Source organism: Chryseobacterium endophyticum, from assembly GCF_056333165.1.
Map to the genome: position 1 here is coordinate 57,672 of NZ_JBWGXE010000002.1, position 57,671 is coordinate 115,342.

Consider the following 57,671-nt stretch of genomic DNA (forward strand, 5'->3'; position numbering starts at 1 on the left):
CACGTCGCCGACTGCAGCTGTTTATATGTCAAATTGAAAAAAGAAAAGTGGGAGGTCTTTAATTTTCCTTTTAAAGCTGAGGTGGATGAATTTAGCTCAGAAACCGGTTTTGCTGACCTCTCAAATTTCACCATGATTAGAATAAGGAAGTTTTTGATTAAATTATTATTTTTAAATATTTGAATTTCAATTAATTGAAAAATAATTTCTTTTTAATTCATGAAAAAAATACAAATGCTATTTACTGCAAAGACAGGTTTCACCCCTCAAAATATTTGTCTTTTGAAGGGCAGGGATTGTATGTTTGCAGCATAATAACAAAGAGCAAAATTATGATTAAAGAAGTATTGACAATTTTAAAAGATAAGCTGAATGATTCGGTGAACGGCTTAAAAGATGGTCAGCATAGCGGTGATATTGCGGTCGTAGATGACATTGCAAAGCATGATGAGGATACCTCGGGCCTCGATGATAAAGTGGTGATCACCCTTCTGAATGTAGAAGAAGAATCTACGCTGAAAAACAAATCATGGTACACCAGAACGGTAATCAGCGAAAACCCTCTTTTGTATGATATGAAAAAACAAAACCCACCGGCTTTTTTAAATTTATACCTGATGATCGCCGCCAACCGGAATGCTTATGATAAATCTTTATCGGATATCGCGAAAGTTATTGAGATATTCCAGACCAACAATGTCCTCGAATATACCGATGCTGAAGCGAGCAAAAGCTTCAGGTTCAGAATAGAGCTCCATTCTATTCCGTTTGAGCAGCTGAGTTACGTCTGGGGATTATTGGGAGGCAAAGTGATGCCTTCCGCTTTATACAAAGTAAGCGTTGTAAAGATTGAAGCAATTGAAGAAACCAATATAAACTTAATAGATGAAGTAAGTGTGAAAAGTATCAAAGTCGATTAAATAATATCATTAAAACTAAAAACTAATAACCTTTAACTTAAATTTTAAACATGCTAGATTCAACAACACCCGGTGTTTCAGTTGAAGAAATCACCCGGCTCCCTAATTCAGTTTCGTTAATTGATACGGCCATTCCTGTATTTATAGGATATACTGAGCTGATTCCTGCCGATCATAACAAGCCTTTTCTTATCAGTTCTCTTTTGGAATTTGGAAAATACTTTGGAAAAGCAAAAAAGGAAAAGATTCAGCTGAAAGATACTGAGGATAATGGGGTGAAACTGATAGCACCGGAAGTGAAATTTTTGATGTATTATTCATTGCAGATGTATTTTGCCAACGGCGGCGGCCCGTGCCAGATCGTGTCAGCAGGGAATTATGATTCAGGGCAGGTACAGCTTGCCGGTCTTCAGAATGGTCTGGAGAAAATTACGAACACCGATGATCCGAAACTTATTGTTTTTCCTGATGCTGTCTCACTAAGCGAAGATGATTTCTACATCATTTACAATCAGGCAATCGGCAAAGCAGAATCGACGTCGAAAAGCTGGTTTGTACTGTTAGACACGTATTACGGGAATTCCGTTGCGCAGCCGAACAGTTTAAACACCATTGCGAATTTTAGAAATGAAGTCGAACTTACGACTTATGCCGCAGCCTATTTTCCTCATCTCAGAACCATCCTGAATTACAATTTCGATGAAACGGAAGCTATCGTACACGCCGGCTTACAGGCTGAAGGACAATCCGGCGCAAGCTTTTATGCGGGTGAAATCGCAGCTTTGGACGAATTAAAAAGCCTGGCCACCATTGAAATACTTGGATCTGCAGATGCCTTCGTGCTGGCTGATCTCTTAGGGCAGGCAGTTGCGATTGCTGAAGAAATCTACGAATCTGCTGATGGACCATCCGGCGGAACAGACCATGCAAAAGCAGACCTGGAAGAAGCTATTGAAGAAGCAAAAGCGGTTCTTGAAGCCATCTACGACGGTACGATCGACGATTTTGTGATCCCTGATGATCTGGCTGCCGATACGCCGGTCTTCAGTGGAGAATTCGAAGCCTTAAAAAATGCCATCCTTGCTGTAAAAGATGAAGTAGGCGTTGCCAATGGTTTGACCCTTAAAAGTTTGGAATCATCCCATTCTGCATTGTACAGCCAGATAAAAAAAGAAATCAGCTCGTTAAACGTTGTTCTGCCTCCGTCATCAGCCATGGCAGGCGTATACGGAAGAATAGACAGCACAAGGGGAGTCTGGAAAGCACCGGCAAACGTCAGCCTCAATTATGTTGTTGGCCCGACGGAAAAAATTTCAGATCAGGAGCAATCGGATCTTAATATCAATAATTCAGGATCGGTAAATGCCATCAGAACATTTGCCGGAAAAGGAACTTTGGTCTGGGGTGCACGCACTTTCAACGGAAAAGAAAAAACGGGCGACGGAAAAGACAATCAGTGGAAATATATAAGTGTACGCCGCTATCATGACATGATGGAGCTGTCGATCCGGAAAGCATTACTGGAAGCAGAATTTATCAATAAACCGAATATACGCCACACCTGGCTGATTGCGAAAACGATGATAGAAAACTTTCTTCATCAGCAGTGGATGGATGGCGCATTGGCCGGCCATACGCCAAAAGAAGCTTATAAAGTGGAAGTTTCCGGGGACGAAAATAAACCTAAAACAATGAATGTGACCGTGGAAGTCGCATTGGTACGCCCGGCTGAATTTATCACCCTGAATTTCTCACACAAATTACAAGAGTTCTGATATATAATCAATCACGAGAAAAACATTCGAAGTTTCTGCTTCGAGGTATATTAATCTTAATTTAAAAATTTTAACAAATGAATTACAAAACCCCTGGAGTCTATGTGGAGGAACAGGAAAAATTTCCGCCTTCCGTAGCGCAAGTTGAAACGGCCATTCCTGCTTTTGTGGGACATACAGCATACGGCCCGACGAATAAGCCGACAAGAATCTCTTCTATGTTGGAATACGAACAGCTTTTTGGTAAAGCAAATCCTGAAAAGTTTGCGGTAGCTTTCAAAGACGGTGTGGCCACCGCGACACAGCCCAAACTAAGCGATTTTAAAATGTACTACGCCATGCAGATGTATTTTGCCAATGGCGGAGGACCGTGCTATATCGTTTCTGTAGGAAGTTACTCAGATCCCGTTCTGGTAGAATCTAACACCTCGGATAAAACTTTACTCAAAGGTCTTGAGTCGCTGAAAAAAGAAGACGAGCCGACGCTTATCGTTTTCCCTGATATTCAGAATAGGGTGGCTACGGTTGGTGAGGTTGCGGCTGCCAATTCTGCCCATCAGGCTGCAGAAGATCATGAGGACCAGGCTACTGCCGCTAAAGCTTCTGCTAAAGCTGTTTCAGATGCCGTCAATGGTGCCGATGTGGCTGCTGCGGTGGCTGCGGCAAAGGCTGTTGCCGATGATTATGAAATTACGGATCCTAATGATCTTAGCGAAGTTGCTGCTGCTCAGGCTGCCCAGGCGGTGATAGAAGCTGCCGATACTGCGGCTGACCTTACCGGTGCTACGTTGGTTTCCGTTAAAGCTGCTGCCAAAGCGGTGGCTGATGCTTATGAGGCTGATCTTACGACGGCTGCAGCGTTGGTAGCTCTTGCTGCTCAGCATGCAGATGATGTTACTGAAGCCAGCTCACCTACATCTGTATCCGAGATTTATTCTGTGTATAACACTGCCCTTAACCAGGCAGAATTGATGAAAGACCGATTTGTGATCATGGATGTTCTTGGAGATGATGCTACGTTCAGAAATAGAGTTAATGCATCAGGCTTAAAGTATGGGGCTGCGTACCACCCGAAATTAAAGACGGTTTTAAATTATGCTTTCAATGATGCTGAAGTTTTGGTGACCGGCGCATCGGGGATCTCAAATTTGAAGGATTTAAAATCTGCGAATTCAGAATGGTACAATCAGGCTAAAAAAGCTATTGAATCTAAAAGAGTGGTAATGGCTCCGTCTTCCTCAATGGCAGGCGTTTATGCCAGAGTAGACAGTACGGCCGGCGTATGGAAGTCACCTGCTAATCTGGGTTTAAATCTGGTAGAGGCTCCCGTAGTGAAAATCTCCGATAAAGAACAGGAAAAGCTGAATATAGATGCCGAAAGCGGAAAATCCATCAATGCCATCAGAACGTTTACCGGAAAGGGGACTTTGGTTTGGGGCGCCAGAACATTAGACGGCAACAGCAACGAGTGGAGATACATCTCGGTACGCCGTTTCTTCAACATGGTGGAAGAATCTGTGAAAAAAGCGACGGAACGTTTCGTTTTCGAACCGAATACCGCCAATACATGGATCAGAGTACAGACCATGATCGAGAACTTCCTGAACCAGCAGTGGCAGGACGGCGCTTTGGCAGGAAGCAAGCCTGAAGAAGCCTATTATGTAAGCGTTGGTTTAAACAAAACCATGTCTGCCCAGGATATCCTTGAAGGAAGAATGAATATCGAGATCGGTATGGCTGCGGTACGTCCGGCAGAATTTATCGTGCTTCGTTTTTCACACAAATTACAGGAATCATAACATTAAACAAATTAACAATTAAATATAAATCATTATGAATACATATCCATTAGTAAAGTTTGCCTTTGAAGTAGATTGGGGCGGAACGAAGGTAGGTTTTCAGGAAGTATCTGGACTGAATGTAGAAGCAGGTCTTATCGAGTACAGAGATGGAGCAAGCCCGGATTTCAGCAAGAAGAAAATGCCTGGCTTAAGGGTTTACAGCAACCTTACTTTAAAGAGAGGAACTTTCAAACAAGACAATGAGTTTTTCGAATGGTTCCAGTCGATTCAATTGAATACGGTAGAGCGCAGACCGATTACGATTTCTCTTTTGGATGAGAACGGAGAGCCTGCTGTTACGTGGAAAGTGAAAAATGCCTTCCCTCTGAAAATGCAGTCTACCGATCTTAAAGCAGAAGGCAATGAAGTGGCTATCGAAACCCTGGAACTGGCACACGAGGGATTAACTATTGAAAATAACTAATTATTAATTTAAAAATCTAAAAAAATGAATTACAAAACACCCGGAGTCTACGTAGAGGAATTGTCAAAATTTCCACCCTCTGTAGCACAAGTAGAAACGGCTATTCCTGCTTTTATCGGGCATACCGATAAAGGACCCAGAAATGAGCCGACAAGGATCTCTTCCATGCTGGAATACGAAACTCTTTTCGGTAAAGCAAAAAATGAAGCTTTCACCTTTGATATTGCTGCAGCAACCGATGACGCACCAAGAAGTGTTAGTGCGAATCTTTCACCAAGTCCTTTCAAAATGTACTACGCTATGCAGATGTATTTCGCCAACGGCGGGGGACCATGTTATATCGTTTCTGTAAGCGGATACGGATCAAATCCTTCGTTAGGAAACGAAACGACTGCCGGCAGTTTATTGTTCGGACTGAAAACATTAGAAAAAGAAGACGAGCCGACGCTTATTGTTTTCCCGGATGCTGAATACTTAGGAGCAAGTGCTTATGCGTTGTATAATCAGGCCTTAGATCAGGCGGAAGACTTAAAAGACAGATTTGTGATCATGGATGTTGTCGGAACGGTCGGTGATTTCAGAACCGGTGTTACCAAAGCTTTAAAATACGGTGCAGCTTATCACCCGAAATTAGAAACAGTCTTAAGCTATGCTTATGATCCGGCCATTTTGATTGATAATAAGTCTCTGGAATACTGGAAAACCCATGATTCGGAACTATACAACCTGGCAAAAAATGCAATGGAATCTAAAAAAGTAGTTATGGCTCCATCTTCTTCAATGGCAGGTATTTATGCTAAAATAGACAGCAACGCAGGCGTGTTCAAGGCACCGGCCAATGTGGGACTGAACTATGTGGTATCACCGACCGAAAAAATTTCTCACGAAGACCAGGAAAGCCTTAATGTGGATGCAACTTCAGGAAAATCCATCAACGCCATCAGAACGTTTACCGGAAAGGGAACTTTGGTTTGGGGCGCCAGAACATTAGACGGCAACAGCAACGAGTGGAGATACATCTCGGTACGCCGTTTCTTCAACATGGTGGAAGAATCTGTGAAAAAAGCAACGGAACGTTTCGTTTTCGAGCCGAATACCGCCAATACATGGATCAGGGTACAGACCATGATCGAGAACTTCCTGAACCAGCAGTGGCAGGATGGCGCTTTGGCAGGAAGCAAGCCTGAAGAAGCCTATTATGTAAGCGTTGGTTTAAACAAAACCATGTCTGCCCAGGATATCCTTGAAGGAAGAATGAATATCGAGATCGGTATGGCTGCGGTACGTCCGGCAGAATTCATCGTGCTTCGTTTTTCACACAAATTACAGGAATCATAACATTAAACCAAATAACAATTAAATATAAATCATTATGAATACATATCCATTAGTAAAGTTTGCCTTTGAAGTAGATTGGGGCGGAACGAAGGTAGGTTTTCAGGAAGTATCTGGACTGAATGTAGAAGCAGGTCTTATCGAGTACAGAGATGGAGCAAGCCCGGATTTCAGCAAAAAGAAAATGCCTGGCTTAAGGGTTTACAGCAACCTTACTTTAAAGAGAGGAACTTTCAAACAAGACAATGAGTTTTTCGAATGGTTCCAGTCGATTCAATTGAATACGGTAGAGCGCAGACCGATTACGATTTCTCTTTTGGATGAGAACGGAGAGCCTGCTGTTACGTGGAAAGTGAAAAATGCCTTCCCTTTGAAAATGCAGTCTACTGATCTTAAAGCAGAAGGCAATGAAGTGGCTATCGAAACCCTGGAACTGGCACACGAGGGATTAACTATTGAAAATAACTAATCATGGCTCTTTTATATCCTCCAACCAGTTTCTCTTTTATCGTTAACGGGATTTCAACAACAGAGGGTATTGACTCCAGATTTCAGTCTGTATCTGGTTTATCCACAGACATTCCAACCGAAGAATATGCCGAGGGCGGCGAGAACCGATTTGTTCATCAGCTTCCCCTAAGGCCGAAATATCCCAATTTAGTTTTAAAACGTGGGCTCCTGGTAAGTTCCGGACTGATAAGCTGGTGCAGAAATGCCATGGAAAACTTCGAATTTGAACCGCGGGATCTCATCGTTTCTCTTTACGGAGGGCTGCAGTCTACCGCACCCCTGATGGTCTGGAACGTCGTTGGAGCATACCCGGTAAGATGGGAAGTTTCAGAATTCAACGCGGAAGAAAGCAAATTAGCTATTGAAACGATAGAGCTGAAATACAGATATTTCACCATACCCACATCGTTAGCAAGTTTAGGCTTGTAATTTCTGAATCAAATCTAAGCGCACGAAAGCGTGTCGGCCTCAGGATAACTTTCAGCACAATATTTTGCAAAAATCAACAACGGATTGGTCTATCATAGGACTAACACCCTCTTTATGTGCTTAGATTTTTTTAAAAATAAATGTTAAATCATTGATTTTTAATATTTAAAATCAATTAAAAACAAACAAAATGCCAATAGAAATAAAAGAGCTTCACATTAAAATAAATGTGGACGAGAAAACAGCAGCAGCGACCACCGCTTCATCAGCAGATGAAGCAAAGATCATGCGGGCTGTGAGTGAAAGTGTAGAGCAGGCCGTAAATATTCAACAACGTAAAAAAGAAAGATAATGAAAGGAGCACTTCAAAAACTTACGATCGGAACCTATGAAAATTCTGATTATGATAAGAGAATTGAAAATCATGCTTTTACAGCATTTATCAATCCTACAGGGTATTCCGTAACCTATAAAACAGAGCTTGAAACCCCGCTGTTACCAGGAGCTGCCAAAACCGATGCAAAATATGTCGCTTCGCCCTCAACCGATTTGCAATTAGAATTTCTATTTGACGGAACCGGCGTCACAGAAGCCTATACGGGGAATAAACTGATCAACAAAATCAAAGGAAAGGCATTTAAGAAAACATCCGTAAAAGATCAGGTTGATGCCTTTTATAAAGCTACGGGCCAGGTTGCAGGCCCTATTCATAAGCCTTACAACATTATTATCAACTGGGGCGATTTTGAATTTAAAGGTGTACTGGCAGAATTTACGGTAGAATATAAGTTGTTTGACAACGAAGGAAAACCGCTCAGGGCTATCGGAAAAGCAAAATTTAGTGAATCCATCAGCCCTAAGTTAGAGGCTGCAGAGAAGAAGAATACCTCACCCGACCTTACCCACAAAAGAACCGTACAGGCAGGAGATACCTTACCCTTAATGACCGAGAAAATCTATGGCGATTCCAAATACTATCTGGAGGTTGCGAAAGTAAACGGTCTGATCAATTTCAGGCAATTAATTCCCGGGCAGGAACTGTTTTTTCCGCCACTAGAAAAAGTTTCATAACATGAATAACAGCGGATATATACAAACAGCAAAAAATCCGGATCTGATTACTTTTAAAGTGATGTCCGGAGGTACGGAACTGCCCGGAAAATACGGAGTAAAAAGCATTGTCGTAGAAAAAGAGGTCAACAGGATCCCGTATGCCCGCATCGTGGTTTTAGACGGAAGCGTACCGGAGCAGGATTTCAAATTAAGCAATGAAGATTTATTAATCCCCGGGAAAGAAATTGAGATCACGGCAGGTTATCACTCTGAAGAAGAAACCATCTTTAAAGGGGTTGTGGTAAAACATAATATCAGAGTGAGAAACGGTTCTTCCTACCTCATCATCGAGTGCAGGGATAAGGCCGTAAAAATGACGCTGGGGAGAAAAAGCAAATATTTCTACGACAGCAAAGACAGCGACATCATGGAAGAGCTGATCGGGAACAGCGGCGCGACTGCCGAGGTAGAAGCCACCCAGAATTTACACAAAGAGCTGGTTCAGTACCAGGCTTCGGACTGGGATTTTATGCTGACCCGAGCACAGGCCAACGGAAAACTCTGCTTTGTGGAAGACGGAACCATAAAAGTCGCCAAACCCAATTTCAGTGGCGAAGCAGTGGAAACGGTAGTATACGGATCATCCGTCCATGAATTTGACGGTGAAATCGACGCCCGGGACCAGTTCAGCAAAATTACCGCTAAAACGTGGAGCTATACCGATCAGGAACTTACGGAGGCAGAAGCCAAAGATCCGGCCATCAAACTCAATGGGAATCTTTCTTCCGGAGATCTGGCAAAAGTTTTCGGAATTGAAGACTTACAGCTGAAGCACGGGGGAAATCTCACTCAGGGCGAATTACAGGAGTGGGGCGATGCCAAAGCAACTTTTCAGCAACTCGCCAAAACAAGGGGAAGGGTAAAATTTCAAGGGATCCCATCGGTAAAGCCGGGTGTTTCACTGACTCTTCAGGGAGTCGGAAACCGGTTCAACGGTAAAATATACGTTACAGGAGTACGTCACGAAATCATAGACGGAAACTGGCTGGTAGACGCACAGTTCGGCCTTTCTCCCACCTGGTTTTCAGAAACCTATGATGTGAGTGAAATGCCGGGTTCGGGAATTATTCCTGCCATCAGCGGACTGCACGTCGGGATCGTTTCACAGCTCGAATCGGATCCGGATGGTGAAGACCGGATTCTGGTGCAGATACCGATCATCAACAGCGAAGAAGAGGGAATTTGGTCAAGAATAGCCACTCTGGATGCCGGGGAAAACAGAGGATCGTTTTTCAGACCGGAAATCGGTGATGAAGTAATTATCGGATTTATCAATGATGATCCCAATGACGCCGTAGTCCTGGGAATGCTGAACAGCAGTACAAAGCCTGCGCCTATTGTCGCTTCGGATGACAATCATGAAAAAGGATTTGTGACCCGCAGCGAAATGAAAATGATCTTCAACGACGATAAAATTTCCTACACCCTGGAAACTCCGAAAGGTAAAAAAGTAACCGTAGACGAAGACGCGGATATCATCAAAATAGAAGATGAACATGCGAACAGCCTGACGCTTAATAAAGACGGAATCAGCATCGAAAGTTCGAAAGACATTAAAATCAAAGCAAAAGGCGACATCAGTATGGAAGGCGTCAACATCAATGTGAAAGCCAGTGCCCAGTTAAAAGCCGAAGGAAGCTCAGGTTCCGAATTGAAATCGGGAGCGGTAACGGTTGTAAAAGGATCTCAGGTAAAAATCAATTAATCATGAAACCGGCAGCAAGAATTACAGATATGCACACCTGTCCGATGGTGACAGGAAACGTTCCGCATGTGGGCGGGCCCATCATCCCTGCAGGAGAACCTACCGTACTTATCGGAGGAAAACCCGCTGCAAGAGTGGGAGACAAAGCCGTGTGCACCGGTCCGACGGATACCATTGCTTCAGGATCTTCAAGTGTTCTGATCGGTGGGAAACCGGCGGCCAGAATGGGAGATTCAACAGCTCATGGGGGTGTCATTTCCGCAGGCGAACCTACCGTTCTGATCGGTGGATAATATTTTAAATCAGCATAAATCATATTTAAATATAAACTGCCCGCAAACAGAATGAAAGTACCATAACAACAATTAAATCAATGTTTAAGATGCTTGATGTTACTATTAAATATAACCAATAACGTATGAAAATAAATACAGATTTTTTAGGAACAGGCTGGAGTTTTCCGCCTGAGTTTAATGAAACTGAAGGAAAACTGGCCATGACTTCAGATGTAGAGGATATTAACAACAGCCTCATAATTCTGCTGTCAACACGCCCGGGGGAACGCGTCATGCTCCCGAACTATGGGTGCGACCTGCAGGAAATGCTCTTTAAGCCGCTGGATATCACGCTGATCACTCAGATGAAAGGGATCATTGAGCGCGCCATTTTATATCACGAGCCCAGAATCAATATTCTGAGTATCGAGATTGATGCCCAGGAAGAGCTTGAAGGTGAAGTTCTGATACAGATTAACTACGAAGTAAGAAATACGAATACAAGAAGCAATATGGTTTTTCCTTTCTACAAAGGAGAAGCTACCGAAATATAATGAATGACGGGATGTCTGTAGCCATTTTAAATACAACCGAAACCTACATCAAGTATTGCATCTTACCATAGATAGATAAATATAAAAAAATGAAAAAAACAGATACATTTTCACATTATCGTGAAGGAAAATCACAAATGCAGCGCTTTTTAGCAGAGCTGGATCCGGGAAATCTGGAATTACACGATTTCGATTTGTTTGATTGGCTGTTATTCGCAAACAACTTTGCACAGCGTGTAAACTATTTCGATAAGAATGATAATACAACACCAAAAGGAAACTGGGGAAATTTCTTCCTGGGTGATGATGCCAATGCCATCCCGAGAAGGGAAAGCGTTGAGTATAAAAGTATGAAAAAACAGGTTACAGACCTTATTTCCCAATTTGAGCAGGACAGCAGCCTGACTCCTCATCTTACTTTATTTGTCTGCTTCCTGAAATTATTGGATTTCTCTAAAAAAGCCTTTAATAATTTAACCAAAAGACATCTGGATTTCTATTATAACGAAATTCTGCAGATTGAAAAAAATGATGCCCGGCCGGATAAAGCGTATGTGATTTTCGAGCTGGCCAAAAAAGCAATTCAGGAGAGAATTCCCGGCGGAACCCTCCTTGATGGCGGCAAAGATGCCGGCGGTAAAAAGCGCGTTTATAAAACAAATGAAGAGCTTATTGCCAACCAGGCGAAAGTGAAGGAGATCAAAAGTTTTTTGAATGATGCTAAAAAGAGGGAACTCAGGATGGCTCAGGTTGCCAATTCAGCCGACGGACTGGGAGATAAACTTCCTGAAGAAAGCAATTACTGGTGGCCATTCGGATACAACGCCGATGAAACAAATTCTGATAAATCAATGTATAAAGTATTGCCGGAAGCAAAGCTTGGATTTTCAGTGGCCTCTTCATTATTTGATTTGAAAGAAGGAGAAAGAACCGTCAATATAAAAATCGACTTTATTAAAAATTCGACCGGGAAACTGCAAAACCTGTCGACAGCAGATATTGAGAATAACATCAGGGTGCTGTGCAGCGGCGAAAAAGACTGGCTGTCCGGCATTGTGCTGAGCTGCCTGAGAAATGACGAAAATCAGCTGGAGCTTTCTTTTACTTTATCGAAGGATTTTCCGGCGGTGGTGCCTTATAACAAAGATGTTTTAATGCAGACTTTTCAGACCGGTTTTCCAGTGGTAAGATTCATCATTGAAGGTGAAAAATATTATGATGTGTATGAAGCATTTTCCGAAAAAATGGTGAAAAATGTAGAAGTATCCGTTGATGTAAAAGGAGTGAAATCGATACAGCTCGAAAACGACAGCAGTACGCTGAATGCTGAAAAACCTTATTACCCGTTCACGGCACAGCCTGTAAAAGGATCAAATTTCTACATTAAATGCCCTGAGATGTTCTCCAAAAAATGGCAGAACGCAGAGATTACCATCAACTGGAAAAATACACCCGATTCGATAAAGGATCTTTACAGCGGATACATCATTCAGCCGAATCAAAATATCAGTTTAAATGTTTTCGAAGGCCTGAAAAACACTTCCATTGTTCGCTCCGATGCCTATTTCAGGGCAGATACAGCGCTCCTGGAAAGAGAAATCTGGCAAGAAAAAGGTAAGGATCTTGAATTATTCAAAAAATCGGAAAACGGCTATAAAACACAATTTTCGATCTTCAATACAAGCCATGAATCCGGGACTTCCGAGGCAATCAGATTAACGCTGAACCAATCGGCATTACAGGATGTTTATCCGAAATTGTACACCCTGGCATTATCCAGCAAACCGACAAGTGAAAAACTCATTCCGAACGAGCCGTACATTCCTTTCGCCGAAGATATCGAACTGAATTACAGCGCGAGTGAAACCGCCTATTCCTATTTAGGAAAAGATTCCGCGGGAGAAGCTTCCAAAAGCGAAGATCTGCAACTGTATCATGAAGATGCATTCGGACAGTATGAAAAAGATTTGGAAACCAGAAGTATAATGCCTGTCCACCAAAACGGAGGTGAATTATATATCGGGCTGGAAGCTACGCCTCAGACAACCGTTTCCCTGCTGATCCAGATGCTGGAAGGCAGTGAAAATGCTCTGGCAGATCCATTAGACGAGAAGGAGTTTATCGAATGGCACATCCTTTCGGGTAATTCCTGGATCGATTTATCGAAAAGCATTTTGAAAAACGAAACACGGAAATTCCTGGAATCGGGTATTATGGAGTTTAAAATTCCGAAAGATATTCAGATGAATCATACAAGATTTACCGACGGATTGGTCTGGATCAGGGCAAAATCCCGAAGGAGTTATGATGCTGTCTGCAAAATTCAGGGAATCTATACACAGGCGGTGCTGGCCACATTCGAGAATCAGGATAATGATCTGGCGCATCTGGAAAACGGTCTGGAGGCCAATACCATTTCCAAACTGATTACGAGGGTGCCTCAGATAAAAGAAGTGGAGCAGCCCTATAATTCCTTTGGCGGAAAATATAAGGAAGCCGATACGGAGTTTTACAGAAGGGTGAGCGAACGCCTGAGACACAAGCACAGAGCGATTACCCAGTGGGATTACGAGAGCCTGGTCCTGCAGGAATTTCCCGAAGTTTTTAAGGTAAAATGCTTAAATCACACCTCTGAAAATTCATATATGGCTCCGGGACACGTAACGCTCATGGTGGTTCCGAACATCAGGAATAAAAATGCTTTCGACGTCTATCAGCCGAGGGTGAGCCGCGCAAGCCTGGGCAGGATTCAGAATTATGTCAATGAATTGAATACCATGCATATAAAGGCACAGGTCATTAACCCGAATTACAAAGAAGCGAAAATACAGACCAAAGTGAAATTCTTTGAACCGTATGACGAAACATTTTACATGAAACAGCTGGATGAAGATATTAAAAAATACATATCGCCGTGGGCTTTTACAGAGGCTAAGGATATTGATTTTAATGTGGAACTGAATGTCAACCAGCTGATTGCCTACCTGGAACAGCTGTATTATGTAGATTACATCGACGAGATCAAAATACTGGTGGACGATATTTTACAGAAAAAATCTCTAATAGAAGTAGATCCGAAATCAATTCTCGTATCTGCCAAACAACATCAAATTACGATTGCAGAACAAGTATGTATTTAATTATAAATAAGAAGAAACATCACCATGTCAGAAAATAAGCACATCAGTATACCCAAAAATGTAGAAACCGGAGATCAGAACGACTTTCAGTTTCTGCGAAGGACCGGTATTGAATACATAGAAAAATTAGGAGGGAAACTCTGGACAGATTATAATTCTCATGATCCCGGTATTACGACCTTAGAAGTTCTGAGCTACGCCATCACAGATCTCGGTATGAGAATGAACCTCAACATGGAAGATATCCTGGCTTCTAAAGACGTAGATTCAGATATCCATACCCAGTTTTTAAAAGCTACGGAAATTCTGCCTGCAAGACCTTTAACCGAACTTGATTACCGAAAGCTGTTCATCGACATCAACTTTACTTCCGGGCACAAAAGACCGATCCGCAACTGCTGGCTGGTGCCAAACAATGAATCATTGTATGTGGATTGTAAAACAGGTCAGCTGGATTTTAAACCGATCGGCGATAAAACGAAGAGCTTTGATATCAAAGGCTTGTATGACCTCTATGTAGACTACGCCGAAGACCTAGACGAAGAGACGGAAGGATGCGGGAAATCCAGTGTCAATCTTCAGATCCTGGACCGTTATCATGCCAACAGAAGTCTTTGCGAAGATCTGGCGGAAATAAAAGAAGTTGAAATTCAGAAAGTAGCGGTGTGCGCCCGTATCGGATTGGTAAACAAGGCCGATGAAGAGCTGGTGCATGCCAAAGTATTAAAAGCAATCCGCAATTACCTTTCGCCGGAAGTTCACTTTTATTCCTTAAAGCAAATGCTAGACAAAGGTTTGACGACCGATCAGATTTTCGAAGGCCCTCTTTTAGACAACGGTTTTATTGATACTGAAGAACTTAAAAACAGCCAACTGAGAAGAGAAGTACGTCTTTCTGACATCATCAGTGAAGTCATGAAAATTGACGGCGTAAAAGAAATCCACGAGATTTCCATTGCAGGCTGTGATCATGTGATCAAACAGACCAACGACTGGCTCATCTGCATTGAAAAAGGGAGAAAGCCCGAACTCTGTGAACTAAGTTCATTCAGCTACAGTAAAGGTTCGCTTCCTTTAAATATAAATGATAAAAAGGTCGGGGAATACCTGCAGAACCTTAAAAACGAAGAAGAAGTCCTGAGAGAAGATGCAAGGCAGAACAGAGAATTATCCCTGCCGAAAGGAACTTCTTATGATATCGCAAATTATGCGACGATTCTTGATGAATTTCCGGATACCTACGGCGTGGGAACTTCAGGAATCATCGGCCATAAAACGCCTGAAAGAGAAGCCCTGGCCAAACAGTTTAAGGGATATCTCCTGTTTTTTGATCAAATCCTGGCGGGTTATTTTAAGCATCTTGAAAAAGTAAAAGAAGTCTTAAGTGTACATGGAAATCTGAAAAGAACATACTTCACACAGACCCTGAAAAACATCAAGGGACTCGACGAACTGATACCTCATTATTCAGAAAATGATGATGAACTGACCGACTCTTTGTACGAAGAGCTGGACAACAGTGTCGAACGCCGGAATGAAGTACTGGATCATCTCATTTCCCGTTTCGCAGAGACATTCAGCGACTATACCTTCCTGATGAAATCATTGTACGGAAATTCTGCCGATGAGATCGTTCTCAACAACAAACAGAACTTCCTGAACGAATATGCTTCTTTAAGCAAAGACCGCGGGATCGGATACAATTATACATTGTTTGGCAATTCAGATCTCTGGAATACCACCAATATTTCCGGGGCGCAGAAAAGAATATCGCGATTGCTGGGGATTAAAGACTACACGCAAAGAAATTTATCCCAGTCACCGGTTTTAATTACGAAAACATTAAGCGGCAATAAGCCAAGCTATACCTGGAAAGTAAAAGATGCCGACGGCAATATCATTTTATCATCCATCAAAAGCTATGAGATTGAGTATGCGGCCACTAAAAACCTCAATGAGGCGATTTACCAGATCATCCAGATTGATGAGGAGGATCTTAGCAATGTGCTTGAGAGCCTGGGAACATGCCAGGATAATACCTGTTTCGTCGGGAATATGAACATCCGGTTTTCGGGTGGCGGTAACTATTATTTTGATGTGGTGGATGATTCCCCGCAGAAAAATGTCATTGCCACACACAGGAGAACCAATCCGTACCCCAATCTGGGAGCTCTGAAAGAAGGAATGATTAAAGCCGTAAAATATTTTAAATATAACTTTACGGAAGAAGGTATGTTCCTGGTAGAACATTTATTGTTAAAGCCTGCGGTAAAAGATTACAGGCTGATGGGCGGCATCGGGTGCATGGAGATCGACCGTACTTTCAAAGTGATGTACGATATCGAAGACCTAGCCGCCACAGATCCCGTGGAATATTCCGAAACCTTTATGCATTCGTGCGAAGAAGACTGCGAGACCGATGTTTTTGATCCTTATTCTTACAGGGTGAGCGTTGTTCTTCCGGGATATGCGTACCGTTTCCAGGATCCTGATTTCAGGCGTTATGCAGAAACTGTTATCAGGCAGGAAATTCCGGCGCATGTCTTAGCTAAAATATGTTGGGTAGGAGACCGTCTTACTGAAACGCAGACTGCCAAAAGCGACCTTTCCGAATTTGAAACAGCCTTTAAACAATTCCTTTCGGACAAATCGAAAAATAATACGGCCAATCTCGGAAACAGCATTCACGATGTACTGACTGCGCTTACCAATCTGAACAATATTTACCGGCCGGGAAGGCTCCTGGATTGTGAAAGGGACGATAATGACAGTTTAGACGGAAAAATCATACTAGGACAATCAAACTTATAAAAATTGATAAACAATGAATACTAAATTAGATAATGTAACGACCCAATATAGAAAGTTCAACGAAAATCAGGCGTTAACCGACGGGCAATTAAATGAATTTATAGATTATTTTGAAGATCAGGACAGGCTGTCGAGAACAAGATTGAGCGGAGTAGGGCTGGTCTGTGGTTTCAAACCGGTATCTTCAGATTCCGAGGCTGCTGTTGTTATTTCGCAGGGAGCCGGTGTGACGACAGACGGAGACCTGATAACACTCCGTCAGAAACTGGAAGAAACATCGGACGTCAACATAAGCTTTGATGCCCAAAGCTATACCTATTACAAAGATTACACCGACGAAATGGAATACAAACATTTCCGTATCGGCGGTAAGCAAGTACCTCTCGCAGAAATCATTACCAGCGATGAATACGATAAATTGCCCAATAAAGAAGGATTTAACCCTGTAAAAAATCTCGGAAGCACGATTTATAATAAAGTGGTCATTTTGTACCTGGAAAGCTATTCGAATGATGAAACTCCCTGTCAGGATGCCGATTGCGACAATACGGGGGCTGAGCAGGTTTCCCTTCTCAAAGTTCTCTTAGCCGACTCAGAGGCGGTACTTAATCTCATCTCTGGCGGTGATGCAAAAGATACGATTTATAAATCGCATGACGCTTACCAGGTGCTGTTTGACCAGTTGCCAAAAATAGAGGCTAAAAGAGTGATCCTGGATGCAAGTGTCGTTCGCCCGTCAGATTTAAAGGCAAAATTTCAGAATGCCAATTCGGCTATTGCAGATCTGAGTAAAGGTTTTAATGCTATCGCCGGAACTTTCAAGATAGGCCTCAACTTCGGAGGGCAGGATCTTACCGGTAAACTGAATTCCTTATTGAATCCCGGCGGTGTGCTTAGGCTGGACGATTATCAGTACCGCTACGATCTCCTGAAAGATTTGATCGATACCTATAACGAAATCAAAGGACTTCTCCTGGATCTCAATGCCGAATGTTGCCCGGATATCAGTTCATTCCCGAAACACCTGCTTTTGGGCCGCGTGGGAGCGTCGCTCGAATTGGGAGAACGTACCCTTTACCGTCATGGTTTCTACCATTCACCGGTAGCGACTGCTGATGATGAAAATTTCGAAAGGCTCATCATGCTGGCCAACCGTTTTGTGCAGAAAATCAATGGATTTCAGTCGTATATCGGACCTGTAAAAATCACGCCTTCCCGTTTTTATGTAAATTTAGGCGAGAAAGCTATTCCGTACTATTACAATGTCGATAAATTGTTATTGAATAAATGGAATTATGAAAAAACAAAAACCGACAGGGAAACCTATAATTTAAGCTATCACACGGCGAATCTTGCCGGTGATGACTTTATTCAGAATCCGCTGAATTATAATATTGATGATCATGATTTTTACAGGATTGAAGGTCATCTGGATTTACCTTTTGAAACGGCGGTACAAAATATCAATGATCTTAAGGCACAGTACGGGCTGGCTTTTGACGTTGCCGTATTAATCCTGCGGAAAAGCGAAAAACCTGAAAGTATTCCGTCTGCCGAACCGAGAAAAGTGTCTATCGAAGACCTCAGAAAACAGCTGATATCCGTCTCTAAAGATATCAGCCGTGAAAAAGTCGACCCGAAAAGTGCTTTGCTGAACTTGTCAAAAATAGACAGTCAGCTCAGATTGCTGAATAAGGTAGATTTTAAAGCTGTTGCCGGATCGTCAGGAGAAGAAGTAACCGTGGTAAAAGAAGATGTCCGCAAGGAAGAAATTACCACAGAGCTTCTCAGTGAATTTTTAGAAAGAAAATCGGGACTTGAGCATTTGGCCGGTGTAAAACCTGGCGGAACCTTTATTCTGATCTGCGAATCGGATACGAACAACCAGGTGCTTGCGGATTTCTCGCTTCCATACCTGTGCTGTTCTAAGCAGAAACCAAATATTCCGCCTGTGGCTACTGATGAAAAAGCTTCGTGCATGATCGGTAAAACGGTCGTGATTCCTGTTTTGGATAATGATTACGATGCAGATAATGATATTTTAACGGTGATTAAAAAATCAAACCCGGCTCACGGAACGGTGGTTCTGAACAACGACAATACCTTCACGTACACCCACGACGGTTCTGAAAATCTTAAAGATTCATTCACTTACTGTGTGAACGACGGCAGAGACGACAGCAATATTGCGACTGTATTTATCGATATCAAATCGGCACCGGTAGCGGTAAATGATCATGCCTCAACAGTAGTCGGAGGTATTATAGATATTGCCGTTAAAGACAATGATTATGATTTAGGGAATACTCCGTTAAAAGTATTTATCAAAACCCAGCCATCAAACGGAACAGCATCGGTAAATCCTGACGGCACCATAAAATATACCCACACCAATCCGACAGGTCTTACGGATTCATTTACCTATTACATCAATGATGGTGAACTGGACAGTAATATCGCAACGGTGACGATTACCATAGCGCCGCCGCCATGTGATTCGGGAATGGATGTTGTGTTTATCTTCGATTACACCGGAAGTATGGGAACCCAGATTGAGGCTGCTAAAGCGGGTGCCTCCAATATCATCTCGACCATCCGAAGCCAGTCCGGTACAAATGCTTATCGATTAGGGATCGTATTGGCCGATGAATATGGCTCCGGAACAGTGTCAAACTACCATACTGCGGCAGCCTACACAAGCTTAAATCCTTCCCGAAAGTTCATCAATACAGGACTTAATTCAAAATACCAGTGGATAACGGCCATGGAAGTAATGGCGGATAATAATGAATCTACCTTTAAAGCTCAATTGGGCAAGATGAATAACTATAGCGGCGGAATGGCTCTGGGATCAGGATATGGAGCTCCGGAACCGACCGATATGGCCCTAAGCAGAGTGGTGGAATATGATTTTGCCGGTAAATTCAGAAATGGTGTCGCCAAGTACGTTATTATCATCACCGATATCACTCCTGGTGGTAATGATGATACGGCAGACGCTACGGATATCAATGAAATCATCAGGCTGAAGAACAAATGTGTAGAAAAGTCGGTGAAAGTGATCGTATTGGGAGCAGGTGTGAATAGCCTGATCAACGGAAGATATGTCTGGAGAGAATTGGCCGACGGAACAGGAGGTTCATGGAACTCAAGTTATAATGCAAGTGCTATTGAAACAGCCATTAAAAACGGATGTGGCGGTAGCGATAAATAATAAGGTAAAATTCTGGTAACCGGGAATACTTTATTCTCAATAGCCAGCATAACTTCTCGGGCAGAAAAAGCTCTGCCTGAGAAGCTTATGGGAATTACCTTAATCAATCATTAAAAATGAATCATAATGAATAATCAATTAAGCAATATATCAACCCAATACCGCAAATTCAGCAAAGGACAATATGTAGAACATACCCAGTTCAACGAGTTCCTTGATTTTTTTGAAGACCAGGACCGCTTGTCAAGGGTAATGCTTCAGGGCGTAGGGATCGTTTGCGGACTGAAACCGGAACTTGTTTATAAAGACCGGCTTCTTAACAGCATACGGATTTCTCAGGGCGTGGCCATCACAACGGATGGTGACCTGCTTACCTTAAATAAAATAAATAATGTAAGTAAAGAGCCATATGTAAGTGACTTGAAAACCATTGACTTAGATGGGATGAACTATACTCATTTTAAGGTTTATGATAATTTTAAAGTGAAATATCCTGCTTTTTACCAGGGTTCGGAACAGATCGATCTTTGGGAACTGGCAACGGCGGAGGAAGCGGGGTCTGATTTTCAGGCTATTAGTACACTTACTGATGCAGATGATAAATATCTCCTGCTTTATTTAGAAAGCTACGAAAAAGAAGTAAAACCCTGCCGGGGTGTAGATTGTGATAATCACGGAATGCAACAGGTGAGGAACCTCAAAGTTTTGATTACCACAGAAGAAGGAATCAAATACATTGCCGGTAAAGACAAGATCCAGCCTCATCCTTTATTTTTAAAAGGGATCATGCAGGATGTGAAACTTGAACGCGTGATTGCAGAACGCCTTATTCTGGAAAACGACTCCGATACGAAGTTTTCCTTTTCAGACTTAAAAAGCCTCTATTCGGATATTCTCGAAAAGAATAATTATGGGGAAGAAGTTTTCAAAAAGGTCAATGCCATTTCTCAGCTGCTGGGAATCCCTGCAGTGAATCATGAAAGCTTCACCAGCGTACTGAAGCAGTGCCTTTCGCAAACAAAAGGGTTTCAGTACGTTTATGATGTTGTGAAAGACTTAACGGATACCTACTCAGAAATCATCCTGTCTTTGCCACAATCGTTTGCCAGGTGTTTTCCGGATTTTCTGTCTTTTCCCAAACACATCATGCTCGGAAAACTGATCCCGGATATTCAGCTAGATCCAAACAGGCATCGGTTTTACCATTCTCCTGTACTGGATGATGATAAAGCTATGCAGAAAGTGAAAGTGTTAATGAATCGCTTTAAGCAACAGGTTCAAAACTTCAGTTATTCAGGTGGTTTTGAGGTTGGATCTCAGATTAAAGTTACGCCGTCTCTTCAATCGGGAGCACTCGGCAGCAGAGCGATTCCTTTTTATTACAAAGTTTCGGAGGAATTTTTAAAAGCCTGGAATTTTGATAAAACCCGTTATCGCTCGTCCCGATATAACCTCGGTTACGATACCGGTCTGTTGTCATCGGATGCTCATATACAAAATCCTTTGAATTTTAATAAAGATAAAAATTCATTTTATAATATAGAGGGCCATATCGGTAAATCTTACCAGCGGGCTTTTGATGAGATTACAAAAATCCGGAATAATCAGCAGCTTGATTTTGATGTCATGGTGTTGTCTTTGGAAGAATTGGCGAACGATAAAGATATGTTCAAGGCGTATTTCAATGAATATCTGGAAAAGCACCAGGGCCTTGAGCATAAGCGTGGCGTAAAAGAAGGAGGTACGTTTGTCATCGTTTGCGAATCATTAAAAACACCTGTCGTTATCGCAGATTTTTCACTTCCTTACATTTGCTGTACACCGAAAATTGAAGTTAAACTCTCGTTGCCGGATTCTGTTTTCTGTTCAAAAGAAGATCGTGTACCTTTCACGGTATTCCCAATGAATGGAGACGTGAAAGCTGTTGTGGCTGAAGGATTAAACGGAGGTGTTGAAGAAATAGACGGTAAATATTATTTCAATCCGTCGAAGGTGAGTCCCGGGCTCTATCATCAGGCCATCAGCTTTACGGTAAACGGAAAACCCACGGCATGCTCTGTTGAAGTGGTTCCGCAGTCTGATATTGATATCGCTGTGGATTCGGAAACTTTCCCGAAAGGAGAGGTCATGGAAACGAAGGTTACTTTTACGGTCTCCGGATCAGGTTTCTCAGACTATACTTATACCTGGGATTTCTTCGACAGCGGAGAATGGGTGGTGGTAAACCCTGATAAGGACGGACATGTGTTCTACTCTTATTACGGGCTGATGCCGGACAGAATTCCGACCGTTAAAGTACAGGTGGACGGCAAAGGATGTACGCAGACCATTACGCTGAGTGACTGGTACGATGCGCCTGAAGTTCCGAAATTGGTGGTAGACGGCATCAATTTTTCAGACGGAGGAACGAATTGTTGTGAAGGCATTATTCCTGAAGTAAAGGCCAGTGCATCAGGTCCCAAGACCGTCATTCTAAAACAGGGAAATTTCGAATTGCTGGGAAGTGGTGAAGGGCCGTCGTCGTTAATGTATTCATGGGCGAAGCTTGAAGGTCCTCAGGTTACTCTTTCCGGAGCCAACAAAGCGGATCTGAAAGTGATGGACCTGGTTGTGGGAGCGTATGTTTTCCAGCTTACCGTCGTGGATGTTGAAAGTGGCTTATTTGCCAGGTCAGAGCCGGTAAGCGTTAATGTGATTTACGAAGGTTAACCAAATTCTTTGTAAGAGGTCAAAAGGGATGATCATCAGTTCATCCCTTAGATTTTAAAAAATATAATAACAATAAAAAATAATATAATGGCAGCAGCATGCAAAATTTCATTTAAGACAAAATATACATCTTCCATGCCGATTACCAAAGCGACTGCATTCTATAAAATGAAAAGCGCGCCGACCTTTACGGAATACAATATCCCGTCTCCACTGCCGGTGAGCGATGCTACTTTGGTTCAGCTTCCTGAAATTGATGAACCGGGCGAATATGATCTGATGGTGGAACTCGCTGTAAATGGAGTTATTGCCAGAGGTGCGGCTTCTTTCCGGATTGGCAAGTGTAATCCGTTGGATTGTAAAGCTCCGCTGATCTCGAATGTATTTTTGGGGGAGAACGATCAGATCATTATGAATTATTCTGTGGATACGGAAAATCTTTATGCAATACAGTATCAGATATCAACAGACAGCAGCTTCAGCAATATTGTACAGCTGAAAGTGATCATGGGAAGCGATTACGATCCGGTACAGAATATTGAAATGAATGACGGAACGATTCCAAACAACACCTCGTTGTATATAAGGGCAAGAAAACACTGTTCCGAATCTGAAGTGTCGGAGTGGTCGAATGTCAAAGGGTTCAGGTCCGGAACATGGGTGGCGGAAAAAGTTCTTTATCCTTTTGTTGACGCATATTGCGTTTCGGGTGCATTTGAAGGGGTTGATCCTACGGATATTTCTGAATTTAAAGCCAGTATCTGCTTCATAAATGATAATCCTTTAATGAAGAAAGTCAGCCTTACGACTCCCGTTCCGCAGATAGGAAGCTATATTTATACGTTGGGATTAACGCCTGAAAAACCGGCAATACCGGCAAACCTTGCAGACTTTGATGTTCCCGGCGGAGTAAGTATGGGATTTGCCCGGAGCGGGATAAGATGGATCAGGTTCCATAGTGCGGATCCTTCCGTGATTTATGATGTCAATCCGGCCACCGGCCAGATTACCGGACGTTCCGCTTACAGATGTTTATACTAATTATGGTTTAAAACAAATAAAATCCTCACTGTGAGGATTTTATTTGTTATCGTCTGTTGTTTTTGCGTCTCGTACTTATGATATTGAAAAGTTTGGCGACATCCTGAAGATGGATTTCGAAATCATCATAATATTCATTTAAAGAATGTAGGGTAATGATGCCTTTTTCAACATCGTGGTTGATGATTCTTTTTACCAGGATGCCTTTTTCTTTGTGAACGATCACGAAGTCCCATTTGTCATAATGGAGCTTGCTCATCCAGTAATCCTGCCTGATGTTCCTGCATAGAAGGATATCGCCTTCCAGGTAGCTTTCGTAGGATCCGTCGTCCATACTGTCGCCTTTTACTTCAAAGCACATATATTCACCGCGGTGTTCCACATCATCGGTGAAAGGTATTGTCGGAAGGCTTTCGATGTATTCTTCATCAGCAAATCTGCTCAGATAGCCCGCCTGTGCGTATTGGTTGGCAAGCGGCACATTCATTATTTTCAAATCTGAAAAAGTGAGCGGAGAGGCGCTGTCTTCATTTTGTTTCTTTTCTTGCTTTAAAAGTAAATTGGTCACAAAATACGCAGTAGTTTCCGGGATCTTTCGTTCGCCTTTTTCCCAATATTGTACTGCCCGGGTGCCTACTCCAATCGATTTTGCTATATCGGCCTGCTTCATATTGAGCTTCTTTCTGATTTCTTTGAATTCTAAATAGTTCATTTTTAATTTTTTACAGTTGTTTCACTAAAAAAAGTGAAAAATATTCATGATAATACTTTGAAAAGCGAACAATGTTCGTATATTTGTTTCGAAGTTAAAATGAAACACAGCAAATATACGAAATTATATTGATGGTTGAATTTTTATTTAATATTTAAAAACATTTTTAATATTAGGTAAATGTTTGTAATCAGTAAGTTAAATGCTGGTTTTATACTTAATGATTAGAAGGCTTCCCTTTTTATTGTATCAGGCGCCGATCGTAATAAAAATATCTTCTAATATTTTTTAAATGTAAAAAGTTCGCTTTTTTGTACGGGTTGTTAAGATTTTTGTTCATATAAAATGATTAAAGTTCGTCTTGTTTCCTGCTTTATTTGAAAGGCAATATTTTGTTTTATTCGAATAATAAGTCTGGAAATGGAACTGACAAACACTGCTTGCAGATAAATCGTCACAGCTTCATTTAAGTGAGTGGACAAAATTCAAAAATAGTCCTTATCCGAGGACGATACAGCGTTCTTTTTAAAAAAATTACCCTCAGCAGCCGGATCCTGTAATCATTGTTGAAATGTCTTTTCATTAAATGGTCACCAACGGCTTCTGAATTGAAATTTAAGTAAGAGAAATATCAAAAATACGGTATTTACTTTTAGGAAAATCAAGACCGAATAATGTGATTAAACATCTTGCGAAGGCTTAAAGCCGGCCTTCATGGGTTTCTTATGGCCTTAACCGGCACTCAAAATAATAAGAAGCACAAAGATCTGTTTTAATTCAGAAATAAAAACTTTTAACATAAAAACTTTAACCAAAATGAAACGTAGCAAAGAATTAGTAGAAAAAAGAAAAGATTTTGTCATCGATTATGTAAAACGTAATCAGGACAAACAGATGAAAGTCATTGTCACCGAACTGACGGAAATGCTCTTTTTATCCGAAAGAACAATTTATAATATTCTTCTCCAGGCATAGAAGCAACGCAGTATGAAAATCAATTGTTGCCATCGTGCACCACATCCATCGATAAATAGATCTTTAAAAACCGATCAGTGCTCATGATCAGTTCTTTATCATTCGAGTAACGAAAAGCCCTGCGAGTATGCTTCAGGGATTCAGATTTATTTTACAGATCCATACAATAAGGTAAAAACGGTTTTAATTTTTAGTTCTATGCTTTAAAACAGTCCATAAATTTTGAGGAAAACCGTTCGCTCCTTCGCTAAAATAAAACTTAAAAAATAATCATCAAAAAACTCCGGAAACCATGAATAAAAAAAGAAGAAAGAAAATAAAAAGAAACAGAGAGAAAGTACAGAATCCCAGAAAAAACATCAGTGACCTTATTGATGAACTGGCTTATGCAGACGAAGCTGAAAACATGCTAAAAAGCAAAAAGTTTTTAGATGACCTATACATGCTCGATTTGGAGTAGCATACAACAGAAAGCTACGCCATCAGGCAATTTAATCCATAATATATAACTGAAAAGATGAATTTAGATAGTATAAAAGCTCTTTTAATCGGAACGGCCATCGCTTTTTCCGGCGGATTACTAAGAGTCTTAATTTCAATACAGAATAAAGAAAAAAAAAAGCCCTGGGAACACCTGATCACCCTGATGATCGTCGTTATCGTAGGTTTTACAATGAGCTACCTGATGAACAGGGCAGAACTGCATGACAAATGGTATTCGACAGGGATATTATTTGTGCTTGGCTATGGTTATGATAAATTTTTAAAGATGATCACCACCAATCTCCCAAACTGGATCGAGAAAGCCGTGAGCCTTTTCATTGAAACCCGATATGGCATCAGAACGGAAAGACCGTTTGAAAAGGAGGAAGCTCCCGTCATCAATCTTCCCGAAGACCAGATCGAAAAGTAATGGAAACGATGTTATAATACGAAACAAATGAAAAACAAAGCAGGATCAGCTGTTGAAGACTTGTTACTGCAACTACAGAATCCATTGCTGTGAAAATGAGGTTATCTCCTCAGAAAACATGATTTTTGAACCGGGTAACCTGGAAATCGAAATAAGAAAATAAAACACTGGAGTGGCTCCATCATTACCTGTTTCTTATCGCTAAATGCCACTTCCGATTACTTACATTCTCTAAAAAATCTCCCGCACCGGGTTTGATTTTTTCACATTCAACAGGTGTATAAAACGCAATTATTCCAATTGCGTTTTGTATGCCTTTTAAACCAAAATGAAATTAAAAAAACTAAGTCAATGAAAACAGCAAAACCTGTAGAAGTAGACCCTAAAGTCCACCAAAGGCAAAGTAATAAACAAAAGCCGAAAGATGCGGTGGTTATACCGCTGTCTGAGGCTGAAATAACCAACACACAGATCCGAAAATCAGGAAACCCGGGAGTGAGTGCCGGATTTGAAAATCCAGGCAGCAGCACGCTTGGACTTAATGGTAAAGTAGCGGCTGTTCACGGATCGCAAACCATTTATGATCAGGGTTCTGACATAGCGTACGGGAAATTTACAGCAAATTTACAGCAGACCGGAGATCTCAGTAATCCCGAAACCAAAGAGATGGAAAAAAGCTATATGGCTACCCTGAATGCTAATCAGATGCAGGATTACAATGATACCAAATCCGGGACTTCTATCCCGAAAACGGTAGAAGAGCAGGCAGAAGTGCATCAGCAAAATAAAAAAACTCAGGAAGGAAAGGTTGCCCAACCGGAAACAGCCGGAAAACGTGAAAATCCTGCCGAAGCAAAACCAGCCTCAGAAATTAAAGATAATGCTGAAGAGCAAATCGCTGAAGCAGCACCTTCTCCGAATGCCAAAAATAATCCTGAATTTACGGAATTAAGCGGGAAGATCGCAACAACGGCACAATCTCAGAAAAGCCACGAGCCCTCTCAAAAGGCAAGCAATGATGCTCAGGCTGCCGCTCCGTCACCTGCCAACGAACGGGAAAGTATGGCGCAGGCCGGCAAAGTAAACCATATGGATGCCCAAAAACCGGGAACATTCAGCAAAGAAGATTTTAAAGCTTTACTAAAACAAAAAATTGAAGGAATCAGGCTTCCTAAAGATGAAGCTGAAGCCGATGATTTCGAGAAAAATAACAACATACAACAAGTTAATACAAATGCGGTTGCTGACGTCAAAAATGAGAAAAATGCAGCTTCGGGGGATATTGCATCAGCGACCGCCGCAAAACCGAATGTCGAGGGTCAACCTGTCCGTTCCGTTGCCAAGATGCCGGCCCCTAATGCCGGTAAAGCCCCCATTATTCCGAATGCAGCCAAAGCAATGCCTAACAAAAGGGACTCTGCAAGCGTGGAGAAGCCGCTGCAGAAGGAAACCAATACCATTGACAGCGAGATGAAGACTCACGGAGTTACCGATAAAATGCTCGCAAACTCTAATGAACCTTCATTTACAGAAGCTTTAGGCGAAAAAAATAAAGCCAAAACAGAAAGTGCCGCCGCCACGGAGAAATTCAGGAATACGGAAAACAGCGAATTGTCTAAAACACGCGAACAGGCACAATCTCAGGCCATTCATCATATCGGCGGAATGCACAATGCCCGTAAAGGCGGATTGAATCATGCACACGGGGAGCAAAAGAACACCGCCACAAAAGATACCCAGAAACGAAAAGAAATAGCCGACCGTATCAACAGCATTTACAATACTTCTAAAACAGATGTAGACACGATTTTAAATACTCTTGATAAAGACGTCGCCGCGAAGTTTGATAAAGGAAGTAAAGATGCTAAAAGAGTTTTCGAAGATCATGTAGAAAGAAAAATGCAAGCATATAAGAAAGAACGGTATGGAGGATCCTGGCTAAGCTGGAAAAATATTAAAAGAGTGGGAGATGCCATTGTAGGCTTGCCTAAAGAAGTTAATGCTTTCTTTGTTACAGGGAAGCAGGAATATATTAAAACGATGGACCGCTATATTGACGACATTGCCATCCTTGTTACCAACCAGCTTAATGCCGCCAAAGCCCGAATTGCAAAAGGTAAAAAAGAAGTCCAGACGTATGTCAACAGTTTATCGCCAAGCTTACGTAAGATCGGTAAGGAAGCCATTGCTGAGATTCAGAATAAGTTCAATGCGCTGGAAGAAAGCGTCAACAGTAAGAAAGATGCGCTCATCGACGTACTGGCCAAAAAGTATGCTGAAAATATTGCCGGTATAGATGCAAGGATTGAAGAATTAAAATCTCAGAACAGCGGACTGGTGAGCAAGGCGCTGAATGCCCTTAGTGGTGTGTTTGCCTTTATCATTGAAATTAAAAACACGCTGACCAACTTATTATCAGGCATTGCAGATGTAGTCATGGCTATTATAGCCGATCCGATAGGTTTCTTTAAAAACCTTATTGCAGGGGTCGGGCAGGGATTTGCCAATTTCGGGGCTAATATCTGGACGCATCTTAAAACCGGATTATTTACCTGGCTGACCGGTGCTACGAAAGGTATCGATCTAAACATGCCGGAAGATATATTTTCCCTTAAAGGAATTTTCTCCATAACCACCCAGGTGCTTGGCCTGACCTGGAATGGCATCAGAGCTATCGGTTCACGGGTTATAGGAGAACCCGTGATGAAAGTTCTTGAAACCGGCTTCGAAATGGTACAGATCGTCCGTAAAGAAGGTGTTGCAGGACTTTGGGAACATCTGAAAGACCAGTTTGCCGACCTGAAAGCCACGATCATGGATACCATCATGGATATGATCCGGACCCAGGTGATCCAGGCAGGAATCAAATGGATTATGGGCTTACTGACTCCGGTAGGGGCATTCATTAAAGCGGCCATGGCCATTATTGATGTAGTGAAATTCTTTATCCAGCGTGCCGCACAGATCATGGAGCTGATAAAAGCCTTCATCGACAGTGTTGCAGCCATCGCCAGCGGAAATGTAGGTGCCGTTGCCAAATCCATAGAAAATGCTTTGGGTAAAGCAGTTCCTGTTTTAATTGGCTTTTTAGCTTCATTGCTTGGAATTGGCGGATTGGCAGATAAAGTTTTGGGCGTTATCCGTAATATCAGACAGCGTATTGAAAATGCCATTGTGAAGTTCTGGACTTTTGTAAAAGGGAAGGCGAAAGGTTTGCTTGGGAAAATTGGTGTTGGAAAAGATAAGGTAGATAAAAAAGATAAGGTATTTAGAAAACAAGAAGACCTACGTACTACAGCTGAAAAACAAAAAGATTTAGATGCGGGAATAAAAGAAGGAACTTCTTATTTAAAACAAAATAAACGTCTTAAAAAAGTAAATATTCTTAGTATATTTGACAAAATAATTGCTAAATATCATTTAGTAGACTTAAAACTTGTTGTCGACAGGCAGGAAAAAGATAATAAGTATTTAGTCCATATTCATGGAAAAGTAAATCCAGAAAAAGATGGTAATTTACTTGAAATTGAGTTGGAAGATGAACCAGTTGTAAAAGCAAGTAGTCTACCTGTTAAAGAAAATGATTTAATTAAAGCCAAATATGTCAAAGGTAAATTTTTAGCCGATATAAAAGAAATTCATGAACCGAACGAAAATAATAAAGAAGATTTTGTAAAGCATGAGTTTCGTTATAAAGGGTTAAGTAATGCTGTTGAGAAAAATACATTTAAACAGTTTTTAGCCAAATGGAAAAATGGAGATATTGAAAAGGTTAATGGAGAACGAAAATATCTGATGGAGAATAGGCCCAGTTATAAGGCTGGATTAGTAGAAAAAGTTTGGGCAATAGCTGAAAAGCAACGACCCGATAAAAGAGTTTTTGATCCAAACTTAAGACCACTAAAAGAATTGTTTTGGGATAGAAATAAAAGCAGATTTGATCAATGGCACATGGGACATAAACCAGAACATAAATATAGCGAATTAGTTGATGAATATATTTCAGGATATAAGTCTTATGAAGAGTTTTTATCAGAGTATAATAATGAGGAAAATTATTATCCTGAAGACCCTAAAGCAAATATGAGTCACAAATATGAATAATAACAAAATAAATAATTATGGAAATTGAATTACAAAGAAAATTAGGAGCGATGATTCGTGCTGATAAAGACATTAATAATGTTATTAAAACCCTTGATGAATACCCGACAGAAATTAATTTGGTTGATGGTACACCATTAAACCATGCTATAAATCGTGGTAGAAATGAAATTGTAAAATATTTAGTAGAAAGAGGGGCAAATGTTAATGCTCTATATGAGGGACATTATTCCCCTTTGATGTCTGCAGTTGGAAACAATAATTTGGAAATGGTAAAATTATTATTGGAAAATGGAGCTGATCTTAATTTAAAAGACAAACATGGTAACGACGCTCTATGGAAGGCTGTATTTAATTATAACTTAGAAATTGTTAGAATATTAGTAGAAGCGGGAGCAGACCCTTTCAAAGCAGACAATCCTGAAAATTATAGTAATTATAATCTTGCAATAGATCTACTGCCAGCAACAGAGGAAATCATAAATTATTTTAATAGTTTAAAATAATTGTTGCCAAACAAATATCTTTTATAGTTTATATATATCATAACAAGCGGAACTTTTGAAGTTTCGCTTTTTTTATAACAATCAAGGTCTGTTTTTTTAATAATAACTGCAATTAAGGTTATTGGTATAGTAGATTCTTATATTAAAAAAGTTATAACAAATGGGAAAGTATTTAATATAAGGACATACTCTACATTCAACGTCACATTGACCACACCATCAATAGTACATTGACCGCACTGTCAGGAAGGTGTTGACCGCCCGAGTGTGAGACCCTTGACAGTACCATGCAAAAGGTATTGAATATGAAATGGTAAAGTCAATCAAAGTTTTAGAACTTCAATTTAAAGAATTCTGATCGCGTTGGAAAATCTGTGCTTCTGTTCAGAAAATCATCTATTTTATTTAAAAAAATTCGTCATATATTAGTATTGCCAAAGAATTAAAATCTTAACCCCATGAAAAAAGCAATACTTATTTGTTTCCTGTTATTCAATCTTTCCATTCTAACCGCCCAAACTATAGAATCCGGAAGCCACCATACTGCGGTCTACATCAAAAGTGACGGAACCATCGAAGACAGAAGTCATGCGACGGTAGGGTATATCAAAAGCGACGGCACCATTGAAAATAAAAGCCACGGTACCATTGGGTATATTAAAAGTGACGGTACGATCGAAAACAGAAGCCATTCTACAGTGGGGTATGTTAAAAAAGAAGGAACCGTAGAAAACAGCAGTCATACAACGATTGGTTACATTAGAAATGACGGGACGGTGGAAGACAGCAGCCACAATACCATCGGCTATGCAAAAGATGTGAAGATAGAGTGGGTGGCGGTCGTTTTTTTCTTCTTTAAGGTGGATTAGCAGAAATTTTTCATTGCATTTTAGATAAAAATTAAGGCTCGGATTTATAATCTGAGCTTTTTTATATGGTAAGATCAGAGGTTTGCTCCGTTTATCCTGTTTGTTATTTCAACCTACTGCAACTACAGAATCCGTAGGGTAAAAAACTTTACCAGTAGGTAAAAAATTGTGACTTTTGAACAGTGAAAGTAATCTTCTTCAGCCGAATTATTAAGCTTAAAGATCACACATTTTTTTTACAAGGAAATCCAATCGTGAACTCATCAAACCTAAATTTAACCTAAATATAAACCAATGACAAATTCACAAAACAATTCTCAATCCGGTAAACAACCAACCGAAGCTGGACCTGACAACTCTCATCATGCAGATGAAAATATGCCTGTTGGCAACATTGAAACCAATATTTTGAACGACAATACAGTAGTAAACGATGAAAATATGGATAATGATATTCTATTAAAAGTTGAAACAATATCTGATTTACGGGAAAAAGAAGGATCTTATGAAAACCAGGAGATTATTCTGCTTGGTTATTATGTATCAGGCGACAAAAATCCGTTGATATATAAATTTACAACCCAGAACTTTTCCACATTAGTAGATGATGGAGGGGCGGTAATAAAGACAACACTAGGTTCCTGGATCGCACAATTTGTAGATACCCTTTCTGCAGAAGACTATGGTGCAAAAGGAGATGGTGTAGCAGACGATTCATTATACATTAATAAAGCTTTAGAGAATATACAAGTCAAATTTCTTTCATTTAGTAAAAAAACATATTTAATTGGGACTAGCATTAATTTATCGGATGGAAAATTGTTAATTGGTAATCTCGCTACTTTAAAAACAAATTCAAATATAAATTTAATATTATTAGAAGGAAACAATAGGATTGATAATTTAAATCTGGAAGGACCTGGCTATATAAATTTAAATAATTTATCTGTTGCAATTTCCGCTATCGGAACTAACAGTTCTAATTATATATCCAATATTACATTAAATAATGTAAGTATTAAATCATTCGCATATTACGGTATATTATTAGAATTTTGTAGAAATATCAATATAAAAGATCTTTATATTGAGGGTGTTGGATACGCAGGAATTATGGCATTCAGTGTAGAGAATGTAAATATTCAGAAAGGGTATGTGAAGAATATAACAGGTATGTCCACTTTAGGCTACGGTATTGCTTTTACAAGAAGAGCTACTGATTCATCTTTAATTATGTTCCCCAGATCAAAAAACTGTGCCGTAAAAGATTTTTTAGTTGAAAATAATCCTAAATGGGAAGGATTTGATACTCATGCAGGTGATAATATTAGTTTTATAAATTGTACAACTCTTAATTGTAAAGTAGGATTTGCTATCGTTCCCAGTCAATATCAAAACGTAGATGATCACGCACCCTTAAGCTGTAAAGTTACGGAATGTAGGATTGAAGGAATTGGTACAGGAGCAGGAATTGTAATTTCGGGCGCAATGGGTAGTAATGGAAATCCCCCTGTAGAATTTGCAACAGACTGTCTAATCACTAATAATTTAATTATTGGGGCAGGACAAGCAGGTAATAATATAGGAGGTAGTATTAAATTACAAGCTACTCAAAGTATTATTGTAGAAAGTAACAATTTAAGCTTATCTAGGGAGATCGGAATTAATTTATATGTTTATAATAGCTTTTTAAAAATTAGCAATAATATAATTTTAGATACGTATTCTGAAATTTACAGTTTGGCTCCATGCATAGCTATCAGAGGAAGTAATAATACAGGAGATATAACCAATAATAGTACGTTAAGAATGAATACCACTCTAGGTACTTATGTATCTGTACAAGGTATTGTATTACTAAGTAATATTACAAATTCTGTTAATGTAGGGGTAGGATATAATACTTGTATACTCGCATCTAATGAAGCTGTAGGTATAAATACCAAATATGTATCTTTAGGAGGAGATAGATATTTAATAACAAATAATGCAACTCCTGAAGGAGCTATTACAGCGCCCAGGGGTAGTTTATGTATTGTAGTTAATGGTACCAAAGGAAGTATATTATATCTTAAAGAAACAGCTACAGGAAACACGGGATGGAGTAATCTGACAAGTGTAGCGAATGCAACTGCAACTGTTTATGGACTAGTTAAACAATCTATCGCAATAGCAGATGTAGGATCACCTAATGGAGTAAAAGCTACAGCTTCTACAGCAACAGATGTAGCAGGAGTAGTAACAGATCTAAATGATTTAATATCGAAGTTCAATACAGTTGTTGAGCTTGTAAATGAAACTAAGAGCCAATTAAACGCCAGTTTTGCTGCAGATAGAATTTCAGGTCAGCAGAAAGACATTTAGATACAACTAACCGCAGATCGCGCAGCTGGAATTCAATCCACATAAACAAACACCCACTGCAACTACAGAATCCACCCACCAAAAAACTTTGTTAAAGATTTAAAAATCATGAATTTTGAGCCATAAATCATAAGCAGCAAAGATTAATAAAACAAATGGAAAATAACGGAATAACCACGAAAGAAAAATTAAAAACCTATTTTGAGACAGGCAAATACCCGACAGAAGACCAGTTTGCCGAACTGATCGATTTTTTAAGCCTTAAAGAAGACGCTCTCAGCAATAAAGAACTGGTGACGCTCGCCAATAACCTTGCGGCCCTTGATAACGGATATATTCTTTATAATACCATTACGATTGAAGATGAGAAATTCCCGATCGTGGTAAGCTCAAAGGAAGGAGAAGAGCAGACTTTTACAATCGGTAAAACCGAAAACAAAGAGCAAAAGCGCTATTTTCAGGGCAGCGCGCCTTATAAGATCAGCACAAAAGAATTTCTCGTAAACGAATTGGAAGGACACAAATATTACTATCTGAACACTCAGATCGACGACGGCCACAACACCAACAGGCTGTTTGGAAATAATCTGCCCCCCATTCCGGAGAATTTTAGGCTGGGAACAGTAGAAAGTAAAAAGATCTCCGTAAAAATAAGTAATGAGGATTTTGATCGTAAAATAAATAATGTACATACGAATCTTACTTTTGTTAATAAAACCGAAGCATTCATCGAATACGCATTATATGCGAACTACTGGTCGAATACCTATATCTCTGAAGATATAGTAACGGATCATTATGACATAGGAGATTTTTTAGTCTGCTTTTACAGAGCTGATCTCTCCGGGACCAATAAATCCATAGCATGCAGGATTTATGACACGGATAACGATACGCTGCTCATGACAGCCTCTTTGTTACAGGGCCAGAAAAATATCAATGTCCCGGCCGGAGGCGTACTGTCAGGAATAAGAAATGCCAGGATAGAATGTGATTATGAAAGCTAAGTGATTTCATCTTAAAATAAGACTCACTGCAACTACAGAACAGACAAGGCAAAAAACTTTTACAGAAAGAAAAAAAGTCTGAACTTTGAAATATCAAAAATAAAGGCAAAAATATTCAATCAAAATAAAAGCCGCTGCAACTACTGAACAGGCAAGGCAGAAAGCTTTTATAAGAACAAAAAAATACTGAACTTTGAGCATCAATTTAAAGGCCGGTAAAAGCCTTATCTAATGAAAAACCAAAAGGCTTTCAAGCCTTACAGGTAAACCATGACATCATAAAATAAATCCTCAGCCGGGTAAGATCCTCGATTACGGGACACCCTTTACTCCTGAAATACCGGGATTTTCTGAGCCGTATCAGTCAGAATCTCATCCGCGAAGTAAGATAACAGAAAGTCCTTCCGGGCAGACTTTTATTTTCTTTCAGAAGTTAGTTCACGCTTTAAAAAGTGGGAATTCCAGTCATAGGGAAGCTTTAAAAACAACAACGGTTACGACCGTTGGTAAGATTCCCGATCAGGAGCTGCTTTCCGGCTGAGGTTTATTTTTAATCATTAAATCATTTACACATTCAGACAACACTAAAACATCGCCGGCCGTGATCCCGTGATAATGGAAGACATCCGCTAAAACATCAGAATATTATGGAAGAAATAAACAAATTAACCCAGAGAGAGGAGCTGAAAACGTATTTTGAAACAGGTAAATATCCCACACAAAGTCAGTTTGGCAGATTCATCGATAATTATGTCCATCTGAATGAATTTAATTTCGGACTGGATGTAAAATCTACAGGAGATCATAAAACCAAAAACTATCATTTCTATGTTGCTGAAAAGCCTGCAGAAAATAATAGAGGCCATATCAATCTTGAAAATACGGACGGACGCGCGGCAGAGAAAATAGACGGCTACACGCATGTGTTGTCCAGGGATGTAAGGTATAAATGCCTCAATATAAAATTATCAAAAGAGCTGGATATCGATAAATACCGGCCGAAGATCATCATCGAACGCTATAAGCAGACAAAAAAACTCCAGAGCGGATCTGTAAAAAAAGCAGGTTTTTACCAGGAGCTTCCCGGCGATGCCGAATTGTGGGGCAGGCAGTCTGAATATCCTGTTCAGTCCAATGAAATGGTGCTTGATATTAATCCCATCAATTACTTCAGGCCCGGCAAAACTTACCGGGATTTTTACCCCGCCGGTACGCTCAACAGACCAGGCTCATTCAGGTATTCGGTGCATCACAGAAAACCGTTTTCACTGATCCGGATACTTCTGGAAATCGATGTGAACGGAACCCGATTCAGATCCAATCCCGTTACGGTAAAAATTATTCTGGGAGAAGAAAATGATATAATCAATTACATGATCGATTAATTGAATTAAAACAAAAATCGATTAAGGTAGAACTCTGAAATAATGGATTTAAAAACAATATAAAAACTGATAACCATGAAGACAGAATTTTACTTCCATTACTTATACTCAGCTGTGAGCAGCTTTCCGGTTTAGGTTTACAGAATAAACCAGAGAAATATACAATGCTAAACTTCTAAGAATGTAGGGCATTATATTAAAAAAACCGGGTAAGATACTCCGAAGCAGGATCCCTTTTACTTTTGAAATAGTGAAATTTTTTGATGCACAGCATCAGGATCTCATTCATGATGGATGATGATGGATCACAAGGTCCGTTATTTTCTTTCAAAAGGAGATCAATTCTTTAAAAAGTGGGAATTCCGGAAGGGGAAAGACTTTCAAAATGAGCGGTTTCAGCAGCTCCGGTAAGACTTTCTGTATGAGTTATAATGAATGAAGGTAATCATAATTAAATGTCTTCCAAAAATTATTTCAATAAAAATTTCTAATGACTGCAATGAAAAGTATTGCACAACCCAATAAAAAACAAGTTTTAATTTCAAACGGAAAAGACTAATGGAGGCAGAAAAACTACAAACATTATTTACTCATCTGGAAGAGGTGATTACCTGGAGGATCAACAATGCCTCGGCAGATTTCAGGACGGCAGCACCGGAATTTATAAACGATAACCATGAAAACTTTCCGTTAGGAGACTATATTTCACAAAAGGGACTTGTACACCAGGAAGTCATCATTCTTTTAATGGCTTTGCTGCCCAGGCTGGATCCCGCGTTACTGAAACGCATCTATCTCGAATTCCCTGGTAATGCCATGTTTGATTTTTGCGCGCTTAACGAAAACGGAAGGCTCTTCTTTCCGACCGTTCAGATGGTTCAGTACATTTTAGGAGGCGAAAGTATTTCCGAAAGATTGAATGTGCTGGATTATTTAAGCCCAGATTCTGTCTTGGTTAAAGATGAGATGATTGCTTTTGTCGGTACGGCCGGTGATCGTACACCGGTCAACAGCCCGATAAGTGTCCCTCAGGAAGCTTTTAATACCATGATTTTGGGAACGGAAGTATTGCCGCAAATGAGCAATGATTTCCCTGCAGAGCAGCTGCATACCAGCCGGTCGTGGACGGATCTTATCCTTCCTCAGAATACCATGGATGAGCTTCAGGGTATCGAAGCCTGGTACAACAGCAACCCGGTTCTTATGAAAGACTGGGGCATGCAGAAAAAACTGAAGCCGGGTTTCAGGGTCCTGTTCTACGGCGATCCGGGTACGGGAAAAACTTTGGCCGCCAGCCTTTTGGGGAAATACATCAAACGTCCTGTCTTCAGGGTAGATGTTTCGATGCTGGTGTCAAAATACATCGGGGAAACAGAAAAACAACTCTCCAAATTATTCGATAAAGCGGAAAACAAAAACTGGATCCTGTTTTTTGATGAGGCTGATGCTATTTTCGGAAAACGGACCAATGTAAAAGATGCTCATGATAAATACGCCAACCAGGAAGTTTCCTATCTCCTGCAGAGGATAGAAACGTTTTCCGGACTGATTATCCTGGCCTCCAACTTCAAAAATAATATGGATAAAGCCTTTACGCGACGCTTTCACAGCTGCATCAAATTCAATAATCCCAAGCATGAGGAGCGTCTGCGTATCTGGCAGCACAATTTACCCATACAGCTAAAACTCATCGATATTGATCTGGAACAGGTTGCCAGACGGTACGAACTTACAGGGTCAAACATTATGAACATCATCCAGGATGTCAGTTTAAAAGCCATTGCATTAAAGGATCCTGACTATAAAGTGAGTTCCGAGATGTTCCTGGAAAGCATCAGAAAAGAATACATGAAGGAAGATAAGATCTTCTCCTAGAAAAAAGATGCCATCCCACAGAATAATTCACTTTTTGATCTTTTGGAAAATGCTGTAAATCGCTGAGAAGTAATAAATTGTACTTGATTTTCTCTTCTAACTGGTTGATCGCTTCTTCTAACTGGTTGATTGCTTCTTCTAAACGGTTGATCGCTTCTTCTGAACGGTTGATTCTCTCTTCGGACTGCCTGATCGCCTCTTCGGATTGGTTGGTGGGCTCTTCGGACTGGTTGACGGGCTCTTCTGAACCCTTGACGGCTTCTTTGAAGAGGTTTACGGATCTAACGAACTGCCTGATGGGTTCAGCGGTATAAGCAAATGCTCTACTTCCAGTTATCCGGGCTTTTAGGGAAAATGCATCTCTGATTTTTAAGCCTAAACAATATAGATAAAGGAAAGTCTTCGGAAGATCAAAATCAGCATCTGAAGATTTTCATCCATTAATCATTAAAACTAAAACTAATGAAAGCAAAAATTCTGCTCCTGATCATATTCAGTGGTCTTATCCTGGGCTGCTGCCGGAGCAAACAGAAAATAACTTCCGTTTCCAGGGAAGTCAAAAAGGAAATGGAGCAGGTAAAGGCCGATTCGTCGAGCGTACAGCATACAGAAACCATTCATAATGCAAGCGCTCAGGCCGAAGTCACTGAAAAGAAAGATGAAATATCCGGAGACCTGCTGATCAGCGGAAAGTCGGATCTGTCGAATCCCTTTGTTTTTCACAATGTGATAGGAAAGGATACGGTCCAGAGTATTTCCATTATGGGAAATGCGGAATATTCAATCAGTAATCGTTATGCAAAAGCATCGAACGGGTATTCTGAAAGCAAAAAGGAAAAATCTGCGGATATTCTTCAGCACACCGCCCAGAAGGCGGTATCCAAAGAAATGATCAAAGAAAAGAATTCGGTGGTCTCTCAGGAAACAAAGAAAATAAAAGTGAGCGGATTTGAAATCACTGCCTGGATTTTCCTTACGGTGATGGGCATCACTTTAATCCTCATGTTTTTCACCTATAAATATTTTAAGAAATGAAAATCTCACAAAAAGGAATCAGCCTGATTTTATCATTTGAAGGATTCAGTGCCCAACCTTATTTAGATTCGGCGGGCATTCCGACTATCGGCTATGGAAACACGTATTATCCGAATGGTAAAAAAGTAACCCTTAAAGATCCTGCGATCACCCGGGAAAAAGGAGCGGAATTGTTTTCATCCGTTTTACCGGTTTATGAGAAAATCGTCAGCCGCAAAATTAAGGTGGATCTTACACAAAATCAGTTCGATGCGCTGGTTTCTCATACCTACAATACCGGAGGATCGGATACCCTGTTTTCTCTGATCAATAAAAAGGCGGATGCGGAAGCCATCAGAAGCTGGTTTACATCCAGATACATTACCGCCGGCGGAAAAATCCTGAACGGGCTTATAAGACGAAGAAAAGCAGAAGCCGATTTGTTTTTTGACAAATAAGATCCTGCCGCTTCGGACCTCGGAAAGAAAGTTTTAACTCAAATAAAAATTATATGGAATAACTTAAAAAATCAGAAGCAAATGAAAAAAATCAGACATTAATTAATTTAGAAAATTGTGATAACAAATGAAGAACTCAAACCTAATTTCAGATAATCATGGCAGTACCATTAACGACAATATTTAGCTGGTTTGAAAAGGGCGATACCCCCACGCAGTCTCAGTTTCAGGAAACTTTTTCGTCTTTCCGTCATGTAGCGGATAAAATCCGGATGGAAGAAGTGAATGGCCTGAATGAAGTTCTGCAAGCTATTCCGTCTGCAGATCACCTTACTGATGAAAACGCGCATCATGCCGTGCTGGCCAAACTCAACGCATCCAATCTGAGTCCGGACGATGTGGAAAAGTGGAAGGAAAAATTAAAAATCAATCTGGCAGCGACCGTCGACGGCGACGGAGTACCCGGAAATGTTTATACCAAGGCACAGATCACGGAAATGGTGAATATGCTGAAAGCAAGTGATAACGATTTGCTGGTACGTATTGGGAAGATCGATGAAATGCTGGCCTCGGATGATGTAAATCTCGATGAGCTCAGGGAGATCGTCGACTATATCAAAGCAAACAGGGAGCAGATCGAATGGCTGAGCGCAGCAATAGCAGAGGGAAGTTCGGATGACAAAATCAGGCTCCTGGGACTGTATTCCGGCTGGGGTTCGCTAATCTATCAGAATCAGTTTAATAATCAGGTCTACAGTAGAATTCAAAACCTGGAAGCTGCCGTAGACCCCGAAAAAAATACGCACCAGGAAAAGGTACGGGGCGACGCCGTGATCAAACATGATCTGGATACTTTAAACTTTGTGATCGATGCTTACGACACCGTTACCATGTTTACCGTACCGCTCAAGGTAAAAAGAATAGACCTTAAAAATATTCAGGTGCTGTTTGATTCAGTACCGCCAAATTTAATTCAGTTAACAATAAAAAAATTATAATTATGGATATCAAATACGCTTACTATCGTAGTTCCGTCGGATACAAAATCGAAGGAAAAACAGACAATGACATTTTAACAGCCGGTGGCAGTACACGGCCAATCAGTTCCTTCTGGTATGACGGAAACTTTAATCCTCTGGATTATGTGCCTAAAACCAGGACTTTAACCATCAACGGGACGTCTTATGATCTCTCGGCAAACCGTTCAATCAGCACGCCGGATACCATCACGCGTTTAAAAGGAGGAGCATCGGGCTCACTGGTTTCCGGTGATGTGACGCTTGCCGCAGGGGCCAATATGGCCGTCAGCCAAAGTGGCAATACGATCACTTTAGCCTCTTCGGATACTACGTACAGCGCAGGAAACGGTTTAACATTGTCCGGAACGACCTTTTCCTTACCGGTAGCGACTTCAGGAAGTGGAAATGTTGTAACAGGGATTGTACAGACCGCCAATGGGATCACCGTAAATTTGGCTTCTATGCCTACGTCGTCGGATCTGGCAAATTATGTTCCTCTATCCCAAAAAGGGGCAGCAAACGGAGTTGCCGCACTTGATGCGTCGGGGTTGGTACCGGCCTCTCAATTGCCATCGTACGTAGATGATGTACTCGAAGGTTATTATAGAACGGCAGACGGAAAGTTCTATAAGGAAGCTGCATATACCAACGTGATCAACGGGGAAACCGGTAAGATCTATGTATCCCTTGATACCAATAAAACATACCGTTGGACGGGAACAACTTTCGTCTATATCACTTCCGGAGCAGTCGATTCCGTGAACGGATTGACAGGGGTCGTTGTTTTAAATAAATCCCATGTAGGACTGGCAAATGCTGACAATACAGCGGATGCAGCAAAAAGTGTTCTGAGTGCAACAAAATTAACGACACCAAGGACGATCGGCGTTTCAGGTGTTACGGGAACGGCCCAGTCTTTTGACGGAAGTGCGAATATTGTCATCCCGATTACCGCGGTGCCTGCCACACTATTATCAGGTACGGCAGCGATCAACACCACAGGATCTGCCGCTAAGCTCACAACTCCAAGAACAATCTCGGCAACAGGTGACGGAACCTGGAGTGTTTCTTTTGACGGCTCCGTCAATGCAACTTCCGCACTTACCCTAGCTGCCACAGGAGTAGCGGCCGGTACTTATGACCAGGTGACGGTAGATGCCAAAGGTAGAGTGACTGCCGGAAGTAATATCGTAAGGTCTTATACAACTTCCATTGTAGGAACGGCAAGTATCGCACACAATTTGGGAACCAGAAATATCGAGGTCGCCATGTACGATACTGTTACGTTTTATAAAATAGACGGCAGAATAAAATTAACGGATCCGAACAAAATAGATGTTGAGTTTGATTCCGCTTTACCTAATACCGTATCCATTACCATAACCAGCAAAGACTTGTAACATGAGCGATATCAAATATGCACTTTATACCTCTTCAAAGGGCTTTAAAGTCGTAGGAGGTACAGCCGCTCAATTTTTAAAGGCTGATGGAACATTAGACAGTGTTCAATATATTCCTTTGTCACAGAAAAATGCGTCCAACGGTGTGCCGTCGCTGGATTCCACAGGTAAGATCTCCAATGGGCAAATTCCGGATAGATTGGTTAATAAAATTATTGCAATTGGCGGAGAAGCTGCCGACAAGGGTTTTACCGGATTATATGACCGAAACCAACTGGCATTGGCAGATAAGGAACATGATGTATCGGTTGTGATTAATGGAAGTGGTAGCTTTAGCGGAACGGAAGAAAGTTTTAAAAGCGGAATTTTCAATCAGAAACCAGGATTTGTATCTCTTATAAATTGTGATGCCACCACGGAGCTGATCATAACCATTAATTTTAGTTCTGTACTTTCAAATTATTCACGTGCACTTTGGCAGCCTTTTGTTCACACAAGATTTAATACGGAACGTTATTTTAGAGACATCACGGTGGAGGTGATGGATAATAATAATGTGTGGTATAGTCCTGCTAATTTTAGTGCTACTAATATTACGAATATTTTGAATTCCGGGCTGTATTTGTTTGCTGAATCTATAGTAGGCACTATTTCCGTTCGCGGGGTTAGATTTAAATTATCAAATCCGACGACAACAGATGGTTTGGTTTACCTTTCACAGATCGGATTCCGGCATTTGTCACATACTTTTGCTCCGCAATTTCCGCATCGTGGCGACGACAATATTTTTTTCGGTATTAATAATTTTACGAAATCTCCTACAGTTCCGGTGGCCACCCAAAGTAACCAAGCTGTAAACTTTGGTCAGCTTTCCAATTATTTCACGAAATCAGAATCATTAAGTCAGTTTGTTGGGAAAAGTGGGAATGAAACCATTTCAGGGACAAAAACTTTCACCAACAGCCCGGTTGTTCCTAATGCTTCATCGAATGGCCATGCCGTTAATTATGGTCAGATGGATTCGTTGTTGAATGCTACTTTAAGTGGTTTTGTACCTCTGGGATTGTTGGGTGTATTTAATGGAGTGGCTACACTTGATAGCGGAGGGAAAGTGCCGGCTTCCCAGTTACCACTTGCCAGCGATTCAACATTTGGTGCGGTAAAATTGGGGAGTAATGTATTCGTGAGTGGTGCTTCCAGTCCTTCTCCCGAGGTGGCGGGAAGAATTTATCCTGTCATGCAAAATTCGCAAAATCAATTGGTGGTTGTGGTACCCTGGACGTCGAGTACCTATACCCACCCTAATTCAGGAGTAACGGCGGGAACCTATCGATCGGTAACCGTGAATGCGCAGGGACACGTCACAGGCGGAACGAATCCAACGACATTAGCAGGTTATGGTATTACAGATGCCATGAGTACTTCACATCCGGCCAGTAACATTAACCAGATATGGATCAATACATGGAATGACATTGCTAATTACGGGATCAGGGTTAATCAGGAATTTACCTACAATTTAGGGACGGGACTGGTCATAGCAGATGATTATTTTGGAGGTGACTCCGGAATTGTAGACAGAAACCAGGAAAGATTTCTGACCGTGAAACGAAGTGAGTATTATATTTATGGATCCAGGCATGATGAATTTGACGGCTTAAATTATCATACTGAGCAAAGAGCCTTCGGGATGGGACGGGAAGCCAATGGTAAGGATAAACTCACGGTAGAGGGATCGGTAAAAGCCAGCAAGAATTTTAAATCTGAAGATGAAAAACCGGATACGATATTCATTCCTGATGGTAATATTGCTTCTTTGACCGATGAGATCATTAATGACCAATCCGGATATGCGGTCAGATTGGATCCTCATGAATATTATGTGCCGGGAGGAAGCGTTCTTAAAGTTGACGACAGAAACCGGTTGATCCATATTATCGGACAGGAGATTAAAATGGCTGTTGATTTTATGAAAATTCATCCGAAACAGCAGATTGTTATTTACAATTTTGACCAATCCGGAACGAATATGCCGGTAATGCTCATGGGTAAACAGATTGCCAATATTCCGGCATCTTGTTTCATCAGACTGTACGTGACAAAATCATTACGGGTAATCATAGAAAAGGAACAGTCCTGTAAATATTTATGATCAGATTAAAAATGGATGAATAAGTTTTTAACCATTCAATAAAAACAGAAGCCACAGCCGGAGGATGACATCTTCTGATTGTGGCTTCTTTTATTATTCAATTTAAAATTTTTTAGATGATTCTTTTCAGGAATACTTACTGATCAGTGCCTGTATGAAAGACCTACAAAGTAATTTTTCTCTGCATGATGCTGTAATCCGAAATTTAGTCCTGCATCGACTTTAAAATCTTTCGCTACTTCCATCTGAATGGCGGCATTTACATAATTTGAAAATTCATGTGCTTTAAAATCATAAGTATAGTACGTCTCCGCAATGCCATCGATGTTTTTGGCTAAAGGGTGGCTGAGGGTAAGCGTCTGTAAAAACTCAGTATGCATTTCCGGAAGATCCTGGTCTTTTAGTTTGTCGAGTTCTACCTGAAATCCAAGATTCCAGTCGCCTGCAAACTGGTAAAGCATGGGAACGATCAGTCCGTATTCTATGCGGCTTTCCTCATCGTATTGAGAAGATGGAATTTTTATATAAGGCAAAACGGCCATTACAAAATTCCCTTTGTCATTTCCTGTGATATTTTGTTTTATCCTGAAGTTGATATCACCAAAACCTTGCGTAGTAGATATTTGTCCCGAATTCTTTTCGGTTTCTTTCTGAATTCCATAGGTTTGAAAACCAATCTGTATGGCGGTTGAACCTGTAATTCCAATCTTCACATTTCCCTGGTTGATTAATAAGGTCCTGGTATTCGTAAGATCAGAATTCTCATTTTTCAGCCTGAGAAGATCGGTTTCGTATTGAATGTGTCCGGCATCCACGGTGAAAGGAGATTCGGTGACATCCGGGCGGTCGGTTTCCATTTCCCGCATGAGTGCTTTCGGAACAGGATTAAACAAAGTATATTTTCTTGGTGATTCCTTCTGGGCATAGAAAAGGTTTGAAATGAAAAATACCGGGACAATAAGTTTCAGCAAATGGTAGTGATAAGTCATCGTTTTTTTTTGGAGGACAGTACAAAATGTATACTAATATTTTAAAAAAAGATGAAATGTGGTATTAAAATGAATAAATATAAATCCTGATATGGTGTCCGGAAGGTTAAGGTGAAATGTTTACTTTTGCATCAGTTTTAAATCATCGACTGTTTATTATGAATTATACTTCGTCAGAAAACGGCTACGTTCTCGTTTCTTCTTTTTCGGAACTTGTTTCATTCAATTTTCAGGGAAGTACCAATGCTGTTTGCTGGCAAAGAGATTTGGATGGTGATTTTGAGGAAATTGTTTCTAAACTCACCTTAAAAGAAAATATCACGGAAGTATGTGTTGATGATCTTATGCAGCTGGATTTATCGGAAAAAGGAAATCTGGCCAGGGAAATTATTATCGGTGATCTGAAAATGCTTTCGGATTTTGGCGCGGCTCCATCGCTTAACCTCGTGAAAAACTATGACCGGGACGAGGAGTTTGATTTTATTTCTACAGATGTATATTCGTACCACGCAGACCGTTCACCGGTTGCGACCGATACTTTTCTGTGTACTTATTTTGGTGCGGCGAGCGATTTTTTACCCAACGACCAATGCATACAGAAGATCCTGGTTCCCGAGATCCGTGAAAAGCTCCGGACTTTATGCGATGGTGACGATGAAGAATTTGAAACATTCCTGAGAGAGAATTATTTTGATCTTCATTACATGCCAAAACCGGATGCGAGGCCTGTTAATCTGGGAAAGAATAACCTCTGGCGACTGGCTGTAGATCATCCTGGGCAGAAAGTTTTACCCTGCATCCATAGAGCACCGCTGGAAAACGAAGGAGAATACCGGCTACTGCTGATTTGTTAGGATTTAAATTTCATTATTCAGTAAATTATGATTATTCTGTGATCTCAATGATGTTGTTTTCCGGATCCAGAATGACACTTTCATAATATCCGTCTCCGGTGACTCTGGGTTCTCCAGCAACAGTGTAACCGTCTCTTCTTAAAGTTTCTGTCAGCTCATCCACTTTTTCCCTGCTTCCTGTGGAGAAGGCAAGATGGGTAAGACCATGTTTTTGAACCGTGTAAGAATGGTCACTTTCTTTAATATTAGGTCTTTTCATGATCTCAAGCCGACAGCTGTTGTCAAAATTTAAAAAATAAGATTCAAAGCTTTTCGTCGGGTTATTATATTTTTCATTCGAAACGGCTCCGAAATACTTCTCGTAGAATGCTCTGATCTTTTCCAGGTCTTTCACCCATATTGCTATATGATCTATTTTCATTTAATTATTTATTTAGCAATTAATTTTCTGTTTAGCCATTTTCTAACCGGAATATCATAAACTTTCATCAGCAGATAAGCCAGAATAACAGAGGCCGCAACGGTAAGTAATCCTGTCATCCAGGTTATGGGCTCACTCAAAGTATGTTTCCCATTTACGACCCAGGCCATATAGACATTGACCAGCGGAAAATGAGTAATATAAAGAGGATAGGAGATCTCCCCGAAAAATTTGCATAAACGATTGGCTTTATAACCCATTACTTTTCCGCCGGCTCCCAGTAGAATGATCGCCGGAAAAAGAATCATCAGGGTAAGGCACTCATACAAAGCATTCCATTCATGATTATCATAGCCTCCAAGACGCGGAAATGCCAGGATAGCTACCAGTAAAATACCGGTGGTCAGGAATGCGTTCTTAGTGTATTTTAAAGTCATGGCCTTTGCTAAAAACATTCCCATCAGAAAAGGAAATGTCAATCTTGTAAAACCTATTTTCAGCTGTGTGGCATCATCAATCGACCAACCTCCGATAATGTCACCATTAGGATTCGTAAATGCATAATACAAAGTGAATCCTAAAGAAATGAAGACCAAAATTCCCAGTACCGTTTTAGAAACCTTTCTCAGGATCAGCGCATAGGCGATGTTGGCAATGTATTCGTAAAACAATGACCAGGACGGACCGTTTAAAGGATGCATTTCACCCCAGCCGCGAATGTCAAGTGCTTTGGTGACAGGGAGAACGGTCATTCCAATGAGCATGACAAGGATAAGCTTCCAGACGGGGGTCGTGGAAATTCCGCCCCAGCCCAATCCTTCAGACTGCTGAAAATAAAAAAGACAGGCGCCGACCAGAGTTCCCATAATGATCATCGGCTGCAATCGTACCAGGCGTCGGACAAAGAAATCTTTTGTTGTCATCTGGTTCCAGCGGTTATCATAAGCATAGCTGATGACATAGCCCGAAAGCATAAAGAAAAAGTCTACCGCCAGATAACCGTGATTAATGATCTGCTTTACATGATCTCCGTTGGAAAAGGTTTCAAAAATGTGAAAAATGACAACCACAATCGCGGCCACACCGCGCAGTCCGTCGAGAATTTCATAATGAGGTTTAGATTGGGAAATAGGTAAGGTCTGATCCATGAGTTTTTGTAAAATGTTCTGCAAAAATAAAAGGTGATCAATCAAAACGATTGTTGTATATTTTTTATTTATTGTCTTATATTTACTTTTATAAGAATTGATTCTAAATGAAGCAGAAATTGAAATATTATCCCAAACCTAAGGGCCGCACTTTTCAGATTGATCATGTACATGTAAAATGGGATCAGCAGGTTCCGCTCCATCAGCAGGAAACTTGGGAACTTTCCTATATAGTCACGGGAGGAGGGATCAGGACGATCGGTGAAAAAACGGAAACCTTTTCAAAAGGAGAGATTATCCTCATTCCGCCTAATATTCCGCATTGCTGGTCTTTTGATCAAGCGGTGCATGACGATGAAGGAAAAATTGAGAATATCACGATGATCTTTGATCATGACTTTATTGTAAACAGCAAAGACTTCTTCCCTGAATTATTCACCAGAATCTCTGAATTCCTGAATATTCAGGATGCCGTTTCTTTTAAAGACGATACTGTCAAGCGATTACAGATGATGATGACTTCCATAGCAAATCAGGATGAGGCAGGAAGAATCACAAGTTTTATCGAAATACTGCAACTGATCTCGAACAGCAAAGAAATACAGGTCGTCGGAATGCCTGTTATAGAGAATACGAAAGAAAGAAAATTCCAGGAAATCTATCTTTTTATCTTAAGTAATTTCCAGAGGAATATCACACTGGAAGAAGTCTCAAAGCTGGCCGGAATGCAAAAATCTTCATTTTGTGTATTCTTTAAAAAAATGACAGGGAAATCGTTCTTCAGCTACCTGACAGAATTTCGAATTGAAAGTTCCTGCCAGATGTTACTGAAGACCAAATTATCGGTCGCTGAGATTTGTATTGCTTCGGGATTCAGTGATATACCTTATTATAACAGGGTTTTTAAGAAAATGAAAACAGTTTCCCCGACACGGTTTAGGAAGGATAATGCATCGGCAGAAAGCTCATCAGATGGATTCTAATTGAAATATAATGATAGGAATTTAAAACATCTTATTCATCCATTTTCTTGATTGTTCCATGCCTATTCCGAAGATAATATGCGAACCGAACTCCCAGACCCACCATGATTTAGGCATTTCGGAGACCTTCCCCTGAAGCTGAAGTGCGGGAACGACAGATCCGTGGGTAAGCATCCACACGCCGGCACCTGCGAGGATACCTTCACCTGAGGTCAGGTTTTTGTTTTTATGAGCGGCAAAAACGTACCCGACACCAATTAATGTCCCCAAAGTATAATGAATGATCTTCATCGACTGGAGGGTTTTTTCTGATGAAAGCGGTTTATGGGTAATATTGTAATACACTTTCTGTGCAAGAATGGCAGGTGGCATATTTTCCGGCTGCCGGCTTACGTCTGCACCCCGTAATTTGAGTTCATCAGATGTGGGAGGAAACTCTTTTTCGCCCAGTTTCTGCAATGGCGGTTCTGCCAATGACTTTATCCAGGAGGCCAGTAATCCCGCGGCAATTCCTTTTATAAGAGTTTTGGTTAATGTATTCATTGTAAGGTTTTTAAAATTCAGATAAGGTAAAACAGGCGTCCGTACAAAACAGACGCCCATATTTGATGATTTACATAATGGTTGATCAATGAAATTACTTCTTCAGTACGGAAATTAATTTTTCTGCGGCACTTTCGGAAGAGGCAGGATTTTGTCCTGTAATCAGCAATCCGTCCTGCACAACGTGTACGCCCCAGTCGTCGGTTTTGGTATACCGGCCACCCGATTTTTTCAGTTCGTCCTCAACGAGGAACGGAACCACATCCGTAAGCTGAACAGCTTCTTCTTCAGTATTTGAAAAACCTGTAACGTTTTTACCTTTTACGAATGGCTCACCGTTTTCAAGCGTTATATTTTTAAATACTCCCGGTGCATGGCAAACTGCTGCCACAGGCTTCTTACTGTTATAAAAATCAAGGATTAATTTTTGGGAATCTTTGTCTTCAGCTAAATCCCATAAAGGTCCGTGGCCGCCCGGATAGAAAACAGCATCAAAGTCATCTGCTTTCTGATCACTCAGTTTTTGGGTATTGGCAATAATGTCCTGTACTTCTTTATCCTGGTAATAGCGCTCGGTAGCAGGAGTCTGTGCATCAGGATCTTCGCTTTTCGGATCGATAGGTGCCCGTCCGCCTTTTGGTGTGGCAATGACAATGTCGAAACCTGTATCTTTCAGCGAATAATAAGGGGCTGCAAATTCTTCTACCCAAAATCCTGTTTTTTTGCCTGTATTTCCCAGTTGGTCATGTGATGTAACTACAAATAGTACTTTCATTTTAATTATTTTAGTGTTGGTTGATTCAGTGATTTTTTAAAATTATCTGACAGCATTCAATGATAAACATGCTGATTCTATAGGATGAATACATTAAGGCTGTATCCGGATATCAGTATACAACTTTATTGCCAACAAGACTTGTAAGAGTAATAAATGTGGTATGAAGCCGAACGTAAAATATGTAAGGCATACGATTCGGTATTGTAACCGCAGTACTAAGGGTTTTGCATCATCAGTTCAATCATCACCATGATAGAAATAAACTTCTTGGAAGACTGGTATTTGGGATTTAGCTGTTCCCTGATTTCACCGATAGCGTTGCTCAGTTTATTGCTGACGGTTTTATTGGTTAATCCTAATGCTTCAGCGGTTTCATCTACAGACTTGTTCTTACGGATCCTCAGGTCGTAAACTTTCTGTTCGGTAAGCGGAAGCCTGGAAACCACTTCATCGATCATTGCAAACAGATCAGAAATTTCATGCTGTTCAAGGATTTCAAAATATTCGGTGTCGGTTATATCGGCCGGCGTTTCGGTGTCGTCAATACTTATGGTAGACCGGTCTTTCTTCTGGCTGTTGAAGTAATCAATCACCCTGAAATGCAGATGCTTGAGGAAATATCCTTTTGCGCTTTCATTTCCGTCAGTCTGTATGCTTTCCGTGTTTTCAAGAATTTTGATCCAGAGATTCTGTAATAATTCTTCTGCCAGCTCCCTGTCTTTGGTTCTTACAAAAACAAACCGGTACAAATCATCCCAATACCTTTCATAAAGCGTCATAAAAGCAGGCCGGTCGCCTGTTTTTATTTTTTTCAATAGTATGTGATCCGTCTGATTCATTGATGCAAAATTACTTAAAGGAAAATTAACTTTTTGTGAACATTAAGGAATGTAATATTAATTATTTCTGAAAATCAAACTTAAAAAGGAGGTTGAATTCCTGCGATCGGTTAACAAATGCTGAAAATTGTTAACAAGTTGATCCTAATGTGAATACAATGTTAAATCTGCTCTGGGGAAGTTTCCCGTTTCCGCTGTTTTATAGATGTAACGGCGAACGTTTATCAGGTATTTATGAAAAACATACAGTATAAAGAAATTCAGGCATTCGTTTTCAGGCTTTGGGAAAGGGAGGTAACTGAAGAAAAAATGACAGGGAAAGAAACAGAACTTTTAAACCGGTGGGAAACCATTGCAGGGAAAGAAATCGACCCCAATCACAGCAAAAAGTCAAAAGAAAAGGTTTTGTTTTCTTTAGAGCCGTATTTTATTCAAACCACCGCAGCAATTCATCATCCGAATATGTTTAAGAAATACCTGTTTCCTGTAGCCGCTGCTATTTTACTGCTCTTTCCTGTAGGAGGTTTTTTTATGTATACTATTTTTGTGAAACCCGATATCTATTTTGCAGACTCTACAAATACGAAAGTACATCTTGCAGATGGTTCGGTAGTCCTGCTGCTTCCTGGATCACAGCTTACTGTCGAAAAATCTTTCCCTGCCGATACAAGAGTGGTGAAGTTGTCGGGAAATGCGGTTTTTTCAGTGGCAAAATCAAAAAAGCATCCTTTCATTGTACAGGCTGACGGTTTCAGTACGAGGGTGCTGGGAACTGTTTTTAAAATTACCCAGACCGGCAGCAGCAAAGCGGTAGATCTTTACGAAGGGAAAGTAGCCGTCTCATATGCCGGAACTCATGTGGCTTTTCTGAAGCCTAATCAGAAATGGACCAACTTCGGCATCGCCCGTACCGCCGCCGTGATTTCTTACAGGACAAAAAAAACATCGGAAAATACGTCAACATCTTTATTGTCATTAAGCTTTAATGATGTTATGCTGAAGGAAGTTGCTGAAGTTCTGCAGAAAAGCTATAAGGTCACTATTATTTATCCTAAAGAATTCGCCGACCGGAAAATAACGGCCGATTTTACAGGAGGAAATACGGATGAAAACGTTGAAGCGCTTGCCTTCATCCTCGGGCTGGAGGTGCAAAAGGAGAATCAGACCTACATCCTGAAAAATACTAAATAAAAAACGAATAATCAGATAAATAACAAAGAGAATACTGAACAATGAAAAGTTTGAAATGTAGTTTTACCATTGCTGCAATATTTTTTACAGCAGCGGCGGAGGCTCAGGAATTGTCACAGAAAGTGTCATTTTATGCTCCTGCAGGAAAGCCTCTGATCGAAGCACTTGAAGAATTTGCAGGTAAAACAGGAATGAGACTGGCTTATTCTAAGGCAGATATTAAAGAATTAAAAATTAAAACCATAAAATGTGAAAATATCCCTGTCGATCACTGTCTGAATGACATGATCCTCGGTCTTCCGGTGGTTTACCGTCTTCGGGGCGATCTTATTTCACTTAAATATAAATCACAAAATGCTTCTGCCTTCGGAAAGGGAAAAATCTCCGGAAAGATCGTTGATGAGGTGGGAAATCCGGTAATTGGCGCAGAAATCAATATTGCAGGAAGGAAAACCGTGACGGACAACAACGGTGATTTCATCATAGAACTTCCTTCAGGAGTCTATACATTAACGGTAAAGTCGCCCAAATACAACACTTTGCGGGTAGAAAAGCTCTCCGTAAATAATAATGAAACCAATACCGTATCCTTCGCCATGCGCCAGGTTTCAGATAAAATCTCTGATATAAAAGAAGTCGTGATCACAGGGACCCGGAAAGCCGATACACAAGCCGGACTGCTGACCCAACAGAAAAAAGCGGCACAGATGAGCGACGGAATTTCTGCCGAACAGATTTCGAAGACACCGGATAATGACCTGGGAGCAACCCTGAAAAGAGTAACCGGAGTAACAACCATTGATAATAAATACGTAGTTGTACGCTCCATGGGCGAGCGTTGGAATACCGCCGCAATGGATGGCATTAATCTTCCGAGTACGGAAGCTTACAACCAGAATTTCTCCTTCGACATCATTCCGAATGCTATGGTGGAAAGTGTCGTGATCAGCAAAACGGCTACCCCGGATATGAATGCCAGCTTTGCCGGAGGATTCGTGGAAGTGCGCACCAAAGATATTCCCAATGAAGATTTTACCACCATAACATTGGGCACATCTTATAATGATATAGCTACTTTTAAAGAATTTCTGACCCGAAAAAGAGGTAAATACGATTATTTCGGATATGATGACGGTAACAGGGATTTTCCCATGGATCTGGAATTTACCGACTGGAACAACCCTCTGTTTTTTGAACAGTCCAAACGTTTTACCAATGATAATTTTACGAATTACAGGACCAAAGCAGACATGAATTCGAATATGCAGCTGGCACTGGGAAGGAGCTTTAAGCTGAAAAACAATAATAAATGGGGACTCGCCGGAGCGCTCACCATCAGAAATGAGCAAAACAAACTGGATATCGACCACACGGGAAGAGGCGGGTGGCTTGATAATGCAGGATTGGTGAATAACTGGCAGGAATTAGGTGTTCCACCGGTAAAGTTTTTTGATTTTAAAAATAAAGGAGCCTCTTACAGCTACAATTCAACCATCGGGGCCATGCTGAATTTTGGATTGCAGCTGGGGAAAAGCAGATTGTCTTTCAGGAACTCATATACCCATATTTATGACCAGACCCTTACCAGAGTAACAGGATGGAATGAATATACCGGAGGCACCGGGCAGCCGGCCATGGCAGAAGCGTCCTATCATTATTTTTACAATGGCGTAATTCCCAATAATGATCCCTCGCAGCTGGCTTCTTTAGACAGACCGTACACGGATAATACGGATTATCCTGTATACCAGACGCTGCTGCAGAATAAGCTGGAAGGCAGCCACAAAATAAATGATGTTGAAATCAATTGGTTTGCGGCAAGAACAGGAGTCGTATCCGATACGAAGGATTATACCCAATATCAGACTTTCTATGATTTTGTGGGAAGTGAAATTTTAACTTATCATAAAATTTACAATTCAGGCAATAATTTTTCACGAGGATATATTGGAAACAATGAAACAGATTACAATTTCGGAACCTCGGTAAAATGGAAAATGGATGCCGGAGATTTTAAAACGGATGTAAAGGTCGGATATGCCGGAGCCCTGAAAAGCAATACCAACGAGCAGCAGAAGTTCTTCCTGAAAGTTGATGAAAACAGGGATGTTCCCAACAGTGAAAAGAACTACCTGCTGATGTACGGACTGCTTTCCAGTTGGTTTGACGGTTCTCATTATACACAGGGCGGAATAGGATGGCAGACGAAGCCATTATACAAAAATGACAGGTATGAAGGGGAAGTCAGCCAACATGCACCCTACATCATGTTCGATAACAGATGGAAAAATAAATTAAGGCTGGTATGGGGTCTGAGGGCAGAATATTTCAGGTACGATCTGATCTCCCAGCAGCTCGATCCCTCCGATCCGCGAAATGTAAGTAAGGAACCGATCGAGGAAAAACCCTGGCAATGGATGCCTTCTGCAAACTTTACGTACAGCCCGACCAACAAGATCAACCTGAGGCTGGCATACAACAGATCGGTGATCCGGCCGCAGTTTAACGAAAGAACAGGCTTGCCTTATTTCGATCCTGTTGCCAACGGTTTGATTTATAACACTGAAATGACCTCGTCCGTGATCAATAATTATGATTTTAAATTTGAATGGTTCCCTGGGCTTGGCGAAATAATTTCTGCAGGATTATATTACAAAAACATCGACAGGCCGATAGAGCGTGAAGGCTATATATCCAGTGAAGGGAATCTCTTTCTCTACAACGGAAATTCGAAGAATGCAAAACTGAAAGGCTTTGAAGTAGAAGTAAGGAAAAGCCTCGGTTTTATAAGAGAAAATGCATTGCTGCAGCATCTTTTCATCAGCGGAAATTTTACATACAACACCACAAAGGTGATTGCCTTTAAAGACAATTACAAAACAAGCGATACCGATGCCACGTATGAAGTTGAACGCCCTTTATACGGCCAGACCCCTTATGCGTACAATCTGGGATTGTTATATGATGGAGACCGTTTGGGACTCAGCTTTTTATACAATGCCAAAGGCGACCAGTACATTACCGTAGGGTACGCCTACATCGGGGAAGAAATCCAGAGGCCTTATGCGGTGGCTGATGCTCAGATTTCTTATAAATTATTAAGAAACAAAAATTTGGAAGTCAAACTGAATGTCAGGAACCTGTTCAACAGGGTAAAAGAATTTTACAACAACTTCAATTCTTATTCTGTTTTCAAAGGCAGCGGAACTGATTATGAAACCCAGCGGGAAGCTTTGGAACTTCTGCCCGGAGCGACCGATAAATATGATAAAGATATAGACAGGGTATTATTCAGGGCTTATAACGGAAGGACATTCGGGCTAAGCGTGAATTATACTTTCTGAAATAAATGAATTCAAAGGAGAGCTCATGGAAATGTACAGGTTTTTAGATCCTGATATTGAATCGATGATCCTACTGGTGGTGCGCAACACAGTAATGATTCAGCGAGATTAGATGCTGATATTTTCCCGGATATCAGTGATGGAAAACAGGGAAGGCTTCACGGTAGCTCCTCATATCGTGCAGTGTAAAAAAAACAACCAAATCGCAGAAATACAGAGGCGGGTATTTCTAAATATTTAAATACATCAGGCCTGGAAAAATATATAAGGCCTGATCTGTCAAAACTTTTAACAATGAGAAAATTAACTTTAATTGCAGTTACAGCTTTGTCTCTTACAGCTTGTCAGCACGAAACTTTAGCAGATTCTACATCTCCATTCGAAATGCAGTCTGCTTCAGCAGAATATTTAACAGCTTCTTCGCTTCCTGTGACCACAGTAACCGGGGCAATCACTACCAACACAACATGGAGTGGTGTAATCGAGCTTGATGGAATCGTAACCGTAAAAAGCGGGGCTACCCTTACCATCCAGCCTGGAACTTTCATTAAAGCAAAACCAACAGCCAACAACACGGCTACAGGAGTTTTGGTAATTTCAAGAGGAAGTAAGCTTAACGCTCAGGGAACTTCTTCACAGCCGATCATCTTCACGAGCTACAATTTGCTGGATGGTGACGAAAGCACTACAGCAAAACCCGGAGATTTCGGTGGGGTAATTATGCTGGGAGCTGCGCCTACCAACAAACCTACAACTACGGTAATTGAAGGTCTTTCAGGTGTTGATTATCAGTATGGAGGTTCTAATGCTTCTGATAACAGTGGTAGTTTAAAGTATGCCCGTATCGAATTTGCAGGATACGATCTTCTTGCTCCTAATTCAGGAAACGAAATCAACGGATTAACTTTAGGAGGAGTTGGAAGCGGTACTACTTTAGACCATATCCAGGTGGCTTACGGTAAAGACGATTCTTTTGAATTCTTCGGAGGTACGGTAAATGCTTCAAACCTGATATCTTTCGCCGCTGATGACGATAACTTCGATTTCGATTTCGGATATTCGGGAACGATCAACTGTGCGCTGGCTTTGGCAGATCAGAATTCTACCCATAGTCAAAGTGGAGCAAATCCTGATTCTAACGGTATCGAGCTGGATAACGATGGTACAGGTTCTTCTGCATCACCTTTCACTCATCCGGTAATCAATAACCTTACCATTGTGGGTGCAGGTACTTCTTCTTTCGGTGCTTTGTATGAAAATGCAATCCATGTAAGAAGAAACGGGAAACTAACATTAAACAATGCTACGGTTACAGGATATCCTGTCGGGGTATTATTGGAAACGGTAAGTGGTGCTCCTGTGAATCTTTCAGACCTGAACTTTACCAACGTACAGGCTTTCGGATATTCATTCAACTATGCTTCACTGGTAGGTTCCAGCAAAACAGCACTTACAGTTCCCGGAGGTACAGCAACTACGCTTAACGGAGGAATGCCTCAGCCTTTCTTCAATACAGGTACTGTAGATCTTGGATCAAGAAATTGCGGAAATTTCTTTGCTTCATGGACTAAATATAACTTCTCAATAGTGGAATAATTTCACCGCAGGGAGCAGTAGGAAATGACTGCTTCCTGCCTTTTTTTAAATCTGATAAATATTTTCATAATGAAAAAGACAATTTTATTTTCTATCCTGCTTTTGCCACTGCTGGCCTATTCTCAGCTTCCTGTCTGGGTAAATTCTTTCGATACTCCTCAGGATTTACAGGGATGGACTTTCTATGACGGAAACAGCAATAACAATCAATGGCAGCAGGGAAATAATATTTTTTACAACGGAACAGCTTTGGCGTATGGCTCTGCCAGCGTGTTGAGGTATTCTATTAATTTGGTACCGTCCGGTACAGCCGCCAGTTTCTCTACGGAAAACGACTGGATCGTTTCTCCAGAAATAGACTTGACGGAAGCCTCAGGAACCATTACCCTGGCAGCCTACATCGGCAGACAGAGAACCACGCATACCATCGTTGGAC

45 protein-coding genes (1 of these 45 only partly in view) are annotated in these 57,671 nt (G+C 40.9%); 38 read left to right on the forward strand and 7 right to left on the reverse strand.

Going from position 1 to position 57,671, the window contains the following annotated elements; all coding sequences use genetic code 11:
• The first annotated feature begins 332 nt into the window (after positions 1 to 332).
• The 17 genes from AC0N32_RS04785 to AC0N32_RS04865 all read left to right on the forward strand — a co-directional run bounded on the left by AC0N32_RS04785 (position 333) and on the right by AC0N32_RS04865 (position 23,796).
• Entirely contained in the window at positions 333 to 920 is a 588-nt protein-coding gene (locus AC0N32_RS04785; RefSeq protein ID WP_476392721.1) for a Pvc16 family protein, read from the forward strand.
• Positions 921 to 970: 50 nt separating this feature from the next.
• Positions 971 to 2,695: a phage tail sheath family protein gene (locus tag AC0N32_RS04790; protein WP_476392722.1), complete on the forward strand. Its 1,725-nt coding sequence runs from the start codon at positions 971 to 973 to the stop codon at positions 2,693 to 2,695.
• Between the two features lie 77 nt (positions 2,696 to 2,772).
• Positions 2,773 to 4,494, forward strand: coding sequence for a phage tail sheath family protein (locus tag AC0N32_RS04795; RefSeq protein WP_476392723.1), 1,722 nt, complete (start codon positions 2,773 to 2,775; stop codon positions 4,492 to 4,494).
• 34 nt (positions 4,495 to 4,528) lie between these two features.
• Positions 4,529 to 4,960, forward strand: a complete 432-nt coding sequence (locus tag AC0N32_RS04800) for a phage tail protein (RefSeq protein ID WP_476392724.1) — start codon at positions 4,529 to 4,531, stop codon at positions 4,958 to 4,960.
• A 24-nt stretch (positions 4,961 to 4,984) separates the two neighbouring features.
• Positions 4,985 to 6,298 (forward strand): phage tail sheath family protein, encoded by a 1,314-nt coding sequence (locus AC0N32_RS04805; protein WP_476392725.1) that lies wholly within the window; start codon positions 4,985 to 4,987, stop codon positions 6,296 to 6,298.
• A gap of 34 nt (positions 6,299 to 6,332) precedes the next feature.
• On the forward strand, positions 6,333 to 6,764 hold the full coding sequence (locus AC0N32_RS04810; protein ID WP_476392724.1) for a phage tail protein: 432 nt from the start codon (positions 6,333 to 6,335) through the stop codon (positions 6,762 to 6,764).
• A gap of 2 nt (positions 6,765 to 6,766) precedes the next feature.
• Complete coding sequence (locus tag AC0N32_RS04815; RefSeq protein ID WP_476392726.1) at positions 6,767 to 7,234, forward strand: phage tail protein; 468 nt, start codon at positions 6,767 to 6,769, stop codon at positions 7,232 to 7,234.
• A 190-nt stretch (positions 7,235 to 7,424) separates the two neighbouring features.
• Entirely contained in the window at positions 7,425 to 7,586 is a 162-nt protein-coding gene (locus AC0N32_RS04820) for a DUF5908 family protein (protein ID WP_175443634.1), read from the forward strand.
• Entirely contained in the window at positions 7,586 to 8,305 is a 720-nt protein-coding gene (locus AC0N32_RS04825) for a CIS tube protein (RefSeq protein WP_476392727.1), read from the forward strand. The genes AC0N32_RS04820 and AC0N32_RS04825 overlap by 1 nt, the downstream gene beginning before the upstream one ends.
• A gap of 1 nt (position 8,306) precedes the next feature.
• Complete coding sequence (gene vgrG / locus AC0N32_RS04830; RefSeq protein WP_476392728.1) at positions 8,307 to 10,052, forward strand: type VI secretion system tip protein VgrG; 1,746 nt, start codon at positions 8,307 to 8,309, stop codon at positions 10,050 to 10,052.
• Between the two features lie 2 nt (positions 10,053 to 10,054).
• A complete protein-coding gene (locus AC0N32_RS04835) occupies positions 10,055 to 10,345 on the forward strand; it encodes a PAAR domain-containing protein (RefSeq protein ID WP_476392729.1) in 291 nt (96 codons plus the stop codon).
• Positions 10,346 to 10,470: 125 nt separating this feature from the next.
• Complete coding sequence (locus tag AC0N32_RS04840) at positions 10,471 to 10,881, forward strand: GPW/gp25 family protein (RefSeq protein WP_476392730.1); 411 nt, start codon at positions 10,471 to 10,473, stop codon at positions 10,879 to 10,881.
• Between the two features lie 89 nt (positions 10,882 to 10,970).
• Entirely contained in the window at positions 10,971 to 14,021 is a 3,051-nt protein-coding gene (locus tag AC0N32_RS04845) for a baseplate J/gp47 family protein (RefSeq protein WP_476392731.1), read from the forward strand.
• Positions 14,022 to 14,045: 24 nt separating this feature from the next.
• Complete coding sequence (locus AC0N32_RS04850; RefSeq protein WP_476392732.1) at positions 14,046 to 16,832, forward strand: hypothetical protein; 2,787 nt, start codon at positions 14,046 to 14,048, stop codon at positions 16,830 to 16,832.
• Between the two features lie 13 nt (positions 16,833 to 16,845).
• Positions 16,846 to 20,046 carry an Ig-like domain-containing protein gene (locus AC0N32_RS04855; protein WP_476392733.1) on the forward strand — a complete coding sequence of 1,067 codons (3,201 nt, stop codon included), beginning with the start codon at positions 16,846 to 16,848 and terminating at the stop codon, positions 20,044 to 20,046.
• A 126-nt stretch (positions 20,047 to 20,172) separates the two neighbouring features.
• Positions 20,173 to 22,755 carry a PKD domain-containing protein gene (locus AC0N32_RS04860; RefSeq protein ID WP_476392734.1) on the forward strand — a complete coding sequence of 861 codons (2,583 nt, stop codon included), beginning with the start codon at positions 20,173 to 20,175 and terminating at the stop codon, positions 22,753 to 22,755.
• Between the two features lie 87 nt (positions 22,756 to 22,842).
• Positions 22,843 to 23,796, forward strand: a complete 954-nt coding sequence (locus AC0N32_RS04865) for a hypothetical protein (RefSeq protein ID WP_476392735.1) — start codon at positions 22,843 to 22,845, stop codon at positions 23,794 to 23,796.
• 46 nt (positions 23,797 to 23,842) lie between these two features.
• Here the strand turns inward: AC0N32_RS04865 and AC0N32_RS04870 are convergent, their stop codons facing one another.
• A complete protein-coding gene (locus AC0N32_RS04870; protein WP_476392736.1) occupies positions 23,843 to 24,508 on the reverse strand; it encodes a S24 family peptidase in 666 nt (221 codons plus the stop codon).
• Between the two features lie 816 nt (positions 24,509 to 25,324).
• On the opposite strand from AC0N32_RS04870, the gene AC0N32_RS04875 reads away from it, so the two are divergent.
• The 15 genes from AC0N32_RS04875 (at position 25,325) to AC0N32_RS04945 (ending at position 44,549) form a co-directional block, all read left to right on the forward strand.
• Positions 25,325 to 25,483, forward strand: coding sequence for a hypothetical protein (locus AC0N32_RS04875; RefSeq protein ID WP_326984355.1), 159 nt, complete (start codon positions 25,325 to 25,327; stop codon positions 25,481 to 25,483).
• Positions 25,484 to 25,775: 292 nt separating this feature from the next.
• A complete protein-coding gene (locus AC0N32_RS04880; RefSeq protein ID WP_476392737.1) occupies positions 25,776 to 25,943 on the forward strand; it encodes a hypothetical protein in 168 nt (55 codons plus the stop codon).
• Between the two features lie 57 nt (positions 25,944 to 26,000).
• On the forward strand, positions 26,001 to 26,396 hold the full coding sequence (locus AC0N32_RS04885; RefSeq protein WP_476392738.1) for a hypothetical protein: 396 nt from the start codon (positions 26,001 to 26,003) through the stop codon (positions 26,394 to 26,396).
• Between the two features lie 351 nt (positions 26,397 to 26,747).
• On the forward strand, positions 26,748 to 30,500 hold the full coding sequence (locus AC0N32_RS04890) for a GH-E family nuclease (protein ID WP_476392739.1): 3,753 nt from the start codon (positions 26,748 to 26,750) through the stop codon (positions 30,498 to 30,500).
• 17 nt (positions 30,501 to 30,517) lie between these two features.
• Entirely contained in the window at positions 30,518 to 31,006 is a 489-nt protein-coding gene (locus AC0N32_RS04895; RefSeq protein WP_476392740.1) for an ankyrin repeat domain-containing protein, read from the forward strand.
• Between the two features lie 458 nt (positions 31,007 to 31,464).
• On the forward strand, positions 31,465 to 31,875 hold the full coding sequence (locus AC0N32_RS04900; protein WP_476392741.1) for a 5-fold beta-flower protein: 411 nt from the start codon (positions 31,465 to 31,467) through the stop codon (positions 31,873 to 31,875).
• A gap of 294 nt (positions 31,876 to 32,169) precedes the next feature.
• The gene (locus AC0N32_RS04905) at positions 32,170 to 34,239 is read left to right on the forward strand and encodes a glycosyl hydrolase family 28-related protein (protein ID WP_476392742.1); all 2,070 of its coding nucleotides are present in this window, start codon (positions 32,170 to 32,172) and stop codon (positions 34,237 to 34,239) included.
• A 155-nt stretch (positions 34,240 to 34,394) separates the two neighbouring features.
• A complete protein-coding gene (locus tag AC0N32_RS04910) occupies positions 34,395 to 35,246 on the forward strand; it encodes a hypothetical protein (RefSeq protein WP_476392743.1) in 852 nt (283 codons plus the stop codon).
• Between the two features lie 647 nt (positions 35,247 to 35,893).
• On the forward strand, positions 35,894 to 36,631 hold the full coding sequence (locus AC0N32_RS04915; protein WP_476392744.1) for a hypothetical protein: 738 nt from the start codon (positions 35,894 to 35,896) through the stop codon (positions 36,629 to 36,631).
• A gap of 558 nt (positions 36,632 to 37,189) precedes the next feature.
• Complete coding sequence (locus AC0N32_RS04920; protein WP_476392745.1) at positions 37,190 to 38,506, forward strand: ATP-binding protein; 1,317 nt, start codon at positions 37,190 to 37,192, stop codon at positions 38,504 to 38,506.
• Positions 38,507 to 38,968: 462 nt separating this feature from the next.
• Entirely contained in the window at positions 38,969 to 39,541 is a 573-nt protein-coding gene (locus AC0N32_RS04925) for a hypothetical protein (protein WP_476392746.1), read from the forward strand.
• The gene (locus AC0N32_RS04930; RefSeq protein WP_476392747.1) at positions 39,538 to 39,978 is read left to right on the forward strand and encodes a lysozyme; all 441 of its coding nucleotides are present in this window, start codon (positions 39,538 to 39,540) and stop codon (positions 39,976 to 39,978) included. Before AC0N32_RS04925 ends, AC0N32_RS04930 begins: the two co-directional genes overlap by 4 nt.
• Positions 39,979 to 40,136: 158 nt before the next feature.
• The gene (locus tag AC0N32_RS04935; RefSeq protein WP_476392748.1) at positions 40,137 to 40,976 is read left to right on the forward strand and encodes a hypothetical protein; all 840 of its coding nucleotides are present in this window, start codon (positions 40,137 to 40,139) and stop codon (positions 40,974 to 40,976) included.
• 2 nt (positions 40,977 to 40,978) lie between these two features.
• Positions 40,979 to 42,397 (forward strand): hypothetical protein, encoded by a 1,419-nt coding sequence (locus AC0N32_RS04940; protein ID WP_476392749.1) that lies wholly within the window; start codon positions 40,979 to 40,981, stop codon positions 42,395 to 42,397.
• 1 nt (position 42,398) lies between these two features.
• The gene (locus tag AC0N32_RS04945; RefSeq protein ID WP_476392750.1) at positions 42,399 to 44,549 is read left to right on the forward strand and encodes a hypothetical protein; all 2,151 of its coding nucleotides are present in this window, start codon (positions 42,399 to 42,401) and stop codon (positions 44,547 to 44,549) included.
• A gap of 143 nt (positions 44,550 to 44,692) precedes the next feature.
• On the opposite strand, the gene AC0N32_RS04950 is transcribed toward AC0N32_RS04945, so the two are convergent.
• Positions 44,693 to 45,538 carry a transporter gene (locus tag AC0N32_RS04950; protein ID WP_476392751.1) on the reverse strand — a complete coding sequence of 282 codons (846 nt, stop codon included), beginning with the start codon at positions 45,536 to 45,538 and terminating at the stop codon, positions 44,693 to 44,695.
• Between the two features lie 158 nt (positions 45,539 to 45,696).
• Here AC0N32_RS04950 and AC0N32_RS04955 point away from each other — a divergent pair, with 158 nt between their 5' ends.
• Positions 45,697 to 46,392 (forward strand): DUF1826 domain-containing protein, encoded by a 696-nt coding sequence (locus tag AC0N32_RS04955; protein ID WP_476392752.1) that lies wholly within the window; start codon positions 45,697 to 45,699, stop codon positions 46,390 to 46,392.
• Positions 46,393 to 46,423: 31 nt separating this feature from the next.
• Here AC0N32_RS04955 and AC0N32_RS04960 read toward each other — a convergent pair whose 3' ends face one another.
• Positions 46,424 to 46,813 (reverse strand): VOC family protein, encoded by a 390-nt coding sequence (locus AC0N32_RS04960; RefSeq protein ID WP_476392753.1) that lies wholly within the window; start codon positions 46,811 to 46,813, stop codon positions 46,424 to 46,426.
• An 8-nt stretch (positions 46,814 to 46,821) separates the two neighbouring features.
• The gene (locus AC0N32_RS04965; RefSeq protein ID WP_476392754.1) at positions 46,822 to 47,961 is read right to left on the reverse strand and encodes an acyltransferase family protein; all 1,140 of its coding nucleotides are present in this window, start codon (positions 47,959 to 47,961) and stop codon (positions 46,822 to 46,824) included.
• Between the two features lie 107 nt (positions 47,962 to 48,068).
• Between AC0N32_RS04965 and AC0N32_RS04970 the strand changes: the two genes are divergently transcribed.
• Positions 48,069 to 48,944, forward strand: coding sequence for an AraC family transcriptional regulator (locus AC0N32_RS04970; RefSeq protein WP_476392755.1), 876 nt, complete (start codon positions 48,069 to 48,071; stop codon positions 48,942 to 48,944).
• Between the two features lie 21 nt (positions 48,945 to 48,965).
• Here AC0N32_RS04970 and AC0N32_RS04975 read toward each other — a convergent pair whose 3' ends face one another.
• The 3 genes from AC0N32_RS04975 to AC0N32_RS04985 all read right to left on the reverse strand — a co-directional run bounded on the left by AC0N32_RS04975 (position 48,966) and on the right by AC0N32_RS04985 (position 51,104).
• Entirely contained in the window at positions 48,966 to 49,487 is a 522-nt protein-coding gene (locus tag AC0N32_RS04975; protein WP_476392756.1) for a DUF1440 domain-containing protein, read from the reverse strand.
• 94 nt (positions 49,488 to 49,581) lie between these two features.
• A complete protein-coding gene (locus AC0N32_RS04980; protein ID WP_476392757.1) occupies positions 49,582 to 50,262 on the reverse strand; it encodes a type 1 glutamine amidotransferase domain-containing protein in 681 nt (226 codons plus the stop codon).
• Positions 50,263 to 50,480: 218 nt separating this feature from the next.
• Entirely contained in the window at positions 50,481 to 51,104 is a 624-nt protein-coding gene (locus AC0N32_RS04985; protein ID WP_476392758.1) for an RNA polymerase sigma factor, read from the reverse strand.
• Between the two features lie 234 nt (positions 51,105 to 51,338).
• Between AC0N32_RS04985 and AC0N32_RS04990 the strand changes: the two genes are divergently transcribed.
• The 4 genes from AC0N32_RS04990 to AC0N32_RS05005 form a co-directional block, all read left to right on the forward strand.
• On the forward strand, positions 51,339 to 52,295 hold the full coding sequence (locus AC0N32_RS04990) for a FecR family protein (protein WP_476392759.1): 957 nt from the start codon (positions 51,339 to 51,341) through the stop codon (positions 52,293 to 52,295).
• A 41-nt stretch (positions 52,296 to 52,336) separates the two neighbouring features.
• Entirely contained in the window at positions 52,337 to 55,639 is a 3,303-nt protein-coding gene (locus tag AC0N32_RS04995) for a TonB-dependent receptor (protein ID WP_476392760.1), read from the forward strand.
• A 294-nt stretch (positions 55,640 to 55,933) separates the two neighbouring features.
• Entirely contained in the window at positions 55,934 to 57,235 is a 1,302-nt protein-coding gene (locus AC0N32_RS05000) for a hypothetical protein (protein ID WP_476392761.1), read from the forward strand.
• Positions 57,236 to 57,304: 69 nt separating this feature from the next.
• On the forward strand, positions 57,305 to 57,671 hold the 5' portion of the coding sequence (locus AC0N32_RS05005) for a T9SS type A sorting domain-containing protein (RefSeq protein WP_476392762.1). The gene runs 563 nt beyond the window's last position; the window shows 367 of its 930 coding nt (coding positions 1-367); the start codon lies at positions 57,305 to 57,307; the stop codon falls past the right edge of the window.

Coding starts and splice junctions, on each gene's coding strand:
- AC0N32_RS04785 (WP_476392721.1), top strand. CDS start 333: ATGATTAAAGAAGTATTGACAATTTTAAAAGATAAGCTGAATGATTCG.
- AC0N32_RS04790 (WP_476392722.1), top strand. CDS start 971: ATGCTAGATTCAACAACACCCGGTGTTTCAGTTGAAGAAATCACCCGG.
- AC0N32_RS04795 (WP_476392723.1), top strand. CDS start 2,773: ATGAATTACAAAACCCCTGGAGTCTATGTGGAGGAACAGGAAAAATTT.
- AC0N32_RS04800 (WP_476392724.1), top strand. CDS start 4,529: ATGAATACATATCCATTAGTAAAGTTTGCCTTTGAAGTAGATTGGGGC.
- AC0N32_RS04805 (WP_476392725.1), top strand. CDS start 4,985: ATGAATTACAAAACACCCGGAGTCTACGTAGAGGAATTGTCAAAATTT.
- AC0N32_RS04810 (WP_476392724.1), top strand. CDS start 6,333: ATGAATACATATCCATTAGTAAAGTTTGCCTTTGAAGTAGATTGGGGC.
- AC0N32_RS04815 (WP_476392726.1), top strand. CDS start 6,767: ATGGCTCTTTTATATCCTCCAACCAGTTTCTCTTTTATCGTTAACGGG.
- AC0N32_RS04820 (WP_175443634.1), top strand. CDS start 7,425: ATGCCAATAGAAATAAAAGAGCTTCACATTAAAATAAATGTGGACGAG.
- AC0N32_RS04825 (WP_476392727.1), top strand. CDS start 7,586: ATGAAAGGAGCACTTCAAAAACTTACGATCGGAACCTATGAAAATTCT.
- vgrG (WP_476392728.1), top strand. CDS start 8,307: ATGAATAACAGCGGATATATACAAACAGCAAAAAATCCGGATCTGATT.
- AC0N32_RS04835 (WP_476392729.1), top strand. CDS start 10,055: ATGAAACCGGCAGCAAGAATTACAGATATGCACACCTGTCCGATGGTG.
- AC0N32_RS04840 (WP_476392730.1), top strand. CDS start 10,471: ATGAAAATAAATACAGATTTTTTAGGAACAGGCTGGAGTTTTCCGCCT.
- AC0N32_RS04845 (WP_476392731.1), top strand. CDS start 10,971: ATGAAAAAAACAGATACATTTTCACATTATCGTGAAGGAAAATCACAA.
- AC0N32_RS04850 (WP_476392732.1), top strand. CDS start 14,046: ATGTCAGAAAATAAGCACATCAGTATACCCAAAAATGTAGAAACCGGA.
- AC0N32_RS04855 (WP_476392733.1), top strand. CDS start 16,846: ATGAATACTAAATTAGATAATGTAACGACCCAATATAGAAAGTTCAAC.
- AC0N32_RS04860 (WP_476392734.1), top strand. CDS start 20,173: ATGAATAATCAATTAAGCAATATATCAACCCAATACCGCAAATTCAGC.
- AC0N32_RS04865 (WP_476392735.1), top strand. CDS start 22,843: ATGGCAGCAGCATGCAAAATTTCATTTAAGACAAAATATACATCTTCC.
- AC0N32_RS04870 (WP_476392736.1), bottom strand. CDS start 24,508: ATGAACTATTTAGAATTCAAAGAAATCAGAAAGAAGCTCAATATGAAG.
- AC0N32_RS04875 (WP_326984355.1), top strand. CDS start 25,325: ATGAAACGTAGCAAAGAATTAGTAGAAAAAAGAAAAGATTTTGTCATC.
- AC0N32_RS04880 (WP_476392737.1), top strand. CDS start 25,776: ATGAATAAAAAAAGAAGAAAGAAAATAAAAAGAAACAGAGAGAAAGTA.
- AC0N32_RS04885 (WP_476392738.1), top strand. CDS start 26,001: ATGAATTTAGATAGTATAAAAGCTCTTTTAATCGGAACGGCCATCGCT.
- AC0N32_RS04890 (WP_476392739.1), top strand. CDS start 26,748: ATGAAAACAGCAAAACCTGTAGAAGTAGACCCTAAAGTCCACCAAAGG.
- AC0N32_RS04895 (WP_476392740.1), top strand. CDS start 30,518: ATGGAAATTGAATTACAAAGAAAATTAGGAGCGATGATTCGTGCTGAT.
- AC0N32_RS04900 (WP_476392741.1), top strand. CDS start 31,465: ATGAAAAAAGCAATACTTATTTGTTTCCTGTTATTCAATCTTTCCATT.
- AC0N32_RS04905 (WP_476392742.1), top strand. CDS start 32,170: ATGACAAATTCACAAAACAATTCTCAATCCGGTAAACAACCAACCGAA.
- AC0N32_RS04910 (WP_476392743.1), top strand. CDS start 34,395: ATGGAAAATAACGGAATAACCACGAAAGAAAAATTAAAAACCTATTTT.
- AC0N32_RS04915 (WP_476392744.1), top strand. CDS start 35,894: ATGGAAGAAATAAACAAATTAACCCAGAGAGAGGAGCTGAAAACGTAT.
- AC0N32_RS04920 (WP_476392745.1), top strand. CDS start 37,190: ATGGAGGCAGAAAAACTACAAACATTATTTACTCATCTGGAAGAGGTG.
- AC0N32_RS04925 (WP_476392746.1), top strand. CDS start 38,969: ATGAAAGCAAAAATTCTGCTCCTGATCATATTCAGTGGTCTTATCCTG.
- AC0N32_RS04930 (WP_476392747.1), top strand. CDS start 39,538: ATGAAAATCTCACAAAAAGGAATCAGCCTGATTTTATCATTTGAAGGA.
- AC0N32_RS04935 (WP_476392748.1), top strand. CDS start 40,137: ATGGCAGTACCATTAACGACAATATTTAGCTGGTTTGAAAAGGGCGAT.
- AC0N32_RS04940 (WP_476392749.1), top strand. CDS start 40,979: ATGGATATCAAATACGCTTACTATCGTAGTTCCGTCGGATACAAAATC.
- AC0N32_RS04945 (WP_476392750.1), top strand. CDS start 42,399: ATGAGCGATATCAAATATGCACTTTATACCTCTTCAAAGGGCTTTAAA.
- AC0N32_RS04950 (WP_476392751.1), bottom strand. CDS start 45,538: ATGACTTATCACTACCATTTGCTGAAACTTATTGTCCCGGTATTTTTC.
- AC0N32_RS04955 (WP_476392752.1), top strand. CDS start 45,697: ATGAATTATACTTCGTCAGAAAACGGCTACGTTCTCGTTTCTTCTTTT.
- AC0N32_RS04960 (WP_476392753.1), bottom strand. CDS start 46,813: ATGAAAATAGATCATATAGCAATATGGGTGAAAGACCTGGAAAAGATC.
- AC0N32_RS04965 (WP_476392754.1), bottom strand. CDS start 47,961: ATGGATCAGACCTTACCTATTTCCCAATCTAAACCTCATTATGAAATT.
- AC0N32_RS04970 (WP_476392755.1), top strand. CDS start 48,069: ATGAAGCAGAAATTGAAATATTATCCCAAACCTAAGGGCCGCACTTTT.
- AC0N32_RS04975 (WP_476392756.1), bottom strand. CDS start 49,487: ATGAATACATTAACCAAAACTCTTATAAAAGGAATTGCCGCGGGATTA.
- AC0N32_RS04980 (WP_476392757.1), bottom strand. CDS start 50,262: ATGAAAGTACTATTTGTAGTTACATCACATGACCAACTGGGAAATACA.
- AC0N32_RS04985 (WP_476392758.1), bottom strand. CDS start 51,104: ATGAATCAGACGGATCACATACTATTGAAAAAAATAAAAACAGGCGAC.
- AC0N32_RS04990 (WP_476392759.1), top strand. CDS start 51,339: ATGAAAAACATACAGTATAAAGAAATTCAGGCATTCGTTTTCAGGCTT.
- AC0N32_RS04995 (WP_476392760.1), top strand. CDS start 52,337: ATGAAAAGTTTGAAATGTAGTTTTACCATTGCTGCAATATTTTTTACA.
- AC0N32_RS05000 (WP_476392761.1), top strand. CDS start 55,934: ATGAGAAAATTAACTTTAATTGCAGTTACAGCTTTGTCTCTTACAGCT.